The organism is Marinobacterium lacunae (assembly GCF_000705555.1).
Lineage (GTDB): Bacteria > Pseudomonadota > Gammaproteobacteria > Pseudomonadales > Balneatricaceae > Marinobacterium_D > Marinobacterium_D lacunae.
This window is the reverse complement of record NZ_JMQN01000004.1, coordinates 57,672-111,142: the sequence shown is the minus strand read 5'-3', so window position 1 is coordinate 111,142 and position 53,471 is coordinate 57,672. Positions and strand designations below refer to the sequence as shown.

Annotated in this window: 52 protein-coding genes and 1 tRNA gene (1 of these 53 only partly in view); 19 read left to right on the top strand and 34 right to left on the bottom strand. The window is 55.9% G+C overall.

The genetic code is table 11. The features are described from left to right. From ADIMK_RS00535 to ADIMK_RS00510, 6 genes are all read right to left on the bottom strand, one after another. Positions 1-500, bottom strand: a 500-nt coding sequence (locus ADIMK_RS00535) for a tripartite tricarboxylate transporter permease (protein ID WP_036182345.1), incomplete at its 3' end; no start/stop codon positions are given. Positions 501-502: 2 nt separating this feature from the next. Continuing rightward, complete coding sequence (locus ADIMK_RS00530; protein ID WP_036182343.1) at positions 503-1,024, bottom strand: tripartite tricarboxylate transporter TctB family protein; 522 nt, start codon at positions 1,022-1,024, stop codon at positions 503-505. An 83-nt stretch (positions 1,025-1,107) separates the two neighbouring features. After that, positions 1,108-2,100: a tripartite tricarboxylate transporter substrate binding protein gene (locus ADIMK_RS00525; protein ID WP_036182341.1), complete on the bottom strand. Its 993-nt coding sequence runs from the start codon at positions 2,098-2,100 to the stop codon at positions 1,108-1,110. A gap of 249 nt (positions 2,101-2,349) precedes the next feature. Beyond that, on the bottom strand, positions 2,350-3,165 hold the full coding sequence (locus ADIMK_RS00520; RefSeq protein ID WP_036182339.1) for a sugar phosphate isomerase/epimerase family protein: 816 nt from the start codon (positions 3,163-3,165) through the stop codon (positions 2,350-2,352). Positions 3,166-3,228: 63 nt separating this feature from the next. Then, positions 3,229-3,846 carry an NIPSNAP family protein gene (locus ADIMK_RS00515; RefSeq protein ID WP_036182337.1) on the bottom strand — a complete coding sequence of 206 codons (618 nt, stop codon included), beginning with the start codon at positions 3,844-3,846 and terminating at the stop codon, positions 3,229-3,231. A gap of 12 nt (positions 3,847-3,858) precedes the next feature. Continuing rightward, positions 3,859-5,580, bottom strand: coding sequence for an FAD-dependent oxidoreductase (locus ADIMK_RS00510; protein ID WP_036182335.1), 1,722 nt, complete (start codon positions 5,578-5,580; stop codon positions 3,859-3,861). A 253-nt stretch (positions 5,581-5,833) separates the two neighbouring features. Between ADIMK_RS00510 and ADIMK_RS00505 the strand changes: the two genes are divergently transcribed. Further along, positions 5,834-6,667, top strand: coding sequence for a shikimate dehydrogenase family protein (locus ADIMK_RS00505; protein ID WP_051692222.1), 834 nt, complete (start codon positions 5,834-5,836; stop codon positions 6,665-6,667). A 61-nt stretch (positions 6,668-6,728) separates the two neighbouring features. After that, a complete protein-coding gene (locus ADIMK_RS00500; protein ID WP_197027439.1) occupies positions 6,729-8,474 on the top strand; it encodes an FAD-dependent oxidoreductase in 1,746 nt (581 codons plus the stop codon). Positions 8,475-8,577: 103 nt separating this feature from the next. On the opposite strand, the gene ADIMK_RS00495 is transcribed toward ADIMK_RS00500, so the two are convergent. From ADIMK_RS00495 to ADIMK_RS00460, 8 genes are all read right to left on the bottom strand, one after another. After that, complete coding sequence (locus tag ADIMK_RS00495) at positions 8,578-9,369, bottom strand: IclR family transcriptional regulator (protein ID WP_036182331.1); 792 nt, start codon at positions 9,367-9,369, stop codon at positions 8,578-8,580. Positions 9,370-9,448: 79 nt separating this feature from the next. Next, entirely contained in the window at positions 9,449-10,360 is a 912-nt protein-coding gene (locus tag ADIMK_RS00490) for a helix-turn-helix domain-containing protein (protein WP_036182330.1), read from the bottom strand. A 56-nt stretch (positions 10,361-10,416) separates the two neighbouring features. Beyond that, positions 10,417-11,703, bottom strand: coding sequence for a TRAP transporter large permease (locus ADIMK_RS00485; RefSeq protein ID WP_036182328.1), 1,287 nt, complete (start codon positions 11,701-11,703; stop codon positions 10,417-10,419). Continuing rightward, the gene (locus ADIMK_RS00480) at positions 11,700-12,212 is read right to left on the bottom strand and encodes a TRAP transporter small permease (protein WP_036182326.1); all 513 of its coding nucleotides are present in this window, start codon (positions 12,210-12,212) and stop codon (positions 11,700-11,702) included. The genes ADIMK_RS00485 and ADIMK_RS00480 overlap by 4 nt, the downstream gene beginning before the upstream one ends. 25 nt (positions 12,213-12,237) lie before the next feature. Next, positions 12,238-13,260: a TRAP transporter substrate-binding protein gene (locus tag ADIMK_RS00475; protein WP_036182324.1), complete on the bottom strand. Its 1,023-nt coding sequence runs from the start codon at positions 13,258-13,260 to the stop codon at positions 12,238-12,240. Positions 13,261-13,330: 70 nt separating this feature from the next. Next, a complete protein-coding gene (locus tag ADIMK_RS00470) occupies positions 13,331-14,326 on the bottom strand; it encodes an aldo/keto reductase (RefSeq protein ID WP_036182322.1) in 996 nt (331 codons plus the stop codon). 84 nt (positions 14,327-14,410) lie between these two features. Then, positions 14,411-15,364: a Gfo/Idh/MocA family oxidoreductase gene (locus ADIMK_RS00465; RefSeq protein WP_036182320.1), complete on the bottom strand. Its 954-nt coding sequence runs from the start codon at positions 15,362-15,364 to the stop codon at positions 14,411-14,413. Between the two features lie 228 nt (positions 15,365-15,592). Further along, on the bottom strand, positions 15,593-16,816 hold the full coding sequence (locus ADIMK_RS00460; RefSeq protein ID WP_036182318.1) for a LysR family transcriptional regulator: 1,224 nt from the start codon (positions 16,814-16,816) through the stop codon (positions 15,593-15,595). Between the two features lie 216 nt (positions 16,817-17,032). Between ADIMK_RS00460 and ADIMK_RS00455 the strand changes: the two genes are divergently transcribed. The 6 genes from ADIMK_RS00455 to ADIMK_RS00430 all read left to right on the top strand — a co-directional run bounded on the left by ADIMK_RS00455 (position 17,033) and on the right by ADIMK_RS00430 (position 22,090). Further along, complete coding sequence (locus tag ADIMK_RS00455) at positions 17,033-18,040, top strand: amidohydrolase family protein (protein ID WP_036182316.1); 1,008 nt, start codon at positions 17,033-17,035, stop codon at positions 18,038-18,040. Between the two features lie 30 nt (positions 18,041-18,070). Beyond that, complete coding sequence (locus ADIMK_RS00450) at positions 18,071-18,748, top strand: 4-carboxy-4-hydroxy-2-oxoadipate aldolase/oxaloacetate decarboxylase (RefSeq protein WP_036182314.1); 678 nt, start codon at positions 18,071-18,073, stop codon at positions 18,746-18,748. Further along, a complete protein-coding gene (locus tag ADIMK_RS00445) occupies positions 18,741-19,820 on the top strand; it encodes a 4-oxalomesaconate tautomerase (protein ID WP_036182312.1) in 1,080 nt (359 codons plus the stop codon). The genes ADIMK_RS00450 and ADIMK_RS00445 overlap by 8 nt, the downstream gene beginning before the upstream one ends. A gap of 13 nt (positions 19,821-19,833) precedes the next feature. Continuing rightward, positions 19,834-20,709, top strand: coding sequence for an amidohydrolase family protein (locus ADIMK_RS00440; RefSeq protein ID WP_197027438.1), 876 nt, complete (start codon positions 19,834-19,836; stop codon positions 20,707-20,709). Positions 20,710-20,883: 174 nt separating this feature from the next. Further along, on the top strand, positions 20,884-21,252 hold the full coding sequence (locus ADIMK_RS00435; protein ID WP_036182310.1) for a protocatechuate 3,4-dioxygenase: 369 nt from the start codon (positions 20,884-20,886) through the stop codon (positions 21,250-21,252). After that, positions 21,245-22,090: a class III extradiol dioxygenase family protein gene (locus ADIMK_RS00430; RefSeq protein ID WP_036182308.1), complete on the top strand. Its 846-nt coding sequence runs from the start codon at positions 21,245-21,247 to the stop codon at positions 22,088-22,090. Before ADIMK_RS00435 ends, ADIMK_RS00430 begins: the two co-directional genes overlap by 8 nt. Before the next feature lie 89 nt (positions 22,091-22,179). Here the strand turns inward: ADIMK_RS00430 and ADIMK_RS00425 are convergent, their stop codons facing one another. Then, positions 22,180-24,015: an SLC13 family permease gene (locus ADIMK_RS00425; RefSeq protein ID WP_036182306.1), complete on the bottom strand. Its 1,836-nt coding sequence runs from the start codon at positions 24,013-24,015 to the stop codon at positions 22,180-22,182. A gap of 61 nt (positions 24,016-24,076) precedes the next feature. Then, the gene (locus tag ADIMK_RS21135; RefSeq protein WP_051692221.1) at positions 24,077-25,657 is read right to left on the bottom strand and encodes a GGDEF domain-containing protein; all 1,581 of its coding nucleotides are present in this window, start codon (positions 25,655-25,657) and stop codon (positions 24,077-24,079) included. 159 nt (positions 25,658-25,816) lie between these two features. Between ADIMK_RS21135 and ADIMK_RS00415 the strand changes: the two genes are divergently transcribed. Together ADIMK_RS00415 and ADIMK_RS00410 are read left to right on the top strand one after the other, a co-directional pair. Then, complete coding sequence (locus tag ADIMK_RS00415) at positions 25,817-26,122, top strand: RidA family protein (RefSeq protein WP_231516965.1); 306 nt, start codon at positions 25,817-25,819, stop codon at positions 26,120-26,122. Positions 26,123-26,183: 61 nt separating this feature from the next. After that, positions 26,184-26,369 carry a hypothetical protein gene (locus tag ADIMK_RS00410; RefSeq protein WP_036182304.1) on the top strand — a complete coding sequence of 62 codons (186 nt, stop codon included), beginning with the start codon at positions 26,184-26,186 and terminating at the stop codon, positions 26,367-26,369. A gap of 1 nt (position 26,370) precedes the next feature. On the opposite strand, the gene ADIMK_RS00405 is transcribed toward ADIMK_RS00410, so the two are convergent. The 3 genes from ADIMK_RS00405 to ADIMK_RS00395 form a co-directional block, all read right to left on the bottom strand. Continuing rightward, a complete protein-coding gene (locus ADIMK_RS00405) occupies positions 26,371-27,291 on the bottom strand; it encodes a sigma-70 family RNA polymerase sigma factor (protein WP_036182302.1) in 921 nt (306 codons plus the stop codon). Further along, a complete protein-coding gene (locus ADIMK_RS00400; RefSeq protein WP_036182300.1) occupies positions 27,288-27,758 on the bottom strand; it encodes a carboxymuconolactone decarboxylase family protein in 471 nt (156 codons plus the stop codon). Before ADIMK_RS00400 ends, ADIMK_RS00405 begins: the two co-directional genes overlap by 4 nt. A gap of 91 nt (positions 27,759-27,849) precedes the next feature. Next, positions 27,850-28,731 carry a LysR substrate-binding domain-containing protein gene (locus ADIMK_RS00395; RefSeq protein WP_036182298.1) on the bottom strand — a complete coding sequence of 294 codons (882 nt, stop codon included), beginning with the start codon at positions 28,729-28,731 and terminating at the stop codon, positions 27,850-27,852. A 110-nt stretch (positions 28,732-28,841) separates the two neighbouring features. Here ADIMK_RS00395 and ADIMK_RS00390 point away from each other — a divergent pair, with 110 nt between their 5' ends. The 4 genes from ADIMK_RS00390 (at position 28,842) to ADIMK_RS00375 (ending at position 31,332) form a co-directional block, all read left to right on the top strand. Further along, the gene (locus tag ADIMK_RS00390) at positions 28,842-29,234 is read left to right on the top strand and encodes a carboxymuconolactone decarboxylase family protein (protein ID WP_081849606.1); all 393 of its coding nucleotides are present in this window, start codon (positions 28,842-28,844) and stop codon (positions 29,232-29,234) included. 2 nt (positions 29,235-29,236) lie between these two features. Then, complete coding sequence (locus tag ADIMK_RS00385; protein ID WP_036182296.1) at positions 29,237-29,647, top strand: tautomerase family protein; 411 nt, start codon at positions 29,237-29,239, stop codon at positions 29,645-29,647. Between the two features lie 15 nt (positions 29,648-29,662). Then, entirely contained in the window at positions 29,663-30,259 is a 597-nt protein-coding gene (locus tag ADIMK_RS00380) for a DUF4865 family protein (protein ID WP_036182294.1), read from the top strand. Between the two features lie 146 nt (positions 30,260-30,405). Beyond that, positions 30,406-31,332 carry a Dyp-type peroxidase gene (locus tag ADIMK_RS00375; protein ID WP_036182292.1) on the top strand — a complete coding sequence of 309 codons (927 nt, stop codon included), beginning with the start codon at positions 30,406-30,408 and terminating at the stop codon, positions 31,330-31,332. A gap of 61 nt (positions 31,333-31,393) precedes the next feature. Here ADIMK_RS00375 and ADIMK_RS00370 read toward each other — a convergent pair whose 3' ends face one another. The 4 genes from ADIMK_RS00370 to ADIMK_RS00355 all read right to left on the bottom strand — a co-directional run bounded on the left by ADIMK_RS00370 (position 31,394) and on the right by ADIMK_RS00355 (position 34,781). Further along, on the bottom strand, positions 31,394-31,855 hold the full coding sequence (locus ADIMK_RS00370; protein ID WP_036182290.1) for a methylglyoxal synthase: 462 nt from the start codon (positions 31,853-31,855) through the stop codon (positions 31,394-31,396). A 45-nt stretch (positions 31,856-31,900) separates the two neighbouring features. Next, positions 31,901-33,349, bottom strand: coding sequence for a pyruvate kinase (gene pyk, locus ADIMK_RS00365; RefSeq protein WP_036182288.1), 1,449 nt, complete (start codon positions 33,347-33,349; stop codon positions 31,901-31,903). 4 nt (positions 33,350-33,353) lie between these two features. Continuing rightward, entirely contained in the window at positions 33,354-34,364 is a 1,011-nt protein-coding gene (gap, locus tag ADIMK_RS00360; RefSeq protein WP_036182287.1) for a type I glyceraldehyde-3-phosphate dehydrogenase, read from the bottom strand. 333 nt (positions 34,365-34,697) lie between these two features. Continuing rightward, positions 34,698-34,781: transfer RNA gene (locus ADIMK_RS00355), tRNA-Tyr, on the bottom strand. A 411-nt stretch (positions 34,782-35,192) separates the two neighbouring features. On the opposite strand from ADIMK_RS00355, the gene nrdA reads away from it, so the two are divergent. From nrdA to yfaE, 3 genes are all read left to right on the top strand, one after another. Then, a complete protein-coding gene (gene nrdA, locus ADIMK_RS00350; RefSeq protein ID WP_036182285.1) occupies positions 35,193-37,457 on the top strand; it encodes a class 1a ribonucleoside-diphosphate reductase subunit alpha in 2,265 nt (754 codons plus the stop codon). 83 nt (positions 37,458-37,540) lie between these two features. Then, positions 37,541-38,671, top strand: a complete 1,131-nt coding sequence (nrdB, locus tag ADIMK_RS00345) for a class Ia ribonucleoside-diphosphate reductase subunit beta (RefSeq protein WP_036182283.1) — start codon at positions 37,541-37,543, stop codon at positions 38,669-38,671. A gap of 13 nt (positions 38,672-38,684) precedes the next feature. Next, positions 38,685-38,951, top strand: a complete 267-nt coding sequence (gene yfaE / locus ADIMK_RS00340) for a class I ribonucleotide reductase maintenance protein YfaE (protein ID WP_036182281.1) — start codon at positions 38,685-38,687, stop codon at positions 38,949-38,951. Positions 38,952-39,654: 703 nt separating this feature from the next. On the opposite strand, the gene nth is transcribed toward yfaE, so the two are convergent. From nth to cysD, 11 genes are all read right to left on the bottom strand, one after another. Further along, positions 39,655-40,296 carry an endonuclease III gene (gene nth / locus ADIMK_RS00335; RefSeq protein WP_036182280.1) on the bottom strand — a complete coding sequence of 214 codons (642 nt, stop codon included), beginning with the start codon at positions 40,294-40,296 and terminating at the stop codon, positions 39,655-39,657. A gap of 30 nt (positions 40,297-40,326) precedes the next feature. Beyond that, on the bottom strand, positions 40,327-41,286 hold the full coding sequence (locus ADIMK_RS00330; protein WP_036182279.1) for a sensor domain-containing diguanylate cyclase: 960 nt from the start codon (positions 41,284-41,286) through the stop codon (positions 40,327-40,329). Beyond that, positions 41,286-42,284, bottom strand: a complete 999-nt coding sequence (locus tag ADIMK_RS00325) for a response regulator (protein ID WP_231516964.1) — start codon at positions 42,282-42,284, stop codon at positions 41,286-41,288. The genes ADIMK_RS00330 and ADIMK_RS00325 overlap by 1 nt, the downstream gene beginning before the upstream one ends. A gap of 142 nt (positions 42,285-42,426) precedes the next feature. Next, positions 42,427-43,128 carry an electron transport complex subunit E gene (locus tag ADIMK_RS00320; protein ID WP_036182275.1) on the bottom strand — a complete coding sequence of 234 codons (702 nt, stop codon included), beginning with the start codon at positions 43,126-43,128 and terminating at the stop codon, positions 42,427-42,429. A 13-nt stretch (positions 43,129-43,141) separates the two neighbouring features. Further along, positions 43,142-43,777 (bottom strand): electron transport complex subunit RsxG, encoded by a 636-nt coding sequence (rsxG, locus tag ADIMK_RS00315; RefSeq protein ID WP_036182274.1) that lies wholly within the window; start codon positions 43,775-43,777, stop codon positions 43,142-43,144. A 2-nt stretch (positions 43,778-43,779) separates the two neighbouring features. Continuing rightward, positions 43,780-44,835, bottom strand: a complete 1,056-nt coding sequence (gene rsxD / locus ADIMK_RS00310; protein WP_036182272.1) for an electron transport complex subunit RsxD — start codon at positions 44,833-44,835, stop codon at positions 43,780-43,782. A 25-nt stretch (positions 44,836-44,860) separates the two neighbouring features. Beyond that, positions 44,861-47,161 (bottom strand): electron transport complex subunit RsxC, encoded by a 2,301-nt coding sequence (rsxC, locus tag ADIMK_RS00305; protein WP_036182270.1) that lies wholly within the window; start codon positions 47,159-47,161, stop codon positions 44,861-44,863. Next, on the bottom strand, positions 47,161-47,757 hold the full coding sequence (gene rsxB, locus ADIMK_RS00300) for an electron transport complex subunit RsxB (protein WP_036182268.1): 597 nt from the start codon (positions 47,755-47,757) through the stop codon (positions 47,161-47,163). Before rsxB ends, rsxC begins: the two co-directional genes overlap by 1 nt. A 13-nt stretch (positions 47,758-47,770) precedes the next feature. Further along, a complete protein-coding gene (gene rsxA, locus ADIMK_RS00295; RefSeq protein WP_036182266.1) occupies positions 47,771-48,352 on the bottom strand; it encodes an electron transport complex subunit RsxA in 582 nt (193 codons plus the stop codon). Positions 48,353-48,516: 164 nt separating this feature from the next. Then, the gene (gene cysN / locus ADIMK_RS00290; RefSeq protein WP_036182264.1) at positions 48,517-50,211 is read right to left on the bottom strand and encodes a sulfate adenylyltransferase subunit CysN; all 1,695 of its coding nucleotides are present in this window, start codon (positions 50,209-50,211) and stop codon (positions 48,517-48,519) included. Positions 50,212-50,277: 66 nt separating this feature from the next. Beyond that, positions 50,278-51,195: a sulfate adenylyltransferase subunit CysD gene (cysD, locus tag ADIMK_RS00285; RefSeq protein WP_036182372.1), complete on the bottom strand. Its 918-nt coding sequence runs from the start codon at positions 51,193-51,195 to the stop codon at positions 50,278-50,280. 277 nt (positions 51,196-51,472) lie between these two features. On the opposite strand from cysD, the gene ADIMK_RS00280 reads away from it, so the two are divergent. Further along, complete coding sequence (locus ADIMK_RS00280; RefSeq protein ID WP_036182262.1) at positions 51,473-52,258, top strand: sulfite exporter TauE/SafE family protein; 786 nt, start codon at positions 51,473-51,475, stop codon at positions 52,256-52,258. Positions 52,259-52,338: 80 nt separating this feature from the next. Then, a protein-coding gene (locus tag ADIMK_RS00275; protein ID WP_036182260.1) for a nitrite/sulfite reductase crosses the window boundary here: on the top strand, positions 52,339-53,471 show its 5' portion. Its footprint extends 526 nt past the window's final position; only the first 1,133 of its 1,659 coding nucleotides appear in the window; its start codon is at positions 52,339-52,341; the stop codon falls past the right edge of the window.

Sequence of the window (53,471 nt, the reverse complement as noted above, 5' to 3'; positions counted from 1 at the left end):
CCCTTGGTCAGGCTCTCGCCGGACAGGGAACCGACCAGCATGATGCCCATGACGCCGAGCATCATGTAATCGCGGGGCTGGAAGGTCAGCGCGAACTCGCTGATCGAGGGCGCGGCGATGGCGAGGATGAAAATACCGATAAAGCCGCCGACCACCGACATCACCGTGGACAGCCCGATGGCGCGACCGGCTTCACCTTTTTGTGCCATGGGGAAACCGTCCAGCGCCGTGGCGATGGCCGAGGGTGCACCGGGAATATTGAGCAGGATCGCCGTGCGCGAACCGCCGTACACCCCGCCCATATAGACCCCCACCATCAGGCAGAGGGCATTATTGATATCCCAGGAGAAGGTAAACGAAATCAGGATCGACACCGCCATGGTAACGGAGAGACCCGGGATAGCGCCGACATAGATACCGAGGAAGGTGCCCAGGGCGGTCAGGAACAGCAGCTGGGGCGAGACCCAGGCCATGGAGAAGTATTGCAGAGCCTCAAGCATGATCACTGTGCTCCTGAGTTAAACAGATCGGAAAGGTAGGCCAGGATCTCGCGCTCGGGGACGATCCCCTCGGGCAGCACGACCTTGAACACCAGCCGGAACACGACATAGATCAGCGTCAGCACCATCAGTGACAGCAGGGCGGTGCGCAGCAGGCCGCCGCGATGCAGAAACTTGATGGTCAGAAACAGGAAGGCCAGCGCGGTGGGAATAAAGCCCAGAGTATCGAGCACCACAGCGAAGATCAGGATAACCGCGATCATCAGCGCGACCACCGGAGGCAGGATCTCCTTGAAGAAATGGCCCTGTACTTCGGAGGGCAGTCGCAGGTTCTGCACGCATGCGATGCAGGAGGTGATCACCATCAGCGCGGTGGCGGCGAGCGGAAAGGCGCCGGGCGAACTGAGGGACTCGAAACCGGCGATGCTGTAGGCCTGCCAGAACAGATAGACGCTGAGAATCACCATCAGGAACCCGAACAGGGTTTCGCCGGGTTTGGTGTAGATATGCTGGGAATGAGGCATGGTGATAGATTCACTCTAGTTATAATCGGTGGGCGCAATACGCCCACCGTCGGAGCCGAACCGCGGTCCGGCCCCTGGTTGTATTACTCGGGACGCTTGATGCCGAACTCCTCGGGCGAGTGTTTCGCAAACCCGCCGTCATACACGATCCAGGAAGAAACGGAACGGTAGTTATCGAGGAACTGCTTCGCCTCGTCACCGGACAGACTCATGATGGTAAAGCCACGCTTATCCATCAGATCCTTGAAGTCAGGGTGCTCGGCAGCTTTCGCATAAGCGGCAACAAGCTTCTCGACCGCTTCGTCAGGTGTGCCCTGCTTGACAAACACGCCGAAGAACGGGCCCCAGGGCAGGTAGCTGTTGAAGCCGGGGAAGGTGTCGGTAATCGGTGCGGTGTCCGGCAGCAGCGGGTTGGCTTGGGTATCGACCAGACCGATTACCTTCATGCGCCCGGCTTTGACGTGCTCGATAGCGGCACCGAGTACGGCAGGCATAACATCGATAGCGCCACCCTGAAGCGCTGTCAGCGCAGGGCCGTCACCATCATAGGGCACGCCAGTAAAGTCGACATCTGTTTGAGCCTTGAGCATTGCAAGGACAATAGAGGTCAGACCGCCAGGGCCGGTGGAGCCGGTTTTGACTTCGCCGGGATGCGCCTTGGCGTACTCCACCAGCTCTTTCATGTTGTTGTACGGTGCATCGTTGCGTGCAACGAAGATCGGAATGCCGCGGGCGAGCACGTTGATCGGAATCATGTCGCCGTAATCTATATCGGCCAGACCGAGCACCTTGTACATCTGAGGGTTCTCGGCACCCATCAGGAGGGTATAGCCGTCGGCTTTCATGGCATTGACGTATTTGGTGGCAATGGCGCCGACGCCGCCGGTCTTGTTGGTCATGATGATATCGCGACCCAGGATGTCCTCGGCATGAGGGGTTACCGAGCGCATAACAGTATCGGTTGATCCGCCAGCGCCCCATTGGATGATGCCCTGCAGGTCTTTATCCGGAAATTCTGCTGCTGCTGTAGCCGAGAGGGTGAGGGCAGCCAGGGCGGTTATTATTTTTTTCTTCATCTCATGTCACTCCGTTTTTTATAAGCCCCTCAAAGAAAAGGGGATGTACACCAAGGTGCAATACGGTTTCAGTTTAGGTGTTGATTTCGTTTTCTTCATCGATGCGCAGGGTTGCGCGTAACGGGAAAGCAAAATCGGTTTTAAGCAGTTAGGTTATACTTAATCAGTGTAATACTACTTATATGGCGTTGTTTAACATATGGGTAGTTGTTTTTTTCGCTCCGTCATAAGTTTTTGCGGTAGCTCGTCTCAATGATCAATATGTTTCGCGAACCAGGATTGCGTGGCTTCCAGCGCAACCCGTGCGCGGTTAGCGGCATCACCCAAGTGCGGGGATGGTATCTCGACACAGATTGGCAGGTCTTTGGGCAGTCGCCCGAAAATCGCCTCAAGCGGGATGCCGCCCTGTCCCGGAAGCAGCCGCTCCTCTCTCGCCGCGCGAATTACTCCCGCCTCGGTGTCCGGTTTTTCAGCCGGCGCGTCGCAGATTTGGGCGTAATGCAACTGAGACAGAGGGATAGTATCTATGTCGCTTGTCCGGCTGCCTGAACGATCAAAGTGGATGGCATCGATCAGCACGCCGGCATTGGGTCGATCGATACTGTTGACGATATCCAGCGCTTGACGCAGATCTTTAACTTCAGTCCACGGCATAAACTCAAGATTGGGCTTCATGCCATAAGGGCGGCAGAGATCGCAGAACTGTGCGAAGTTGTCGCTGAAGCGCGCGATATCGGGGTCATCACCGGCCACCAGTATGCACTGGGCGCCAAGCTCGGCACCGGTGTCGAGAAAGGCCTGCAAGGCATTTACATCAAACTGGGGCCCGATTCGTACGATCTCAAGATCGAAGACCCGTATACCGGTATCTCGCATACGCGTGAGTGTGCGCTCAAGCAGTGCCCGATCCTCGATCAGCGGGTGATAAATACCGCCGGGTGTGGAAGGTAGCAAGCGCAGGCCGACAGCGTCATAACCGGCATCGGCAGCAACGGAAATAATCTCCGGCGCGCTCAGCTCCAGTACGGTGAGCGGGCCCAGTGCGTAAGGGCGTGCATTAGACATCGCAGTCTCCATAAAAGAACAGCTACGACGGGTAGCTGCCCGTCGAGCTGCCAAGAGGCGAACTTATTTAAGCGGAGATACCGCAGTCGGTACGGCCACGGTGGACTTCATGTCCAGTTCCAGCCAATCGGGGCCACCAACCGGCGGCCAGGCACCAGCCTTTACAGACTCGGTGCGTGCCTGAGTGCGCTGTTCGAGTGACGTGTAAGGCCAGATATGGGTGATGCGCTGGCTACCGTCGACGGCATACATGCTGATGGTCAGCGGTGAGAACTCGCTACGTTTGGGGACTGCTTTTTCCCAGGCTGCGATGGTCGGCTCGAGCCCACCCTGCTTAAGCTGATAGGTACGGATCTCGTAGATCGGTCCATCTTCGGCGGGTGTGACTGGCGGCAGAAACGGGAAGGGCGCATAGCTTTCCAGTGTCATATCGGTCATGAACTCGGCGCAGCCGAAAGGGTTGTTGCTGCGGCGCACCGCTTCGCGCTCGGCTTCCAGCTCATCCACGCTGTCGAATCCGCGGAAAATGATCAGCTGATTCAGCTGGCCGATATCGGAGAACCAGCAGCCGAGCAGTGTGCCACGGCTTTCGTCTGAATCGGTATAGGCCTTGACCGCTTCAGCGGCTTTGGCGGTGGTGCCCATGTAGATGGTCAGCGTCGCGATCTCGTAACGTTTCATCGTGATGACTCCTCAGGTCGGATTCTTCAGTTTTAGTTGTGAGGCGACGTGGTTCGCCGCGATATAGCCAAAGGTCATGCCCGGGCCCAGATTGATGCCGCCAGCGGGATAGGTGCCGCCCATGATGCTGGCCATGTCGGTGCCTGCTGCGTAGAGACCTTCGATCGGTTGTTTATTGCTGTCGAGCACCTGTGCGTGCTGGTTGGTTTGCATCCCTACAAATGTGCCCAGACTCCCTTGCTCGATTCGCACTGCGTAAAAGGGCCCCGTCTCGATAGGGCGGACGCATGGGTTCGGTGCCTGTTCGGCATCTCCCTGTATCCGGTTGTAAGCGGTGTCGCCGCGTCCAAACAGCGGGTCTTCCCCCTGGCGGGCATGATGGTTGTACTCGGCAAGAGTTGCCTCTAGCCCTGCTGCATCGATGCCGCACTCGCCGGCCAGCTCACGAAGCGTCTTTCCGCGCTTGAGATAGCCTGAACGCAGGTGTTGTTTGTAGGGAAGAGGAAAGGGCTTCACGTTGCCCAACCCGAATCGTCTCAAAAAAGCGTGATCGCATATCAGCCAGGATATGCTGGGCTCGCCGGGCTTAGTTACTGCCAGCTGCTCATTGATATAGTCGTGATAGGACCCCGCCTCGTTGACGAAACGTTTTCCGTTGGGCAATACCGCTATAACGCCCGGTTTAGCGCGCTCCAGCAGATGGGGGAAGTGTGCACACTCCCCGTCGTTGCGTCGTACCAGTGAAACCGGTGCATAGGCGGCTGCGCTCTTCAAGCTGGTATCGATATAAGCCCCCACCGATTCCCCCAGACGCAGTCCGTCGCCGGTGTTGGTTTTTGGGGCGGCCGAGTAGTGTTCATGTCCGGTCGGGCAGTGCGGAAGCAGTTGCTTCAGCCGTTCGCTATCGTGGGGAAAACCGCCGCAGGCCAACACCAGACCGCCTTTGATATCAATTTCCAGCTCGGAACCATCTTTCTGTCTGGCATAAAGGGTGCGGATGCGTCCACTGGCATCGCGCTCGATAGAGCGGGCAGCGGTTGACACTTTCAGTTCGACACCGAGATCCAGTGCAGATTTCGCAAGCCTTGCGACCAGTGCGTTGCCGTTGACCAACTGCATGCCTCGGCGATGGAGCATCAGGTCAAACAGGTGGCGGGTCACGCGCTTTACCACGTACCAGGTGGATGAGGGTGTCCGCAGAAAGTTGAGGAAATGTGCCAGATCCTGCCCGGACCCGATGCCCATGCCCCAAAAGGAGATCTCCGGCAATGGTCTGCGCAGGGCGGTGACAGCTTTGCCGAGCCCGCGAGCGTCAAACGGCTTGGCGGTGACGCTGCGCCCACCCGTACCGGCATTGATCTGATGGCCGTGGAAGTCGGGTATGGCATTGCCCGGCAGAAACTGCAGGGATGTGTTGTCATGGAAGAACTTCACCATTTCGGGCGCTGTATCCAGAAAAGCGTCAACACGGTTTTCGTCGAACTTGTCACCCAGTTCAGCTTGCAAATACCCCTTGGGTAGAGCCTTGTCTTCGACAATGCCGGCTTCCTGTGCAAGGTGGTTGCGCGGTATCCAGAGCCAGCCGCCCGACCAGGCGGTAGTGCCTCCAAACACAGCCTCCTTTTCGATGACCACCACCTTAAGCCCAAGCCAGGCCGCGCGCACGGCTGCTGCCAATCCAGATGCGCCGGAACCCACTACCAGTAGATCACACTCTGTCCGTACGTTGTTCATCTAATTGCTTTCTCAGTTTCTTGTTTGGTCGACGTGAGGTGTGCTGTCTGGCACCGCCAACATACGTCCCGATCAACATGGCAAAAAAGATAACACTCTTCAAAACTGATTGAAATAGAAAACTTGAACATTGTTCCATTATAGATCATGATTCTCATCGTTCACGGCTGCCGAACTCCGCTACAGGTCGCGGGGATCGGCAGTTTTTATAGCGATATTTAATTGAAAAATAAGTAGTTCTCGGAGAGTCAAAATGGCAATACAGGATTCAGGCGTGCAGAAGCTGAGTGTTCAGTTGAATGGAGCCACCGAACTAATCCCGATCGTGGGCTCTCCCATTGCACAGGTCCGATCGCCTGCCGGTATGACCGAGTCGATGCAGAGCAGTGGCCGTAATGCCATTGTTGTGCCTTTTCATGTACTGCCCGAAGACTGCGGTGACTTTTTCAGTCTCATGCGCCGTATGCCGAATGTGAGCGGCATCATCGTGACGGTTCCTCACAAGATTCCGGCATATGAAGCCTGTGATGAGGTATCGGAGCGTGCTCGTCTGCTGGGCGCTGTAAACACTATTCGCCGTACAGAAAGCGGATCGCTATACGGGGATATGTTTGACGGAGCCGGCTATATCGCGGGGCTGCGGGAGAATGGCTGTGAGTTGCAAGGCAAGCGTGCATTACTGGTTGGGGCAGGCGGCGCCGGTATAGCGATCGCGCATGCATTGCTGCTGGCTGGCGTTGCCGAACTCTCCGTATTCGAATTGGATAAACAGCGTCTGGATTCTCTATTGAGCCGTCTCTCACCCTGGGCCGATCGTGTCCATGCAGCCCCCGTTGCCGACCCCGCAGGCATGGATGTTGTGATCAATGCAACGCCCTGTGGTATGAAAGAGTCAGATCCTATACCGGTAATGGCCGAGAACCTTACCGCGAACATGTTTGTGGGGGATGTCATCACCAAACCGCAAGTGACCCGGCTGCTGGAAGTGGCCCAGGGGCTTGGATGTGGCACGCAGACCGGTGCCGATATGTACCGGGGTGTACAGCAACTGATGACACGTTTTCTGCTGGGTGAGGATATTGCCTGAGCAGCGCAATGGGGCTCAGCAATGAGCAGCGGTTTGGATAGAGTGTCGGGAGATTGTAGTCGTGACAGTTGATGCAAAAACGTTCATGCACCGGGTGGCTAACGGTACAGAATATGATCTGATCGTGGTGGGCGCCGGAGCTGCGGGCATGGCGGCTGCGCTGTTTGGTGCACTAGAGGGCGCACGCGTATTGTTGGTTGAGCGCACCCCCTATGTGGGAGGGACCTCAGCGCTCTCCGGCGGTACAACCTGGGTGCCGCTGAGTCAGTACGCGCAACCGGGTGAGGATAGCTACGAGAACGTCAGCGGATTTTTGGATCGTGCTGTTGGAGAACATGCGCCAAAGCCAATGCGTGAGGCATTTCTCAAGGCGGGGCCTGAGGCAATACGTGTCCTGACTGCCGGGACCGATGTGGCCTTTCGCAAATGTGCTTTCCATCCCGATTATATGGCCGATCTGGAGGGGGCTACGCAGTGTGGGCGAGCGCTGGAGCCGCTGCCCTATATCACCCGCCATCTGGGGGACAATCTCAAGCTGTTGAGGCCGCCGATTCCAGAGTTCACCGTATTGGGCGGGATGATGATCAACCGAGAGGATATCGGTCATCTACTGAATCGATTCAAGTCGCCCAAATCCTTTCTCTACACGGTCAAGCTGGTACTTCGCTATGTATATGACCGGCTTGTCTACCGTGCGCCGGCGCGCAGTGTCATGGGGCATGCACTGATCGCACGGATGCTCTCGTCAGCACTCGATTTGGGTGTGAATATCAGTGTGGAGACTGAACTGACCGATATCGAGCCGATGGGAAAGGGACGTCATCGATTGCGTCTAAAGCAGGGGGCGATCGAGCGCGAAGTGATCGCGACCGGCGGCGTAGTGCTGGCCAGTGGCGGGTTTGGCCGTGACCCCCTTAAACGTGCCTCATTGTATCCGCAGGGGGCGCCGGATTACTCGCCGACAGCGCCCGGTCATACCGGCGCCGCGCACAAAATTGCGGAAAATCTGGGTGCACACTATGGCACGGCGGAAGACCAGCCGGCGTTTTGGGCACCCTGTTCAATTCGCCGTCGTAAGGATGAGACGCTGGCGGTATTTCCTCATTTCGTATTTGATCGCAGCAAACCGGGCACGGTCTGCGTCGATCAGGCGGGTAACCGGTTCGTGAACGAGAGTCTCTCATATCACGAATTCGGCAAGGCAATGTTGAATAGTGCGGGCAAGGCCAACCCTGCTTACATTATTACTGACGCTGCCGCGATTCAGAAATATGGCTTGGGTCTTGTGCGACTCGGGGGCGATAAGCTTGAGCCTTACATCGAAGATGGCTACCTGATTGAAGCTAATTCCGTTGAAGCGCTGGCGCTGAAGCTTGGCATGAAACCGGAAAATCTACGGGCCAGTATCGATCATATGAATGCCGCGGCGAAAACAGGCGTGGATAGCCAGTTTCATCGCGGGGAAACCGTCTATCAGCGCGCCAATGGTGATGCCGAACACGGGCCGAACCCTACGCTTGGGTCTATCGAGAAAGCACCCTTCTATGCGATAGAGCTCTATCCTGCGGATATCGGTACCGCGAAAGGTCTGGTATCGGATGCCAACGCTCAACTGATGACGGCGCAGGGTGAGCCTATCGAAGGGCTCTATGCGGCGGGGAACGATCTGAACTCCATCATGGGCGGCACCTATCCGGGGCCGGGTATTACCATCGGGCCGGGCATCGTGTTCGGCTATATTGCCGCTCAGCATGCTATCGCGCGTAGCCGGGCAGAGCACGAAGAGGTCAACTCGACGGCGGCGTAAATCACCTGGAGTGGGGGCGACCCCCCGCTATAACTGTCCGGTTACATGCTGTGCCGGACAGGCACCTTTGGCACGCCTTTACGGCGTGCTTTTTTATGCCGGTTCAGGTGTCGGTATGGCGCAGATATTCAGACAGATGACTGAGCTGACTCAGGTTGCGGGCACTTTGTTTGAGCGCGGCGAGATGCAAGTCGATGTCGTTCTTGCCAAGTCGGGCGGTGGGGGCGCCAATGACTAGTGACCCAATGCAACGCGTCAGACTGCGATCAAACAGCGGCACAGCGAGCGCTGCCATACCCGGGGCTGACATGTCGCAGACGTAGCAATAGCCTGTTTCGCGGGTCTGTCTTAGGTAAGGCAGTATCTGGCCTGGGTCCTGCGGAAGATTTGGGCCGCGCAGTGTCGGGTCTATCGGGCCTTGAGCGCTGACCTTGGCCAGCGCGACCTCGTCGTCGAACGTGGATAACCAGGCGAAGGCCGTGGCTGTACAGTAAAGAGGCACCTTCTCGTAGGGGTCTGGATCGTATCGCAGGCCTGCTCGCATCCCCTGTGCTTTGGCAACGAAACTCAAACCGTCGTCTTCAACTACCGCCAGTCTCACCAGCTCGCCGCACTCTGCTGCCAGTTTTTCAAGGTGGGGTTGTGCAACATCGCGCGCGCCCCGGTCAGCAAGATAACGCAATGCCATGGCCGATAGCCGAGTAGTCAGAATATAGCGACCGTTCCTGCTGTCGCAGGCCACATAGCCGAGCTCTTCGAGTTCATTGAGCAGGCGCTTGGCGCTGGCTTTGGGCATCGGGAGCTGTTGGGCGACGCCGTTGAGGTCAAGCCCGCCGGGGCTGATCGACAGCAGTTCGATAGCGTTGAGCGCCCTCTGCAATAAGCTGGTAGCCATTGACCGCAAATCCTAAACGTATAAAGTTGAACGTTGTTCCGTATTGGGCCCGAAACTACGAATCAATGCAAGGATAGGGTTATCCCCGGTCGCGCAGCTCTCGAAAGTTACTGGGCGACACGCCTGTGCGTCGCTTGAAGAAGCGGGAGAAGTAGGCGGGATCGGCAAAGCCCAGATCATACGCGATCAGGGATACGGGTACCGAGGAGTAGATCAGCATGCGCTGGGCTTCGAGGGTTAAACGGTCGTGAAGCAGTTCACTCACATTCTTGCCTGAAACACTTGCGCAGGCTCGGTTGAGCGATGTGGTGGTGGTATGAAGCTGCTCGGCATAAAAGGTCGCCGGCTTGTGTTCCCGGTAGTGGTGTTCAACCCGTTGCACCAACTGGCGGTAGAGCCGTTCATAATGGTCTTCATCGCGCGGACGATGGCTGGCATGTACGCGCCGCCCTACCTTGAGCAGTAACGAATAGAGCAGCCACTCGAACATCTGCTTCTTGCCGGTTCGGTTATCGCGGTACTCCTCCTCCATTTGCGTGATGATCTGCTCGATGAAGTGGGTATCGTCAGGATGCTGCCTGAGCGAGAGCACTTGCGCTTTACGCAGCAGTTCATCGCCAAAGGGAAAGTCTCGCTGGAACTGTTCATCCAGCAGAACCAGTTGGGATACGGTGATCACCGAGCCGTCGGTGTTTTCGCGGCCAAACTCGAAACCGTGTACCACTGAAGGCGGAATGGTGATGATGCAGGGTGCCTGCTCGGTAAATTCCTCGCCATCAATATGAATGCGTACATGGCCGGTGCGCACATAGATCAACTGATACATGCGGGGATGGACATGAATATTAATGGTCCAGTCGAACAGGCGTGCGCGGCTGCGTATATCCTCGATATGAATAAACTCGGGGTCGTCAGCAGACTGGGCTTCGCTGTAAAGCGCGTAGTTTGAGATACCGCGTGAGGAGCGTGGGTTGACGGCTGTTGTCTTCATCAATCAAGCCCTGGTTATAGGCCGGAGCGACTATCGCCCCGGCCTGAAAGCCCCTGTCAGAGGAGTCCCAGTGCCAGAACCGGGAAGGAGATGATCAGTGCCAGGCGCACGATGTCGGAGATTACGAAAGGCATGACGCCCTTGTAGATCGAGCCGATCGAGATATCGGGCGCAAAGGCCTTTATCACGAATACGTTCATGCCGACCGGAGGCGTGATCAGTCCAAGTTCAACGGTAATAACCGCAATGATACCAAACCAAACCGGATCGAATCCGGCGGCCTGAATCAAAGGATAGACCACTGGTACAGTCAGCAGCAGCATGGCCAGACTGTCCATGACGCAGCCGAGCAGCATGAACAGAATCAGGATGCAGATCAGTACGGCAAAGGGTGTCAGGTGCAGGCTGTCGACGAAGCTCACCAGTTCGAACGAAATGCGTGACACACTGAGGAAGTAACCAAAGATCTCCGCACCGATGATCATGAAGAAGATCATGATCGAGGTGACTAGGGTCTCCTGCAGTGACTCGCGGAACTGTTCGAACGTCATGCCGCGAACGATGGCGATCACCAGCGTGGAAAAGGCACCGATGGCAGCAGCCTCGGTCGGCGTGAACAGACCGGTGTAGATACCGCCGATGATGACCAGGAAGACTCCGGTGAAGGGGATCAGCCCCTTCAGACCGATCAGTTTCTCCTTCAGGTTGGTAGCATCGCCTGGGGTAGCCAGTTCCGGTTTCCACTTCACCATGATGCTGATGGTCACGCAGTAGAGCACCAGGCCCAGCAGCCCTGGAATCAGGCCGGCAATAAACATGTCGCCGACAGACTGCTCGGTAATCAGTGCATAGAGTAGCAGAGCGATGGAGGGCGGAATCATGATGCCCAGAGTGCCGCCTGCGGCCAGTGTGCCGGTTGCCAGCGAGTCGGCGTAACCGTGCTTTTTCATCTCCGGCAGTGCAACACGGGACATGCTGGCCGCTGTTGCAACGGACGAACCCGAGATGGCAGAGAAGATCCCGCAGGAGAGAATCGCCGATAGAGCGATGCCACCGCGCCATGCTCCGAACAGCGTACGAGCGCCGGAGAACAGCTGATCAGACATCTTTGCCCGAGAGGCAAATACACCCATCATGATAAACATCGGTATGGGGCTGAAACTGTAGTTGGAGAGCGTTTCAAACGGGCCGCTCTCGAGGATGGCCATAGCCGGATCGAAGGCGATGATCCAAGCGAAGCCGAAGAAGCCGATAGCCGCCATTGACAGTGCAATCGGCGCGCGCAGGGCCATCATGACCAGCATCAGTCCGATGCAGACCAGTCCTATCATCGAGGAGCTCATGCGTTAAACCCCATAGCTGTGCACAGACGCTGTTTGGCAACCAGCAGTGAGCGGATGGCGAGCACCGCAGTCGCGAAGGTTGTCAGCGCGTAGATATAGTTCATCGGGATCAGCAGATCCTGAGTGGTTTCGCCGCTCATCACGGCGTTGCCGACCGCATGGTAAAAGCGGATCGTCATGCCGGTGCCCAATACGGCGTAGCCGACAAAGTAGACACTCTCCAGAAACGCTTTTTTCCGTTCCGAGAGCTTCTCGGTAAACAGGTCCACAACGACCTGAGACTTGTCGACGCAGAAGGGCAGGGCGAACAGTACAGTGAACAGCAGGCCAAACTTGACCAGCTCTATACCCCCGATAAAGGTCATATCAAGGCTGCCGTCGGTCATTCTGAACAGGGCGCGTGTGGTGACGTCCGCAAGGACGGTCACCATCATCGACACGATCAGTACGCCGCTGAGCAGTTGCATGTAGGAGCTGACTGCATCCACCAGACGCGTAATGTGTTTCATCACAAACTCCGCTTAAAACGAGGCGTTACTGACACAGCGCTGACAGTTCAAGCGTGCGCTTGTAGACATCGCGTGCCGGCAGTCCTTTGTCCTCAAGCTCTTGAAGGTAGCTCTCGGTGGCGGCATCCAGTACCGGCTTCCATTTCGGATTATCGGCGCCACCTTCGACCGTTACGATCGTATGTCCGGCTGCAACAGCGTCCTTGCGACCTTCGCCATCGATCTGATCGAAAACCTGACCGGTCTTGTTGGCCCAGGCCATACCGGAGTTGTCGTCGATAACCTTTTTCAGATCATCCGGCATGCTGTCGTACACGCGCTTGTTCATGGTCACAATAAACGCCAGGCTATAGAGACCGCCCACTTCTGTGTGCGTGTTGGCCAGCTCATTCAGACGGAATGATTTGACGCCTTCCCAAGGCAGGGCCACGCCATCGATGACACCACGCTGCATCGCCTGGTAAGACTCCGGTGCCGGCATGCCGACAGGCTGAGCGCCCAGACCTTCAAGCAGTTTGCCGACCACGGCAGTAGGGCGACGAATGCGCAGGCCCGCCAGATCGGAAGGTTCCTTGACGACTTTGTCGGTAAGGTTCAGATGTCCCTGTCCATGAGTGAAGAGGAAAAGCGGGTGAGTTTCTTTGAACTCGTCAGCAACCAGACCCTCTTCATAGAGTTTCTCGACCACGCAGGAACCCTGCTGAGCGTCCTTGACCACGCCCGGCAATTCTACGATCTGGGTTAGCGGGAAACGGTTTGCCGTGTAACCCAGCACTGTTGTGGTCATATCGGCGATGCCGTTGACCACTGCATCATACTGTGCCGGTGGTTTGGCCAGCGTAGCGCCCGGATAGATATCAACTGCGATACGTCCGTTGGACGCTTTGTTGACAGAGTCAGCCCAGGCTTCGAACACGTTCTTGTGCACAGCTGATACGCCGGGCCAAAAGTGTGCAAAGCGCAGGGTGTAATCGGCCGCCATGGCCGGGGTGCTAACTGCTGCCGCGATGGCGGTGCCGAGAACTGCCGCCTTGAGAGCTTGTTTCATTATGTCGCCTCGTGTCGTTATCGTTATCGTTGTTTTTAGGGGTGTTGTGTTTTCTGAGGGCTGCCCGTGATCAGGCGAACTCCTCGGTATCTATTTCGGTCTGCTGAGCGCTGTTGTAGCGAGGCCCATGAACGGTAGACTGGTTGATCAGTGCGTCGAGTTGGCTCAGTGTGTCGTCGCTCAGTGTCACAGCATCGGCTGACAGATTGTCCTCCATGTGCTCGACATAGCGGGTGCCGGGGATTGGCACGATGAAATCCCCACGTGATCTAACCCATGCCAGCGCCATCTGTGCGGGCGTGCAGTCCGCGGCTTCGGCGATCTGGAGATACTTATCCAGAAGCATGAGATTTTTTGGGTAATTCTCAGCATTGAAACGCGGCATGTTGTTGCGGATATCCTTGGGCTCCAGCGTCGAAATATCCCGCAGTCCATTGGCGAGAAAACCGCGTGCGAGCGGGCTGAACGCAACGAAAGCAGTGCCGCTGTTCTTGCAGGCGTCTAACACGGCAATTTCGGGGTTGCGAGACCAGAGTGAGTATTCGGTCTGCAGAGCCGCAATAGGGTGCTCTTTCTGTGCGCGAGCCAGTGTGGCTGCCGAGACTTCGGAGAGCCCGATAGCGCCGATCTTGCCTTCGTGAACCAGCTCGGCGAGTGCGCCGACGCTTTCTTCGATGGCGACTTTCGGATCCAACCGGTGCAGGTAATAGAGGTCGATATGATCGGTCTGCAAACGGCGCAGACTTGCCTCGCACTGCGACTTCAGGATGTCCGGGCGGCCGTTGATCTCTTTCGTGCCGCTTTCCTGCCCAATGGCCATGCCGCATTTGCTGGCTAGAAACAGCGATTGGCGCTTGGCCTTGAGTGCCTTGCCGACCAGTGTTTCGTTTTTGCCGCCGCCATAGAGTGTGGCGGTATCGAAGTGGCGGTAGCCCATGTCGAATGCGGCATGGAGCGCGTTTATGGCGTCAGGCTCTGCAACCGGAGATCCATATGCATGTGAAAGATTCATACAACCAAGCCCAATGCCGGGGCTGTTGAAGTAGTCGTTCAGAGCGCTTGCCATTCTTACTTACCTCACATCGCTTTTTAGCCGTTCCCCGAAGGGAATAGAGCCAGCCGGGGGGAGGCTGGCTCCGGGGTGCAGTGCTTAGGCGTTTGCTTGCAGACACTGCTCCAGTTGGTTCAGGGTCTCCATTGCTGGGAGGCACTGAACAACGCTGGAGTTTGGTTCACGACCCTCTTTGATTGCCGCGATGAATTCGCGATCCTGAAGCTCGATACCGTTGTTGGACACCGCAACACCGCTCAGGTCGATCTTGTTTTCGTGACCGTCGAACAGATCGTCGTAGCGTGCGATGTAGGTTCCGTTGTCGCAGATGTAGCGGAAGAAGGTGCCGAGCGGTCCGTCATTATTGAATGACAGGGACAGGGTGCAGATGGCACCGCCTGGTACTTTCATGCCGATGCTCATATCCATCGCGATGCCCAGTTCCGGATGGACCGGACCTTCCAGCGCCTGAACGCGGTTAGCGGTTTCGCCGGTCTGGTACTGGAACAGGTCGACTGTGTGGCAGGCGTGATGCCACAGCAGGTGGTCGGTCCATGAGCGGGCCTGGCCAAGGGCATTTTTGTTGGTGCGACGGAAGAAGTAAGTCTGAACGTCCATCTGCTGAACCTTCAGTTCACCCGCCATGATCTTGTTGTGGATCCACTGATGGCTCGGGTTGAAGCGGCGAGTGTGGCCGGCCATCGCTACGAGACCGGTGCGCTGCTGGGTTTCCACCAACTTGCGTGCGTCCTCGATATTGTCAGCCATCGGGATTTCAACCATCACATGCTTACCCGCTTCCAGACACTGGATAGCCTGAGAGGCGTGCATCTGGGTCGGTGTGGCCAGGATAACCGCGTCGACGTCGTCACGTGCCAGAGCTTCCGCCAGATCGGTGGTGTAATGGCCAACGCCGCGCTCTTTGGCGAATTCGCGAATGACGTCTATTTTGGTGCCAACGACAGAGGTGACCTCGGCGCCCTCAATTGCACTGATGGCATCCATGTGTTTCATACCGAATGCGCCGGAAGCGCCCGCGACACAGAGTCTCATTATCCTCTCTCCATTCTTGTTGATTCGCTAAACCTTATACCCTTGCGCACACGCGGGAGGGTTTTTTGCTCCCAAACCGTTGAAAGCGCCCGTTTAGAGCTGCTATCGGTATTGCGAAGACGGTACAGGTATTCGTTTTCAGTGCATTCAATGTAGCACTGGGACGGGGGGTTGGATAATTGAATAACCATTTGAGGTATTCAATTTTTGAAATCTACTTTTTAACTGTTATAGGTCGGCGTAGTTCTGCGCGGCTTCTCTTAGCATGTCGAGGAAAGTCTTCTGGGTGGGGGTGGCTTGCCAGTTTCGACGCATGGTGATGCCGATAGGGCGTCGTGTGTGGCTCAGTGAGAAAGGGATAACCCGCAGAAGCCCGAGTCCGCGCTCATATTCGATCTGGTGGCTGGATATAAGCGTAAGACGGTCGCTTCCCAAGAGCAGCTCGCGAATAAGTATTTGCGAACTGGTCTCTACCAGCCCGGTGGGTACGGGAAGGCCATTGTCGCTGAATAGGGTATCGAAATATGTTCGGGTGGGGGTGCCTGCGCGTGGCACAACCCACGGGTAATCGGCCAGTGTCTTCAGATCGAGATCCTGAACGTACTCAAGTGGGTGGCCGCGCCGTGCGACGATAGCCAGCGGCGGCGCCAGGAGCTCCTCCTGCACAATATCATCCGCCGGAGGCGGAAAACGTAATGCGCCAATCAAAAAGTCGAGATCACCGTGGCGCAGGTGATGCAGCAGATCGCTGTAGGGGGCATCGACAATGTTGATGCCGATATCTGGGTGCTCCTTGGCAAAACGGTTAATGACGCTGGGCAGGATCGATGTGCGTGCCAGTGGCATACTGCCGACGACAATTTTACCGACCTCCCGGAACTGCAGCGCACTGATCTCGTAATAGCCTTGATGAATCTCAGAGAAGCCCAGCTTGGCAGCACGGGCAAGGGCTTTTGCTGCCTTGGTGGTGCTGATGCCAGTACTGGTTTTTTCGAATAGCCGCACCTCTAACAGCTGCTCAAGCTCGCGTGCTGCACGGTGCAGGGAGGATTGGGAAACTCCGAGATTGCGGCTGGCAATGCTGAAATTCTCAGCCTCCGTGACCGCGATCAGCGCACGCAGCTGTGTCGTCGTGAGCATCGGCAGTATGCTGGTTTGAGCGCTTTGCGTGCGGGCAGGGCTGTTGCGCAGCGCATCACGAGCACCCTGTTCGATGTACTCGGTACAGCGCTGGATACGGTTGTACCATACCTCGCCGGCGGGCGTGGGGTACATGCCGTCGGCATGACGCTCGAACAGTTCTGTACCCAGTAACTTCTCAAGCTTGGCAATCGCCTGGGTGATAGCCGGCTGGGACAGGAACACCTTCGGTGCGGCCTGGCTGATGCTCTTGCATTCGGCGACTTCAAGGAACACGCGCAAGTGTCGCAAATTTGGAATGACAAGCTGCATATAAGGCTGGCTCCTGCTGATTGTTTTTGTAGTGCTATCTCAAAATCTAATAGGGTTTCGGTGAAAATGAAATAGCCAACCTATAGGGGCGGGACAATACTGTATTCATCTCAATAGCAGGATAGGTCTGTTGTGAAGGCTGGAATCCTGATGTTGGACCGACTGCCGGAGCGTGCAGTGCCAACCTCTAACAAGCTGAATAAGAAGGTTTAAGCAATGATAATCGACTGCCATGGCCACTACACTACAACGCCGCCTCAGGTGGGCGAATACCGTGAAAAGCAGAAAACTGCTGTAGCCAAAGACCCGAACTTCGTCGGTGAGAAGGGCAGCATTGTCATCAGTGACGACGAAATTCGTGAATCCATCGAGAAGAACCAGCTGCGCTTGCAGCAGGAGCGCGGTACCGACCTGACGATCTTCTCGCCGCGTGCGAGCTGGATGGGGCACCACATCGGTAACGAGCATACCAGCCAGTTCTGGACAGAGCATCAGAACGATCTGATCCGCCGGGTATGCGACCTGTTCCCCCAGAACTTTGTGCCTGTTGCACAGCTGCCGCAGTCACCGGGTGTCGACCCGGCCAAGTCTGTACCGGAAATCGTGCGTACCGTCGAAGAGATGGGCTTCATCGGCATCAACCTGAACCCCGATCCGAGTGGCGGTCACTGGAATGGCTCCTCTCTGGCCGATCGCTCCTTCTACCCGATCTACGAAAAAATGGTCGAGTACGATATTCCGGCTATGGTACACGTCAGTGCCGCCTGCAATGACTGCTTCCACACCACCGGTTCACACTATCTGGGTGCAGATACTACCGGCTTCCAGCAGTTGATGATGTCCGACGTATTCAAGGACTTCCCCGAACTGAAAATTATCATTCCGCACGGTGGCGGTGCAGTTCCTTATCACTGGGGTCGTTTCCGCGGTCTGGCGCTGGATCAGGGCTTCGATCTCGAGGAGCGCGTACTGAACAACATCTACTTCGACACCTGCGTTTACCATCAGCGCGGTATCGATCTGCTGCTCGACATCATCCCGACCAAGAATATCCTCTTTGCGTCCGAGATGATCGGTGCCGTGCGCGGTATCGACCCGGAAACCGGCCACTACTTCGATGACACCAAGCGTTATATCGACGGCAACACCGTACTTTCCGCAGAGCAGAAGCAGCAGATCTTCGAAGGCAACGCGCGCCGCGTGTTCAGCCGTATGAAGGTCTGAGGCCAGAGACAGGAATTCAGGGGTAAGAAGATGAAAGAGACAGTAGTCGTACAGAATATCGAACGCGCCGACCAAGCGGTGATCGACGGCCTGGCCAAGTGCGGTGTTGCCACCATTCACGAAGCGCAGGGCCGCGTCGGTCTGCTGGCCCACTACATGCGCCCGATTCAGCAGGACGTGGCGGTAGCCGGTTCTGCTGTCACTATCTCCGGCGCCGCCGGCGATAACTGGATGATGCACGTAGCGATCGAGCAGTGTAAACCGGGCGATATGATGGTGTTCGCACCGACCTCGCCGTCCGTACACGGCTTCTTCGGCGACCTGCTGGCCACCTCCGCCCAGGCTCGCGGCGTGGTCGGTCTGGTGATCGACGGTGGCGTACGTGATACCCGCGACCTGCGTCAGATGAAGTTCCCGGTCTGGTCAAAGGCAGTATTTGCCGAAGGCACCATCAAGGAGACCGTAGGCTCCGTCAACGTACCGCTGGTATGTGCCGACGAGCTGGTCAATCCGGGTGATGTGATTGTCGCCGACGACGACGGCGTTGTTGTTGTGCGCCGTGAGCACGCGGCCGAGGTGCTGGAGAAAGCACGTAAGCGTATGGAGCTGGAAGAGGCCAAGCGCGTGCGTATGGCAAACGGCGAGCTGGGTCTGGATATCTACGATATGCGCCCGCGTCTCAAAGAGAAGGGCCTGAAGTATGTCTGATTCCTTCGATGAAGGGATTCGCTGCATGTGGATGCGCGGCGGTACCTCCAAGGGCGGCTACTTCCTCGCTGAAGACCTGCCTGCGGACACCGCCGCACGCGATGCTTTTCTGCTGCGGGTGATGGGTTCGCCCGACCCGCGCCAGATCGACGGTATGGGTGGTGCCGATCCGCTGACCGCCAAGGTCGCGGTTGTGCAGCGCTCCGAGCGTGATGATGCCGATGTGGATTATCTGTTTTTGCAGGTATACGTGGATCAGCCGATCGTCACCGATGCCCAGAACTGCGGCAATATTCTCGCCGGAGTCGGTCCCTTTGCCATCGAGCGTGGTCTGGTCGATGCCTGCGACGGTGAAACCGATGTGCGGATCTTTATGGTCAACACAGGTCAGATCGCCACAGCGCGTGTCTGTACACCCAATGGCAAGGTCAGCTATGTGGGCGATGCGCGCATCGACGGCGTTCCCGGCCACAGCGCGCCAGTACCGATCACCTTCGAAGATACCGCCGGATCAAGCTGTGGTGCATTGTTGCCGACCGGCAATACGGTGGATGTGATTGACGGTGTCGAGGTCACGCTGATCGACAACGGCATGCCGGTGGTGATCATGCGCGCGTCTGACATGGGTATTACCGGTACCGAGAGCCGCGAAGAGCTTGAAGCCAACGACGCACTGCGCGCCAAGCTTGAGTCGATCCGTCTGAAGGCTGGACCGATGATGAATCTGGGTGACGTGAAGGACAAATCGGTTCCGAAGATGACCATGGTCAGCCCGGCCAGCAATGGCGGGGCGCTTTCGACCCGTACCTTCATACCACACCGTTGCCACGCCTCTATTGGCGTTTTGGGCGCGGTCAGTGTTGCCACCGCAGCGGTTCTGCCCGGCTCTCCGGCTGCGGCGGTTGCCACAATTCCCGAAGGTACACGCAAAACGCTGGCGGTAGAGCATCCGATCGGCGAAATGACAGTCATACTCGATATTGATGAAGCGGGGAACCTTGGTCCTGCAGCGTTGTTGCGCACCGCGCGCAAGCTGTTCGACGGAGAAGTCTTCGCTCACGACAACTCATAACAGGTGCTGCAAGATGATGGATCCTGATTACCTCCCGTTTCATGCCAACCCGAGCAAGCCTGAGTTCAAGGCTCCTGCCGGTGCCGTTGACGCACATTGCCACGTGTTCGGTCCTGCCGACAAGTTTCCGTATCACCCCAAGCGCAAATACACCCCGTGCGATGCGCCGAAAGAGAAACTGTTCGCACTGCGTGATTATCTGGGCTTTGAGCGCAACGTAATCGTGCAGGCATCCTGCCACGGTACCGACAACGCCGCGCTGATCGATGCACTGGAGAGTGCCGGTGAACTTGCACGTGGTGTCGCCGTCGTTGACCCGGCAATTACCGTGGAAGAGCTAGAGGCGATGGACAAGGCGGGCGTACGCGCCGTGCGTTTCAATTTCGTCAAACGCCTGGTCGACACCACCCCGAAAGAGGTGTTCCTGTCAGTTGCTGAGAAGATCAAGTCGCTGGGCTGGCACATTGTGGTCTACTTCGAAGCGCCGGATCTGGAAGATTTGACCCCCTTCCTGAACCAGCTTGATACCACCATCGTTGTCGACCATATGGGACGCCCCGATGTAGCCAAGGGGGTGGATCATCCTGACTTCCAGCGCTTCATCGACCTGATGAAGAACAACGACAAGATCTGGACTAAGGTTTCATGCCCGGAGCGCCTGACTTTGACGCCGCCGGATTACAGCGATGTGGTTCCGTTCGCGAAGAAGCTGGTCGAGCTGTTCCCGGATCGTGTGCTTTGGGGAACCGACTGGCCGCACCCGAACATGAAGTCCCACACCCCTGACGACGGCAAGTTGGTCGATGTGATCCCGATGATCGCGCCGACCGAAGAGCTGCAGCAGAAGCTGCTGGTCGATAACCCGATGCGCCTATACTGGGAGCGTTGAGGTATATCCGGTGTTCTGCTCCGGTCGCAGAATCGGGGAAGAACACTCGCCCGGGTACCCCGGGCGTTTGCACATAATAAGCGTCATACCCGTCTGACCCGTGTTGGCTCATCCAGCCCCGGTGACAGTTACCGACAAGCAGGCAGGCGCATGCCCCAACAGGAGGCTACAACCATGACTGATTATAAAATGAGGCCGGTGGAAGGCACCATTCACTTCGACGGTGCCCAAGCGACCAAGGGCTTCAATTTCAACAAGATGTGTTTTTCGTTTAACAACGAAGACGCACGTCAGGCGTTTCTGGCAGATCCGGAAGCCTACATGGAGAAGTTCAAGCTCTCTGAAGAGTTCAAGCAGGCCCTGCGTGACAAGGATCTGAACAAGCTGCTCGAGCTCGGTGGCAGCATCTACTACATGGCGAAACTGGCCGGAATTTTTGGCTGGAACATGCAGGTGATCGGTGGCATGCAGTCCGGTCGTACGACCGAAGAGTTCCAGGCGTATCTCGACAGTCAGGGCAGGGGGAAAACGACCAATGGCTAAAATAATCGGTGGCATCACCACATCTCACATTCCGGCCATCGGCGTGGCTATCGACAAGGGCCTGGAAGACACCCCTTACTACCGTGACCTGTTCGCCATCTACCCGCCAATCCGTGAGTGGTTGAACGAAGAGAAGCCGGACATCGCCGTGCTGTTCTACAACGACCACGGTCTGGAGATGTGGCTGGATAAGAAGCCGACCTTCGCAATTGGTTGTGCGCCCGAATACGAAAACGCGGATGAAGGCTGGGGCATCAAGCCCATTCCACCGGTGACCGGTGAAACCGAACTGAGCTGGCACATAGTCAACCACCTGATCGAAAACGATTTTGATCCGACGGTGTGCCAAGACATCAAGGTGGATCACGGTGCCACTGTGCCCATGACCCTGTTGTGGCCAAACCATACCTACCAGGGAATCAAGGTGATTCCGGTGTCGATCAACTGTGAACGTCACCCCATGCCTAAACCAAGCCGCAGCTACGCCTTCGGTAAAGCCATTGGGGATGCGATCCGGTGCTGGGAAAAAGATGCCAAGGTCGTGGTGCTGGGCACCGGTGGTCTGTCCCATCAGCTGGATGGTCCACGTGCCGGTATCCTCAACGGTGACTTCGACAACTACTGCATGGACAAGCTGGTCTCCGATCCTCAGGAGCTTTGTAAATTCAGCAACGTAGATCTGATCGAAAAAGGCGGCGCTCAGATGGTCGAACTGGCCATGTGGCTGGCCATGCGGGGTGCGCTGGGTGAGGGTATTCCGGAAGAGCGTTTGCGTAACTACGTATCGCCGATCTCCAACACCGGTGTTGGCGTACAGTTGCTGATCCCCAAGGACTGACTCGGACGCTCCAGTCCAGTTTGAGTAAGAAGAGCAAAGCGGCGCCCTTTCGGAGCGCCGTTTTTTTTCGGCGCTCTAACCGGGGGGGGTTAACCAAGCCCATACAGTCTTGGCAGCAACCAGGACAGCACCAGCCAGACAATAACAGTCAGAGGAATACCCACCCGCATGAAGTCTGAAAAGCGATAGCCGCCTGCGCTCATCACCAGCAGGTTCGTTTTATACGCCATGGGGGTGGCGTAACTCATATTGGCGCCAAAGAGCACCGCCAACACATAGGGCTCCGGTGGCAGGCCCAACTGTTGAGAGATGCTGAACGCGATCGGTGTGCCGATGACGGCGGCGGCATTGTTGGACACGATATTGGTCAGGATCGCCATGATCAGCATAAGGCTCGAGAGCATGACCGACGGTGATGCGCCAGAGGCCAGCGCAACGAAGAGTTCCGCCAAATAGTCAGCGCCACCGGTTTTCAGCAGTGCCATACCGAGGGCTAAACTGGCCACCACGATCATGATGACCGGGACGCTTAATGCCTGTACGACATCCTGCCAGCGCAGGCAGCGGGTGAGAATCATCAGTAAAACGCCCGCCACCGCACTAATTGCGATCGGTACCAAGCCAAGCGCGGCAACGGCCACAATTGACGCCATAATGGTCAGTGCCAGTGGGGCACGTTGGGTGTGGGGCAGATCGCTGGTGGCATCCAATACCAGTAGCTCCGCATTCTGCTTAAGCGACGCTATCTGCTCCTGACTGCTCTGTACGAGTAACACATCGCCTACTTTCAGGCGCATGTTACCTAAATCGGTACTGAGGGTCTGCAGTGTTGTCCCCGGGCGGTGCAGGGCCAGAATCAGCATATGGTAACGCTCTGCAAGCCTGGCGTACGCGAGGGTTGATCCCTCCAAAAACGAGCCTTGAGTTACAACGATCTCAGCAATCTGCTGATCGTCTGCACGCAACGGGTTCTCATCGTCGACCCGGGTATCGCCGGCAAACAGGGCGGCATCGAGTGCGCTGGCGAACTCGGTCAGGTTTTCGGGTGTATCGCAGACTCTCAACCGGTCACCGGCTTTAAGAGCCGCATCGGGCAGGGGCATGATGAGCGTATCGCCGCGTCGTATGGCGCTGATATCCAAACTACCACCGACTTTCTCCTGCAGTTCGGAAAGCGTGCGGCCGTCGGCAAATCCTTCCTCCTCGATATGCAACTGGGCAGTAAACAGGCGCGGTGAGCGATCATTCAGTGATGCTGCACGTTCAGGCAGGATGCGAGGGGCCACCAGCCAGAGATACAGAATCGCTACACCGGCGGCGATTGCGGCGGGAAAAAAGAAGTCGAACATCTGAAAATGGCGCATACCCAGGTCGGCCGCGACGGCGATGACCAATAGATTGGTTGAGGTGCCAATCGTGGTGCCCATACCGCCAACCAGCGTCGCAAAGCCCATGGGCATCAGCATCCCCGAGACCGGTTTTCCGGTACGGATCGCGACGCTGACAAGGATCGGCAGCAGTAGTACGACGATGGGTACATTGTTGATGAATGCACTGAGAAAGGCGCCCAGTACCAGGGTCAGCAGCAGAGAGAACAGGGGGCTGACCGCCCAGAACCGCGCCAACATCCGGCCAATGGGTTCGAGCGCTCCGGTGCGCACCAGACCTTGTCCTGCAACCATCAAGGCGCACACTGCGATCAGTGCTTCATGGCCAAAGCCGTGGAAAAGCCCCAATGGATCAACCTCTTCGCCCTTGTATTGGTAAGGAAAGAGGGTGAAACCGACGGTCAGTGCAACCAGTACTAACAGGCTTGACGTTTCAAGCGGGATCTCGTCCCGGGTAAAAATGAACAGGGCGACGATGATCAGCAAAAGTACCGCAATCCCATGCCCATCCGGCAGTGCCGGTATCACGCTATCCATAACACAGCCTCACAATCGTAAACCCTAAACCTGTTTAGCACGTTGCACCGACCTAGCTCTTTTATTGGTTTTCGTTACCCACGTCTGTTTCAGGATAGCTGCGCATTGCGGGGTAGAGGTTGTTTTCATACATACGAACACAATTTCGCCCCTCCGCTTTGGCGCCGTACATGGCGATGTCCGCTGCTTTGAGTAGCTGTGTCTCGTTATCGCCGTGCTCGGGGTAGGTGGCGGCGCCGATGCTGGCTGAAATTGAAAGGGTGATCCCTTCTATCTCAAAAGGTAGGCTTAACGCGCGCCTGATTTTCTCTGCGACCTCGTACACATGCTCTTGGGCAGTTGCAGAGGGTAGAAGCACTATGAATTCATCGCCCCCAAAACGCGCAGCAGAGTCAGATTTGCGCAAACAGTCGGTGATACGTTCAGCGATCGCTTTTAGAAGTATGTCGCCTATATCGTGCCCGTACGCGTCATTTACCGGCTTGAAGTCATCGAGGTCGATAAACAGCAAGCCGACTACGCCCTGTTCGCGGTTCGCTTTCGACATGGCCTGTTTAAGCCGGTCGAGCAGAAGAAGGCGATTGGGTAACCCGGTCAGCGCGTCATGCTGGGCAAGATGTGCGACGCGGTTCTCCATGATCTTGCGGTCGGTAATATCGTAAAACCAGCCGAGAATGGCGGGCTGGTCTTCGTAATCCATACTAGAGAATGACGCCAGGACCCATTTCGGAGGCAGTTGCTCGTGTGAAGGACTTAGCTTGATCAACTGGTTGGTGACCGGCTGCCCGCTATTGAGCCGCTCGACCACATCGTCATGGTCCTTGGGGTGAATACGGTAGCGCCCGGCACCGCTATGTGTTGTGCAGGGTTCGGCATGATCGATTAACGACGCGTAGCGGCTGTTGGCAAACAGTATCTCGCCAGTCTCAATATTTTCTATTCGTGTCGCAATCGGACTGGTTTCGAGCATTTGGCGCAAACGTGACTCATTGTCCACTGCCAGTTGTTGTAGGTGAAAATACTCCTGAAGCTGAAGACCGTTGCGTCGGGTGCTGACTAGCAAGAAGATCAGGAACAGAGAGATCATGGAGCTCATGCCGATGGCGAGGGTATCGTCCTGCCTGATCGCCAGGTAAATAATGAGCGGCCCAAGGGCGCAGAGCAGGAAGCCCCATATGGAGATTCTGTCTATAGCCTGGGTGTTAGCGGCGCCGGCACACACACCGGCCAATGCAAAAGCGGTGAATACCGAGTGCGCAGGATTGTCGGAGGGGTTTAGTAAAATACCAGCACTGCCCCACATGACCGCCGTCGTGATACTGAGAAAACGTAGCGTATTCAGCCGGCTGCGGGCTACTGAGAGTGGATCGGTTACCTGGGCGAAGCTCCAGAAAAACTGAATGAGCGCGCGCGCGAGGAGTAAAATGCTGATGATCGTGGCCCAAGCGTAAAGCGGGCTGTTAGCCACGACGTCGGACTGAACGACGACAAAAACAGCCACGAGCAGTGCGCTGATCAGGATTGAGGAACGTTGATTCGTGCACAGAACCTTGACCTGTTCGCATATAAACGAATTATCGATACGGGTCTGGTTCGCCTGTGTCGAAGAGCTTCGTGTATCGTGCGGGTGGTCAGGCTTCATGGGCTGAGTACGTGCTTGTTATTGACGTTATAGTGCTTGCATGCTGTCGAAGCGGCCCGAGAAATACAGTTGGTGCTTGTTTGACTATATCGCCATACGGCGACGGTATTCAAATAAAGAGTTGTTTGATGAACGTTATCGAATACAAGAGAGTGATCCATGGAGATTCAACGTATCAACCCCGCGCCGCGCTGGTCGGATATCACGCTTTATAACGGAATCGCGCATTTCGTCGAGATCGCTGAAGACGAAACGGCTGACATCACGGGGCAGGCGCAACAGATATTCGAACAGGCTGAGGCGACGCTGGCGAGTATCGGCAGTGACAAGTCACGTATTTTGTCCGCCACGATTTATGTGACTGATTTCGGTAATCTGGATGCATTCAATCGGGCTTGGGAAGCCTGGTTGCCGCAGGGCTGTGCGCCAAGCCGCGCCTGTGTGAAGGTCGAGCTTATTGGTTGAGATCGCCTTCGTCGCGGCGGCCGGATAATCTCAAGCCCGCCAGCGCGGGCGAGGGGTAGCGGTGGTAGAGGAGAACTTTTCCATTTTAGACGGCGCGCTGGTGGGGTTTTATTACCTACTGCAGTCGGTTCAGGCGGCATGGCCGGCTGCGAGACGGTTCAAGCGTCGATGGTTGGTCACGGGCTACCTGGTGCTGGCAGGCGTTATGCTGGCGGTTGTTCTGTTTGCCGAGCCTGTGGTTGCCTGAGTCAGTTGGGTAGCGCACCGGCCTCATCGATCAAATAGTCCAAATGCTTGAGCTTTTCCGGATTGCGGATCATGTATATCTCGACGATACGCCCCTCCCGTATATCGAAACCTGTTGCCTGAAGCAGGCCATCGCGCTCCAGCGTAAGCCAGCCGGGTACACCGTTGACGAGGGCGCGCCGTGCCCAGATCGGTTGATTGACGCCGCCGCTTTTCCGCGCGACGCCAGCGAAGAATCGACAGATTTTTGCCAGTCCGTAGATGGGGCGTCTTGCCGAGATACGCCGGCCACCGCCGTCTGTCATGAGTATGGCGCTGTCTGTCAGTAACTGGCTAAGGGTCTCTGTGTCGCCGCTTCTGGACGCGTGGAAAAAAGCTTCCGACAGGCGTTCGCTGTCGCGCTTCTCCACCTGAAATCGTGATCGCTCTTCACGGATATTATCTCGAGCACGTTTGGCCAGCTGACGGCAGGCAGCGCTGCTGCGCGAAAGCGTGGAGGCTACTTCATCGAACTCGACATCGAACACATCGTGCAGCAGGAATACCGCACGCTCTAGTGGCGACAGCCGCTCAAGTGCCAGCATCAGGGCGATGGAGGCGTCCTGCGAGAGCTCATGTTCAAGGCTGTGATCGTCCTGAAGCTCGACCAGTGGTTCGGGGAGCCAAGGGCCTACATAGGTTTCCCGTTGTGCTCGGGCAGACTTGAGCCGATCCAGACAGATCCGGCTGATGACGGTGGTGAGAAAAGCGCGCGGTTTGGCAATGGTGTCGGGGGCAGTGTCATGCCAGCGCAGGTAGGCATCCTGAACGGCATCTTCCGCCTCGGTGACCGAGCCCAGCATCCGATAAGCCACACCGCCGAGGAATCGGCGGTGGCTTTCAAACTCGGTGACTGAATCCGCGTTCGGGGTTTCAGCGCTCATGCAGTGGCGGTCTCCTGGTTCTCGGCGTCGAGGAGGGGATGGGCGTAGCGAAAACCGACCGCTATCCGGTTCCATACGTTGATTGCACCGATCAGCAACGTCAAGTCGACCAGCTCTTTATCGGTAAAGACCTGTTTCGCGAGCGTGTAATCGGCATCCGGAGCCTGAGTATCGGCGATCAGGGTAAGCGATTCTGTCCACGCCAGTGCCGCCTGTTCGCGCTTGGAGTAGAGTGAGGATTCCCGCCAGGCTGATAGCAGGTATAGCCGTTCTTCGGTTTCTCCAGCTTCTCGCGCATCGCGGGTGTGCATATGCAGGCAAAAGGCGCAGCCGTTGATCTGCGATGCTCGTGTCTTCACCAGTTCGATCAGGCTGTACTCAAGCCCTGAGTGGCGCACATAGTCTTCGAGCTTGAGCATAGCGGAGATTGCGCTTGGGGCTGCTGTGTTGGGATCAAGTCGTTGCATAGTCAGGTTCTCCAGTTGGTTTTGCCTCTTATGACGAGACAGATACCGTGGGTGTGACATGCGCTGAAAAATGTCCGCGAATTTCTTTCGATTAATCCTGCGTAAGCATCTGTGTGTGCTCCAGAGCATCGAGTAGGCAGCTCTCAAGTGCCTGTACGGCGGGCGAGCGGACTGAATCGAGTCTATGCAGCACAAGGTTCAGATTGGGTAGTGGCGGTAATCCCTGCGCGCTGTTCAGGGATTGCAGGGTATTCGGCATACCGATGGTTGTGCGCACGGTGATACCGAGCCCTGCCTGCACGGCTGCCCAGATGCCCGCGAGGCTGCGGCTGGTCATGGTGATCTGCCACGGGATGCCGGCGCTGTCCAGTGCCTCAAGTACGTGCTGGCGCACCAGGCAGGGGGCTTCGAACAGGATCAGTGGCAGAGGCCGTTGCAACTGCTCTGCATGATCGCGAGCGCCGATCCAGTACAGAGGAACCGCCCCAAGGGCGAGCGTTTGGGGCAGCGGTGAGCCATCGTCCCACGCCAGTGCCAGATCGAGCCTTCCCTGACGTATGCCGCTGACGAGCTCGGCGTTGCGCGCCACTACCACCTCAATTTGAACGCCGGGGTAGGCACGTTTGAATCGACCAAGCGTTTGGGTCAGTACCTGTTCGCCAAAGTCCTCCTGCAATCCCAGTCTTACCTGGCCGTTCAGGCTCGCCTGGCGGAGCGCCATGATCGCTTCGTCATTGGTGGCCAGCAATTGGCGGGCATAGGAGAGCAGACGCTCGCCGGTGGGGAGCAGCGCCAGATTGCGACCGGAGCGTTGCAGGATTGGCTGGCCGATCTGCTCCTCCAGCTTTTTCAGATGGGCACTGACAGCCGAGGTCGATCGGTTCAGCGATTGTGCGGCGCTGGCGAAATTGCCGAGTTCAACACCGGTGACAAAACTGCGCAGGGCTTCCAGATCGAGCGTCGCTTTACGCATTCTAACTGTCCCAAAAAAATGGATTTTATATTTGAAAAGTTTTGATTTTTTAAATCATCATCGGTCGCTAGTCTGAACCTGTCAATCATGAACTGAATCAGGAGACCGATATGACAGGATCAACAGTGAACCCTCAACAAGCGGCCGCTTCGCTAAAAATCGACACCTCTGCCGGGCTCGGTGCGCGGGCTTTTGGTGATATAGCGCCCCGTTTTGCCCAACTGACGGACGAGCTGCTATTTGGCGATATCTGGCAGCGGACAGCGTTAACCCCACGTGAGCGTAGCCTGGTTACGGTTGCCGCCCTGATTGCATTGACGAGAGTTGCGCAACAGCCATTCCACATGAGTAAAGCGCTGGAAAACGGCCTGACCGATCAGGAACTGGCAGAGGTGATTACCCATCTGGCGTTTTACTGCGGCTGGCCCTGTGCGGCCTCGGCATTGGGTTCGTTGCAGGAGGTTATCGCTTCATCCCACTGTGCAACTAAAAGGGGGGCTTGAGCATGCCGTTTACTCGTATTTCTCTGCGTGAAGGTAAAACAGCCCGGTACGTTCAAGGGGTCTCGGAGGCGCTGCACCGGTCGTTGGTAGCCTGTTTCGATGTGCCGCAGGCCGATCGTTTTCAGGTGATCGAGGAGCTGCCGGCCGGGATGTTGGTGTGTGATCGTCATTACATGGCACCTGAGCAGAGGTCCGATGATGTGGTGATCTTCCAGATCACGGCCGGGCGGGAGCGCAGCGACGAGACCCGCGCCCGTTTTTATGCGCGCCTGACAGAGGAGCTGCAGTCAAGTGTCGGGATTCGTCCCGCTGACGTGATGGTCATTATTACGACCAATCGCCTCGGTGAATGGTCGTTCAGTGATGGCGTCCCGGCGAACGCCACCCGGCAATCAGACGCAACAACCCGTTAGCAGGGGGATAGAGCGATGATATCGATGCAATACCGTTTTGTGCTGCCCTCTGACTACGATATGGGCATCATCCGGGCGCGTATCCGTGACAAGGGGTACCTGTTGGATCACTTCCCCGGATTGCTGTTCAAGGCGTACTTGTTTGCCGATACCCAAGATGGCAAAAACACGGCTCCACTTAATCTCTATGCGCCCTTCTATCTGTGGCAGGAGAGCGAGGGCATGAAACGCTTTTTGTTTAGCGACGGTTTTTCAGGATTGCAACACGCGTTTGGGAGACCGAGGGTGAAGAGCTGGACCCCCTTTACCTGCGCATATAAGCCGGCGCTACAAGGGGCACGATATGCTGCGAGGACGGTACTGAACGTGGCGCCGTCTGTGTCTCTCGAAGCGCTGGAGCGTGAAGAAACCGCGTATGTGCAGACGCAGATCGAACAACAGGGAGTGCTTGCTTGTATCTCCGCCTTTGATCCCGATCGCTGGGTCGTGATGAGGTTTTCGATGTATGAGGCAGATGCGTTAGAGATAGCCGGTGCCGATACTGAGCTTTATCAGGTCGGGTATGTTGCACCTGGCGGGGCGTTGAAGAATCAGGCGGGATTTTGCGGGTAGTAAGACCGTCGTAAAGAGGTGAAAAGAGGCTGATGGAAACGTGCGTAAGGTGCGGAAATCGGGTCATAATGGATGGTTGAAAAGGACAGCTATTGTTAGGGTGCAGTCTGTCCGGTCGACGTTCGTGAAAACAAGGAGATGAAGGGATGACCCAGGATTACCAGTCCGGAGTGATCGCTGAGCAGAATCGAGACGCCATTTTTCTCAGTTTCAACCAGACCCATCAGCCCGATGCGCAGGCGCGGGTTAAGCAGGTGTTGTCAGGTCTGCCGCAACGCGTTGAGTTACTGCGTAATCAACTGCCGGATGTGGCTTTGCATCTGACAGTCGGTATAGGGTCGGCTTATTGGGATAGCCTGAGCCCTGACAGTCGTCCTGCGTTGCTCAGAGGTTTCCCGGCATTGGAGCAGGGCGGTCGTGTGGCGCCTTCAACACCGACTGATCTCTTGTTTATTGTCAGAGCGGACCAGTATGACGCGTGTTTTGAGCTGGCTCGTGAAATCGCTGAGGGGTTGCAGGGTGCAGCAGAGCTAGTGGAGGAGGTGCATGGTTTCCGCTATCTCGACGCGCGTGATTTGACCGGATTCGTCGACGGTACCGAAAATCCGCAGGGTGATGACAGGCTTGAAGTGGCTCTGGTCGGGGATGAAGATCCCGATTTTGCAGGCGGCAGCTACCTGCATCTGCAGCGCTATGAACACGATCTATCGGCCTGGAACCGTCAGTCGCTGAAGGAGCAGGAGGATGCGTATGGTCGTACCAAGGTTGATAACATTGAGTACCCCAGTGCCGAGAAATCCCCTCATGCTCATACCAAGCGTACGTCTCTGAAGCGGCCCGATGGCAGCTCAATCGAGATTTTGCGCCAGAGCATGCCGTATGGTGACTCCACCCGTAAGGGGCTGATGTTTGTTAGCGTCTGTCGCACTCCGGAGAACTTCGAGCTGATGCTCAAAAGCATGGTCGAAGGTGATGAGTCGGGACAGGCAGATCGTATTTTGGAGTTCACCCGGGCGGTCACTGGGGCTTCGTTCTTTGTCCCGGCACCGAGCTGGTTAAAACGACTGGCGTGAACAGCGTGGTTGTTACCTGATCAGAGGCGGGGACCGGAAAGGGTTGCGAGCGATAGGCGTCTCAGTTTCCGGTCCGGGCTTTCAGGTAGGCTTCGTAATCGGGCACGCGACGGCTATAGGGCTGGTTCAGATAGCGTGAGCTGAACATGAAGTCGGCTGAGGCTTCATTGCATGCAACCGGAATATTCCAGACTGCCGCTATGCGCAGCAGCGCTTTTACGTCCGGGTCGTGTGGCTGAGCATCCAGAGGGTCCCAGAAAAAGATCAGCAGGTCGATGCCGCCTTCGGCAATACGCGCCCCGAGTTGCTGATCGCCGCCCATCGGGCCGCTCAGAAGCGTTTCGATCGGTAAACCAAGCTGTTGGCTCAGTCGGTTGCCGGTGGTGCCGGTGGCATAAAGACGGTGCTTTGCGAGCTCGTCCTTATGCTTTTCCACCCACTCAATTAGGGCACGTTTGCGGTTGTCGTGAGCGACAAGTGCGATGGCTTTGCGCTCCTCCATTTCGATGTTTCGACTCTGCATGATTTCTCCTCACTCAAAATGTCTGTAGCAACGGTCCCGGCCGGCTCAGCGAATGCTGTCGCCGACGCGGACGATTTTCAGGGTATTGGTACCACCCTGGGCATCGATGTAATCACCCTTGGTAATAATGACAAGATCGCCCGGGCTGACAATGCCTCTTTCCAGCAATTCGTCTACCGCGCGCTGGTTGATCTGTGCGGCGGGGATGCTTGTGGTATCGAAGGGGATTGTCTTTACGCCTCTATAAAGGGCAACACGATACTGGGTGTCCGGGTGACGGGAGTACGCGAAGATCGGCAGCGGGGAGCGGATACGTGACATCAGTAAGGGGGTAGCGCCGGACTCTGTCATACAGATGATCGCTCTGACCCCCGAGAGGTGATTTGCGGCATACATGGCTGAAAGCGCGATGGACTCGTCAATATGGCCGAACGCTTCGCTGAGCCGGTGCTTGGATATGTGTGCCTGAGGGTGACGCTCTGCGCCGAGAATAACCCGCGCCATCGCCTCGACGGTTTCGATAGGGTAGCTGCCCGCCGCGGTTTCGGCTGACAGCATGACAGCATCTGTACCATCGAGCACGGCATTGGCCACATCGAAGACTTCCGCCCGGGTGGGCATGGGCTGGGTGATCATCGACTCCATCATCTGTGTGGCTGTAATCACGATGCGGTTCAACGTGCGCGCACGGCCGATAATATGCTTTTGTACGCCGATCAACTCCGCGTCACCAATCTCTACGCCCAGATCGCCCCTTGCGACCATAACCGCCTCCGAAGCCAGAATGATTTCATCGAGTATTTTGGGGGCTTGTACGGTTTCGGCACGCTCGATCTTTGCAACCAGGCCGGCATGGCCACCGGCCGCCTGCATTAGCCGACGGGCCTGTTTCATGTCATCGGCACTGCGCGGGAACGAAACGGCCAGGTAGTCCACGCCGATCTCAGCAGCCGTTTTTATGTCGGCAAAGTCCTTCTCTGTCAGGGCACCCGCCGAAAGTCCTCCGCCTTTGCGGTTGATACCCTTGTTGTTGGATAGCACTCCCCCGATCAACACCGTGCACTGTATCGTCGAACCCTCTACCTTGAGCACCTCCAGCTCGATCCTGCCGTCGTCGAGCAGGAGGATATCGCCGGGTTGACTGTCGCTCACCAGCGCTTCGTAGTCGATGCCAACGCAGGTTGCATTACCTGCGTTTTTGTCCAGAGATGCGTCCAGATCGAAGCACTGGCCTCGCGTGAGCATGATGCTGTTCTCGGCAAAGCGCGCTATGCGGATCTTGGGGCCTTGCAGGTCGCCTAGTATCGCAACGTAGCGGCCATGTTTTACGCCGAACTCTCTGACCAAAGCGGCACGGCGCTGATGATCCATCGCGTTACCGTGAGAGAAATTCAGGCGCACGACGTTCACCCCGGCGCAGATCAGCGCTTCGATGGCTTCGGGTGTGTCAGTGGCCGGCCCAAGTGTTGCGACGATCTTGGTTCTGCGTTGCATCGCGTCACGCTCCTGCGTTGATCAGTGCCAAGGTGTTGTCGAGCATCCGGTTGGAGAAGCCCCACTCGTTGTCGTACCAGCTCATCACTTTGACCAGTCGACCGTTCACGCGGGTCTGGTTGGCGTCAAAGATCGACGAGTGGGCATTGTGGTTGAAGTCCACAGAGACCAACGGCAAGGTGTTGATATCAAGGATACCGCGGAGTTCGCCTCTGGCGGCTTCCTCAATTACGGCATTGACCTCCTCTGCACAGGTAGTGCGAGAGGCTTCGAAGGTCAGATCGACCAGCGATACGTTGATTGTCGGTACGCGAACGGCCATGCCATCCAGTCGCCCGTTCAACTCTGGCAGAACAAGGCCAACGGCTGACGCCGCTCCTGTTTTGGTGGGGATCATGGACTGAGTTGCGGAGCGGGCACGATAAAGATCTGAGTGATAAACGTCCGAAAGCTTCTGATCGTTGGTATAGGAGTGGATTGTTGTCATCAAGCCGCTTTCAATGCCGATAGCCTCGTGCAGCGGTTTCACGATCGGCGCAAGACAATTCGTAGTGCACGATGCATTCGATATGATCTGATGTTCCGCGGTGAGGCTATGCTGATTGATGCCGAATACGACAGTGGCGTCTGCGTCAGTTGCGGGTGCCGAGATGATCACCTTGCGTGCACCGGCTTCAAGGTGGGCTGCTGCTTTACCGCGTGATGTAAACAGACCGGTACACTCATAGACGACATCGACCTCCAGTGCTTTCCAGGGCAGCTTGGCGGGATCACGTTCTGCCAGAATGCGAATTCGGTCGTGATTGATGAGCAGGTCGTTTCCGTCCACTTCGACTCGCCCTTGAAACTGGCCGTGAACGGTGTCGAACCGGGTGAGGTGAGCATTGATCTTGGCATCACCCAAGTCGTTAATTGCAACGATCTCTATCTGTTCCCGCTTTCCTGATTCGTAGAGTGCCCTCAAGATGTTGCGACCGATGCGTCCGTAACCGTTGATTGCCACGCGAATGCTCATGCTGTGCCTCTTATTATTGGTAATAAAATAACGTAATAAAATACAAATAAAATCTCTTTAAGGTCTTGTGTCAAATATAATATTTGTAATATTACATTTATTGCTGTGTTTGGGCGGATTTGTATCTGGTGTCGGATAGGCGAGGGCGCTACGAAAAGCGGAGGCGTTGTGGTGCGTGCGCCAAAGAACGTGTCCCATGTTGGGGCGGCTGGAGGGCGCTTTTGTTTACATCATGTCCGCGAAGCGGTTTATGACGTTCTGGTATGAGCACTGCATGGGGAAGGGCAGAAACAACAAAGCCCCGTGCTGGACGAGGCTTAGTCGTGAAATCGATGGTGGTGAGGGGTGGATTCGAACCACCGAAGCTCGCGCGTCAGATTTACAGTCTGATCCCTTTGGCCACTCGGGAACCTCACCAGAAGGGCCGGTATCTTAGTGCGCGAGCAGTGCGAAGTAAAGCGTTCGGGGGCGATAATAAACTGCTTCTTTGACATGAGAGATGGGGATGGAAATTGGGGCTGGCATGAAAAAAAATCTTCTGTATCCTGCACCGCCGTTGAAGCCCTGTAATAGCGCGGTTTTGCCATTCGATGGGTGGTGGTCTACCTCCACTAGCGATGAATTTCAACTCTTGAAATAAACCAGATGCGCACTATATTTAGTGCTCTTAAATAGAAGTCGTACTAGATATTGTGTTTTGGTGTTTTTTTGAACACTGGTCTACGCAGGCACCGTATTTATATCAACGACCGAATAAAATCGGCTGAAGGACCGGCGCAGCAAGGTCTTTCGGTTGTTCTTCATGCTTACGACTGAGGGATGGGCTAGATGCAGCAAGATCTGATGGTAACCAAACGTGATGGGCGGCGGGAAGCGATCGATCTCGAAAAGATTCACAGAGTCATCATCTGGGCCGCTGAAGGGCTTGAAAATGTTTCGGTTTCACAGGTTGAGCTCAAGGCCCACCTGCAGTTCTACGACGGTATAAAAACCTCCGATATTCATGAAACGCTGATCAAATCAGCGGCTGATCTGATCTCTGAAGATGCGCCGGACTATCAGTATCTGGCTGCTCGACTGGCCATCTTCCATCTGCGCAAGCGCGCCTTCGGGAGCTTTGAGCCGCCGCATCTGTATGACCATGTGGTCAAACTGGTTGAAGACAAACGCTACGATCAGCATCTGCTGACCGACTACAGCCGTGAAGAGCTCGATGAGCTTAACGCTTACCTCGACCACAGCCGTGACATGAACTTCAGCTACGCTGCAGTAAAGCAGCTTGAAGGCAAGTATCTGGTTCAGAACCGGGTATCGGGCGAGGTTTACGAAAGTCCGCAGCTGCTCTACATGCTGGTATCGGCCTGTCTCTTCTCCGGTTATCCGAAAGAGACGCGTCTGGACTATGTAAAGCGCTTCTATGACGCGACTTCTCTGTTCAAGCTGTCACTGCCGACGCCGATTATGGCCGGTGTGCGTACGCCAACTCGTCAGTTCAGCTCCTGCGTATTGATCGAGACCGATGATAGTTTGGACTCCATCAACGCAACCGCTGCGGCGATTGTGAAATATGTTTCTCAGCGCGCCGGTATCGGTATCAATGCCGGTCGTATTCGTGCCCTAGGTAGCCCGATCCGTAACGGCGAAGCCTTCCATACCGGATGTATCCCATTCTACAAGCACTTCCAGACGGCGGTTAAGTCTTGTTCACAGGGTGGTGTACGCGGTGGTGCAGCCACTCTGTTCTACCCGATCTGGCATCTGGAAGTAGAGTCTCTGCTGGTGCTCAAGAACAACCGTGGTGTTGAAGAGAACCGTGTGCGCCACATCGACTATGGTGTTCAGATCAACAAGCTGATGTATCAGCGCATGATCAAGGGTGAGAGCATCACACTGTTCAGTCCGCATGACGTGCCGGGGCTTTACGATGCCTTCTTCGCCGATCAGGATGAGTTCGAGCGCCTTTACGTCAAGTACGAACAGGACCCGAATATCCGCAAGAAGTCGATGAAGGCGGTAGAGCTATTCGGTCTGCTCGCGTCGGAGCGCGCTTCGACCGGGCGTATCTATATTCAGAACGTCGATCATTGTAATACGCATAGTCCGTTCGATCCGACCGTGGCTCCGGTCAAGCAGTCGAACCTCTGTCTCGAGATTGCGCTGCCGACCAAGCCTTTGAAAGATGTGAACGACCCGGACGGCGAAATTGCGTTGTGTACGCTGTCTGCGTTCAACCTGGGGGCGCTGGAAAATCTCGACGAGCTGGAAAACCTGTCGGACCTGATCGTACGTGCACTGGATAGCCTGCTCGACTATCAGGATTACCCGGTGCCGGCAGCGCACAACGCCACCATGGGGCGTCGTACTCTGGGTGTCGGTGTCACCAACTTCGCCTACTACCTGGCGAAAAACGGCGTACGTTATTCTGATGGCTCTGCGAACGGTCTGGTTCACCGCACTTTCGAGGCGATTCAGTACTACCTGCTCAAGGCATCCAACCAGTTGGCCAAAGAGATGGGTGCGTGCCCGAAATTCAATGAGACGACTTATGCGCAGGGCATTTTGCCGATCGATAGCTACAAGCGTGATGTCGACGACTTCTGCGAAGAGCCGCTGCATTACTTCTGGGAAACACTGCGTGAAGACATTCGTGAGTTCGGTCTGCGCAACAGCACGCTGACAGCGCTGATGCCGTGCGAGACTTCTTCCCAGATCACCAACTCGACAAATGGTATCGAGCCGCCGCGTGGCTTCGTATCCGTCAAGTCGAGCAAGGACGGGGTAATGAAGCAGGTGGTGCCGGACTTCCTGAAGCTGAAGGATAGCTACGAACTGCTTTGGTCTATCCCCAATAACGAGGGGTATCTGCAGCTCGTGGGTATCATGCAGAAGTTCGTGGATCAGTCCATCTCGGCCAACACCAACTACGACCCGAGCAAGTTCCCGGGCGAAAAGGTGCCGATGAAGCAGTTGCTCAAGGATCTGCTCACCGCTTACAAGTATGGCGTGAAGACGCTTTACTATCACAACACCCGTGACGGTGCGAAAGACTCGCACGACGACATGGGGTGTGAAGGTGGCGCCTGCAAACTCTGATCGTCTCTGTCAGACGGAACTAACCAGACCCCTCCCGTTTGTACGGGAGGGTGATCTCTGCCTTTGCATTCAGGAATGATTGAATGGCCTATTCTACTTTCAGTCCGAGCGATCACGATGCTACTCGTGAGCCAATGTTCTTTGGTCGTAACGTCAATGTGGCGCGCTACGACAAGCAGAAATACCCGATTTTTGAAAAGCTGATCGAAAAGCAGCTCTCGTTTTTCTGGCGTCCGGAAGAGGTCGATCTCAGTACCGACCGCAAAGACTTTCAAAAGATGCCGGAGCACGAAAAGCATATCTTTCTGAGCAATCTGAAGTATCAGACGCTGCTTGATTCGGTGCAGGGGCGTTCTCCCAATGTGGCGTTCCTGCCGATTGTGTCGTTGCCTGAGCTGGAGACATGGTTTGAGACCTGGGCGTTCAGCGAGACGATCCACAGCCGCTCCTACACCCATATCATCCGCAACATCGTCACCGAGCCCTCGGTGGTATTCGACCAGATCGTGACCAATCCGGAGATTATCCGCCGCGCCGAGTCCGTGACCCGCCTCTATGACGAGTTCATCGGGCTGGTCAACGTCTACACCGTACATGGTGCCGGGGTGCATCGCATCGACGGTAAAGAGGTGGATGCGACGCTGTATAACCTCAAGCGCACCCTCTACCTGACGCTGGTATCGGTCAACGTGCTGGAGGCGATCCGCTTCTACGTCAGCTTCGCCTGCTCATTCGCTTTTGCCGAGCGCGCCATTATGGAGGGCAACGCCAAGATTATCCGCCTGATCGCGCGGGATGAGGCGCTGCACCTGACCGGAACCCAACATATGCTGAACCTGATGAAGGCCGGTACTGATGATCCGGACTTCAAGCAGATCGCCGAAGAGTGCAAGCCGCAGGTGTATGCGATATTCAAGGAGGCGGCGCAGCAGGAGAAGGACTGGGCGGAGTACCTGTTCAGCGAGGGCTCGATGATCGGTTTGAATGCGCGCATTCTGGGCGATTATGTCGAGTACATCACCAACGTGCGGATGAAGGCGCTGGGTCTCGAGGAGATCTTCCCGCCGCGCCAGAATCCCTTGCCCTGGATGAACGCCTGGCTGATCAGCGATAACGTGCAGGTTGCGCCTCAGGAGTCCGAGATCAGCTCCTATCTGGTGGGTCAGATCGACAACGATGTCGAGTCCGACGACTTTGATGGTTTCGATCTATAAAAGGGTGTGATGCATGTCAGGTATTCCCCGCATAAAGGTGAATAACTATCACACCTTCTTCTACCAGTACGAGTTTTCGTTGCTGGATGCGCTGGAGGCGCAGGAGATTCCGGCGCCTTACAACTGCAGGGGCGGCTATTGTGGCTGTTGCAGAGTGCGGCTGATAGATGGCGAGGTGGAGTCGGTTCAGGATAGTTTGGTTGATCTGGACGATGACGAAATCCTGACCTGTTGCTGCCGTCCGGTCAGTCATATAGAAATTGAAATACCCGACTCTTGAGTCGGGTTTTTTGTATCTGTTATACCCTTTCCGATCCGGGTCAAAAAAAGGGTGCTAAATCTCGCTTGCCTATTGACTTTTTAACAGGGTGACCGGTTGGTTTTTTGGGGATGTGTATAACCATCTTTAGAGGCCGATTGTTGAATATGGGTGGTTATAAGTCATTGATTATTAAAGGTTGGTCAGTCTTTGTTTGAATAACCACCAGATTTGCGAAAGCCAGTAAATTCGGGGCTTTGAGCCGTCAATCCAAAAACTATCCAACGTTTTATCAACAGATTTTGTGGGTATCGTACACTGCCATGATTGGTGCGTCGGCTGGCATATTACAGTGCGTCCCAAAAGCCTTCCGAGGCACGCCTGTCGGCCATGATTAGGGCGGTTCGAGGCCGAATGGTTTTTCCGAATGACTCGGCGCGTCATTTCGGTGTCCGGGTGCTCCATCTCAGGACATGATGAAAGTGGTGGCGGAGCTTATCCACCGATTGATCGTTCCTTTAAAAAAAAGTCTGCGTCAATACTTGATTTTATTTTATTCTCTTGGTCTTTTTTATAGAAAACAACTAGTTAAGTGTCTTTGGTTAGGAAGAGTTCAGTTTGTATAGGGCCCAGTAATCATGCTGTCTGGAGCCATTTTTCATAGTGTTGTTCACAGTTTTATCAACAGAATATGGGTATAACTTGAAGCGGGTAGGGCCGTTTCTCAGTCCCCGTATTCAGTCTTGTCTTTGAACTCGCAAAGGTCTTCGATAATGCATGCGCCGCATCTGGGTTTGCGTGCTGTGCAGACGTAGCGGCCATGTAGAATGAGCCAGTGATGTGCGTCTTGTAAGAACTCCTTGGGCACAAAGCGCATGAGCTTGTTCTCAACCTCAAGCACGGTTTTTCCGGGGGCGATTCTGGTGCGATTTGAGACGCGATAGATGTGAGTGTCGACGGCCATTGTCGGTTGCCCGAACGCTGTGTTTAACACAACGTTTGCGGTCTTCCTGCCAACGCCTGGAAGCTTTTCCAGCGCTTCACGGGTCTGCGGAACTTCGCCGTTGTGTTCTTCGATCAGTATCCGACAGGTCTTGATAACGTTTTCGGCTTTGCTGTTGAACAGTCCGATTGTCTTGATATACGACTTGAGCCCCTCAAGGCCTAGAGCCAGGATCGCTTCTGGCGTATTGGCGATCGGATACAGTTTAGCTGTTGCCTTGTTGACGCCGACGTCGGTCGCTTGGGCTGACAGAATGACCGCAATGAGAAGCTCGAACGGGGTTTTATAGGCAAGTTCTGTGGTTGGATTGGGATTTTGATCGCGCAGTCTGGAGAAGATTTGGTGGCGTTTTTCGGCGTTCATTCGCGTCTGGAAGTGTCTGGGTTTGATAAGTTAGAAAATGGTGGTCTGATTACGACCGCCTTGTTTTGACTTGTATAGCGCTTCGTCAGCGCGCTTGATCCAGCTCTCATGGTGGCTATCGTCAGGCTGGCTTTCAGCAATGCCCAGGCTCAGGGTAAAGCGTATAGTTTCGTCGCCATAATAAATCAGGGCGTCCTGGGCTGCGCGGCGCAAACGCTCTGCCAATACTTCGGCGTGTGAGTCGGAGGTGTCGGGCAGTAAGATGCCGAACTCTTCGCCACCATAGCGACCAGCGCTGTCGGTCGAGCGGATGTGCTCTTTAATCAACTGTGCAAGAGAACGAATGACCTGATCGCCAGCCTGATGCCCGTAGGTATCGTTGATCTTTTTGAAATGATCGATATCGAGCATGATCAGGCTGCTTGATCGATGGTTGCGAAGAAAGCGGTCATATTCATGTTCCAAGCACTCTTCCCAGTATCCTCGGTTGCTCAGCCCGGTCAGTCGATCGGTTCTGCTTAAGCGGGCCAGTTCCTGGTTGGCGGCCTCAAGATCAAGGTGGCTCATCGCCGCGTCAGTCATGTCATACACCAGTATACCGATCTGATGTACTTCACCGTCCGGAGAGGTGAGTGGGATGAGGGTAACATTCTGATACATCTGAGCCGCTTTCCCCGTGAAGGGGCGGTTCGGCTTGAAATTAAACAGCCAGGGGCGTTCCTGCCAGGTTATAAAAGCGCGGTTGCGTAAATGAAAAACCGTATTCAGTTTGCTCTTGAACCACTGCGCTGGAAGATCGGGGAACAGCTCGAATAGATTGCGCTCGCGTACATCGGAGTCGGAAAGGCCGGAGTAGTTGGCCATGAAGGAGTTCCAAAGGTGTACATGGTACTGTTCATCAAGTACCACGAGGCCAACGTCAAGGTTCTGTAGCAGGCCGATATGCCAATGAAAGGCGTCGATACTCAGTGTCTGCTGGTTCTGCCCCATCAGAGATATCTCGCTATATCGTTGAGTGCGTTGATCGAGTCGTCGGTGAACAGTAACAGGAGATTGCAGCTTATATCGAAGCCTTCGATACGATACCCAACCTCAATCGAGAGCGTACGTTTCCAGCGCTTGAGTGTACCCGGATCCGGTAGGTGGTAGTGCTGGCCCAAAATCACCGGCACGCCTTGACTGAACTCTATATCAAGCTGCCGACCCAGTTCTCCCAGATAGGCGCTTATCAGCACGTTGGACACATCGAGCAGCATTTCGCGCTGATGAGAGGGCGTAAGATCGCCTTCGACTTTCATAAGGCGTGCCATGTCTTCCATGCTGTGCTGGTCGAATATCAGCAACGCCTCGCCAGCGATCCCGGGCCCGATAAAGCCTTGGCAGAGCGTTCCGCTGCTGTCGGACTCTATGCGCAACTGTTCAAGAAGTGCGGCAATATCGTCGGATGCGCACATTCTTACCTTGGGAACAGGGAGGTGGATGAAAACGCCGAGCAGCTCGGAGAGCAGGGCGCCGGCTCTGCCCATGGCAACGTTGGAGAGTTCCTGATACAGCTCATCGAAAGAGGGGGCTGAGCTGCCTTGCGCCTTTGGTTGTGCGCTCTGGCGCTTTTCGAGTTCGTCAGCCAGACCGTATTCGGCGAGCGATTGCTGAAGCAGTTTTGCGTCTATGGGCTTGTTAATAAATCCCAGCGCGCCGAGACCGAGTACGCGGCTTTTTGCCTCGCTCTGTACGTCGCCAGACACCACAATGACCAATGTTTGGAGGTCTTGCGCACGAATTCTCTCCAGAACCTGATAGCCATCGAGAATCGGCATATTAAGATCAAGAAAGAGAAGGTGGCCTTTGCCTGCGCGGATCGCCTCAAGCGCTTCCAGTCCGTGGCTGGCTTCGGTGATACTGACGTTCCATTCGGACAGGGCTCGAATCATCTGCTTGCGTGCAAAAGCGGAGTCGTCGCAGATTAGAACGGGTATGGGCGCACTCACCATGGCTCCTTGATGGGTGTGGCTGGCTATGGTTTTTTATTCAAATAGTCTGCTTCTGCCCGGCACTCCTAAAGACCGGCCAGAAGAAGCTAACTATTTGAATCGAAAAGGAGCCTCTGGTCAAGTAATAACCAAAACTGAATCAGCCAGTCACGCGAACACGCTTGTTGCCGGAGCTCTGTGCTTTGGGTTCGATGCTGCGTTTTGACTCGGCGCGGGCGTCGATGATGTTTTTCAGCGCAATCAGAAAGCCCATGCCCACAAAGGCACCGGGCGGCAGAATGGCAAACAGGAAACCCTCGTAATGCCCTGATAATACGATGGTCCAGTGGCGCGCGCCTTCCCCAAACAGCAGGTGCATGTTCGAGAAGATGGCGCCAGTACCCAGTATCTCGCGGATGGCACCCAGTACAACGAGGACACTGGTAAAGCCGACCCCCATCATGAAACCGTCCAGTAATGAGGCGGATACGGGGTTTTTAGCGGCGAATGCATCGGCGCGTCCCATGATGACGCAGTTAGTGACAATCAGCGGGATGAAGATACCGAGGATGAGATAAAGCTCGTAGGTGAAAGCCTGCATCAGGAGTTCAATTGCGGTTACGAAAGACGCAATGATCATGACAAATATCGGCAGGCGCACAGTCTCCGGAACCAGGTGGCGAAATAGAGAAACCGTCAGGTTGGAGCTGCTCAGAACCAGGGTGCTGGCAAGGCCGAGGCCCAGTGCATTGACGACCGAGCTGGTGACGGCCAAAAGCGGGCAAAGGCCGAGCAATTGTACGAGCGCAGGGTTGTTATGCCATAGCCCGTTCAGGGTGATCTTTCGATAATCGACGCTCATGCTGATGCTCCTGTTATTCGCCCTTATGGTCGGCGACCGGTGTGAGCAGTTGCGCTTGGTGGGCGCGGAAGTACTGAATCGCACGGCCTGTGGCGTTTACTACAGCCCGTGGTGTGATAGTGGCGCCCGTGAACTGGTCAAAGCGACCGCCATCTTTTTTGACAGCCCAGCTGCTGTCGTTATTGCCATCCATAGACTGTCCGACAAAATTCTCAAGCCAGTTAGACTTGGCGGGTTCTATCTTGTCACCCAGTCCCGGTGTTTCCTTGTGTGATGTTACTCGAACGCCAGCGACGCTGCCGTCGCGATTGAGGCCGACGAGCAGCCCGATGTCACCGCTGTAACCATCTGGGGCGACAACCGGCATGATGATGCCACGAACCTCTCCGTCGACTATCGCCTGCCAGGCATAGCGCGACTGGCTGAGGCCCAGCTCCGGTGCGGTGAGCGGCACGCGGTGCTCATGCAGTTTGTCATCGATGGAGCGGGGCAGTATCTCATAAAGCGCCTTGGCTTCTGCTTCGGCGATATTGGATTCGATTTTATCTTTGGTTGCGACCTGGGTAACGGCTATTACGCCTGCTGTGACAATAGCAAAAATGCCGATACCCAGGCTGCTGCGACGTACTGCGCCAAACATCTCTGTCATGACTAGTTCTTCCCTTTCATGCCGCGGTTGGCGCTGGAATGGCCGTAGGTACGAGGCTGGGTGTACTGGTCTATGAACGGTGCACACAGGTTCATCAGCAGCACCCCAAAAGCCACCGCATCCGGATAGCTGCCCCACGTGCGGATGATATAGATAAGAATGCCCAGTAAGGCCCCGAACACGATCTTGCCCCGGTTGCTTGTTGCCGAAGTGACCGGGTCGGTCGCGATGAAAAATGCGCCAAGCATGGTAGCACCCACGCCCAGGTGCACCATCGGACTTATGTAGTTGTCGGGGTCGAAGCCATAAAATGCGCTGGCGGTCAGGAATAGGGCAATCAGCATCGAAAGCGGGGTGTGCCAGGTGAAAATCTTGCGTGACAGCAGAAAGATGCCGCCCATGAACCAGGCTGCACTGACCGCGTACCAGGCCCCTACACCATTTAGGAGAACGTCCGAGCTGCGCCAGAGTTCCTCTGTTGTTAAGGCACCACGGTGCCGAAGCGCATCCAGTGGTGTGGCGCCGGTGAAACTGTCGTACCAGCTTGCTTCAACGCTGCCGAAGATGGCCTGTAGGGTGTCGGCAAAACTCGCGATCTGCCATCCACCGCCGTTCTGAGTCATTGGCGATGTCCAGCGGGTCATCTCGACCGGAAAGGATACCAGTAGCAAGGCGTACGCGATCATTGCCGGGTTGAACGGGTTGTTGCCAAGGCCACCATACAGGTGCTTGGCGATCACGATTGCAAAGAATATACCTGTGGCGGTCACCCACCATGACGAGAATGGCGGCAATGCAACAGCGAGGAGGATCGCTGTCACCAACGCGCTGCCATCGCTCAGGAAAAAACCGACCGGGCGTTTACGCAGTTTCAATATCGCTGCTTCAAATGCGAGCGCCAAAGAGCCGGCAAGTGCTATCTGTATAAGTGTTCCCCAACCAAAGAAAAACGTCATGGCCAGGATGCCGGGCAGGGTGGCGATCAACACCAGACGCATGACGTTGGCGGTACTATTTGCCTTGTATACGTGGGGCGAACTTAATCGAATAAGCGCCATTGATCACAGATCCTTGGATAAAGTGTTATTCATACTGGCTCAGTGTCTGGTTTAGCGCTTCAGCTTTGCTGCGCGCGGCTACCAGATCCTGCTCGATCTGACTGCGTTCTTCGTCGCTTTCGGCCTTGCTCAAAGAGCGCTCACCTTTGGTGACAGCGGCTCTGGCCATGGCGGCATCAATACGCAATTGTTTTAGGTCGATACCGGCTTGGGCTGCACGCTCAACCAGTACCTGCTCGGCTTTGTCGAACTGTGCGGTGGCTTGCTCGAAGCGCTTCTTGAGCTCTTCAACCTCTTGGCCAAGGCGGGTCTTATCCGCTTCGTCTTCGCAATTATCGATAGCAGACTCGGCCTTTTTCAGCTTGGTGCGCATGATTGATACTTGCTGCTTGAGCGCCTTGATATCAACCTCGACCGGTGCCTTATCCGTGCCGCTGGCCTCGGCTTTCTCGTATGCTTGCTGAGCTTCGTTTGCCTTCTGCTCAAGAGTGGCGACGGTGGCACGAAGTTTGTCGACTCCGTCGAGGCCCTTGTCCTCGGCGTTCTTGAGCGCGTCCTGTGCCTTTTTCAGCTTGGTTCTCGCGACGGCCGCGGCTATTTTTAGCTGTTTGGACTGGTCGTCACCGCCTTCGCTGCCAGAGGAGGCGCTGCTGGCTAACGCTTTTTCCGCTTCATCAGCCTTGCTGCGGGCTTCATTGAGGGCTGCTTCGAGCTCTGCAAGATTGTCGGCATTTAGTGCGGCGGCTTCGTCATAGGCTTTCTGCGCTTTCTTGAGCTTGGTGCGTGCAACGGCAGCCGCGGTCTTCAGCTGCTTGGCATCCGGTGCTGCCGTTTCAGGGGCTGCGGCTTCGCTGCTCTGTACGGCTGTTTTTTGGCTTTGCGCCTTGGCTGCCTCGGCGGCGCGGGCCTTGCGGCGAGCCTCTTTCTCTGCGGCCTCCTGCTCAAGGCGTGCCTGACGCGCTTCGAAGCGCTGGCGGGCGTGGTCCGCTTTCTGTTGATCGCGCTCTTCGGTTCTGATTTCCGATTTTGCGAATCGGTAGTACTGCACCAGCGGTATACTGCTAGGGCAGACGTAGGCACAGGCACCGCATTCGATGCAATCGAACAGGTTGTGGTGTTTGGCCTTCTCGAACTCCCGTCCCTTTGCGAACCAGTAAAGTTGCTGTGGCAACAGCTCCGCAGGGCAGGCCTGCTCGCACATGCCGCAACGGATGCAGGCCTGAGTGGGCGGTGCGGCCGGCATTTCGTGCTCGGTGGCGGCAATCAGGCAGTTAGTGGTTTTGATCAGCGGAATCTGATCATTCTCAACTGTCACGCCCATCATGGGTCCGCCCATGACAAGCTTGGACAGTGCCTCGGGGCGAACGTCGCAGGCTTCAAGCAGAGTGCTGAACGGTGTGCCGATCAGCGCCTCCAGATTTTTGGGGTGACGTACGGCATCCCCTGTAACAGTCACGATGCGTGAAATCAGCGGCTCACCGAAATGTACAGCACGATATATAGCCGCTGTTGTGCCGACGTTCTGGCAGACGATGCCGATGTCGGCAGGGATGCGTCCACTGGGTACTTCGATATCGGTCAGCAGCTTGATCAACTGGCGTTCACCGCCGGAGGGGTATTTGGTCGGAACCACCACGATGTCGATGTTGAGGTCGGTGTGCTTGAGTACAGCCTCTAATGCGTGGATCGCGTTGGGTTTGTTGTCCTCGATGCCGATCAGGACATGGCTGGGCCTCAGTATGTGGGCGATGATCTCGATGCCGCCCAGTACTTCGTGAGCACGCTCGCGCATCAGCATGTCATCGGCCGTGATATAAGGCTCGCACTCGGCAGCGTTGATGATCAGCGTATTGACGATATGATCTTCGCTGAGGTGCAGCTTTACGTCGGTTGGGAAGCCGGCACCGCCCATGCCAGCTATGCCGCTGGCGCGAATGTGTTCGATCAGGTCAGTGCGTTTTAGCTGCTTGTAATCGCCAAGGCCCTGATGTTCGATCCAGCGGTCTTCGCCGTCAGCCTCAATGACAATACACTCTGCACTTAGGCCTGAGGCGTGAGGAATCGGGTATTCCGCTATATCCACTACCTTGCCCGAGGTGGGGGCGTGAATGGATGCACTGATGCGGCTGATCGGTTCGGCGATCATTTGCCCCTTGAGAACAGTGTCGCCCACTTTTACCAGCGGCAAAGAGGGGCCGCCGATATGCTGCTGCATCGGCAGTACCAGCTTATCGGGTACAGGTGCTTTAGAGATCGGCGCACGCGTAGACTGTTTCTTGTTTTCCGGTGGGTGGATGCCGCCGTGGAAAGCAAATACCTTGGACATCAGTGGGCCTCCGAAGCGGATAAACCGCGGCCCCGGTCGGTGGCGATCAGTTGCATTGGGCTAGGTGGCTCCGGCCATTTCCAGGTATTCGGTGTGGTTTCGATCGGAATCATGTCGATACAGTCAACAGGGCAGGGCTCGACGCACAGGTCACAGCCTGTGCATTCGCTGGTGATCACGGTGTGCATCTGCTTGGCAGCGCCGAGGATTGCATCGACAGGGCAGGCTTGTATGCATTTTGTGCAACCGATGCACTCATCCTCGCGGATATAGGCCACAGACCGGGGCTTCTCTTCCCCATGCTCGGCATCCAGGGGCACGGCTTCTACATCAAGCAGGTCTGCCAGGGCATCGATGGTGCTCTGGCCGCCCGGCGGGCACTTGTTGATAGCATCGCCGCCGGCGATTGCTTCAGCGTAGGGGCGGCAGCCCGGATAGCCGCACTGGCCGCACTGGGTCTGGGGCAGGATGGCGTCTATCTGGTCGACTATGGGGTTACCCTCGACCTTGAAGCGCACGGATGCGTATCCCAAAACGATGCCAAAAACGGCCGCAAGCAGGAACAGTACGATAATGGCGGTTAGTACGGTGCTCATTTCAACTCCTGTATCAGAACCGTACCAAGCCGGTGAATCCCATAAAGGCCAGTGACATCAGGCCTGCTGTGACCATGCCGATCGCGGCGCCCTTGAACGGCACCGGTACGTCGGCCACGGCAACCCGTTCGCGAATTGCAGAAAACAGTACCAGTGCCAGTGAGAAACCAACGGCCGCGCCGAAGCCGTAACCGATCGACTGGATGAAGTCGTTCTGCTTCTTGATGTTGAGTAGGGCAACACCCAATACTGCGCAGTTGGTGGTAATCAGGGGCAGGAATATGCCCAGCAGTTTGTAAAGCAGAGGACTGGTCTTGTGCACCACCATTTCGGTGAACTGGACCACAACCGCGATTACAAGAATGAATGAAATAGTCTGCAGATAGGTCAGATCGAATGGCTTAAGCAGGTAGGTGTAGACCAGATAACTGCATACCGACGACAGTGTGAGTACGAATGTTGTCGCCAGCGACATACCCATTGCCGTTTCCAACTTGTTGGACACGCCCATAAAGGGGCAAAGTCCCAGAAACTGGACCAGTACGAAGTTGTTGACCAGTACGGTACTGATCAAGATGAGTAGAAAGTCGGTCATAACGCCTGTCGAACCTCTGGCCGCATGCAGTGCGACCGCTCGTTAGGAAACCTGCGATTTTACCCAATTTTGCGGAATAGGCTAAGCCCGGATCTCAGCGAGATCCGGGCTTAGCCATATCGACAACGGGCGGGTATCCCGTTTGTGGCTGCCGGTGTCGGCGATCAGATCAGGTTGGCGTTTGCCAGAGCCTTGATGATGCTGTCAACCTGAGCGCCTGCGCTTTGGTCTGCATTCAGCGCGATGTCGGCATCTTTCGAGTATGAAGCCGTGAGAGCGCCTTCCGCGTTGACATCGGTCAGCACAATAAAGCCCTGATCTTTGAGAGCGGCACTGAGTGCAGGTGCAGAGCCTTCCGCCGTCGGCAGGTTAGCTTTCGAAACAACCAGCGGCATACGGCCGCGGTCGAAGAGGCGTTTCTCAAGCGTGTACAGCAAAGCGGTGCTGTTGTCGCCAGCTTCGATGCTTACGATTGTCGGGTGCTGACCAAAGCGGCGCGCACGCTCTTCGGTGCCGATTGCGGAAGTGACATAAATGGAGTCGTCCTCAGCTGAGAAGTCACCCGCGATGATCATGCCGGCCGCGACTGTGGCGTTGCTCAGTCGATCGACGATGATGAAGGCGCCGGTGCCTGCATGTTCGCGATAGTCGTCAGCAACCAGTTCGCGCTCAACGTCGATCTCGACACGGGCGATCTCGTTCAGGCCCAGGGTCGCGGCCGGAGAGTGCTCCATGGTGTTCACGTCAATGCGGTGACGGATAGCCGTCACGCTACCGGCACTGCGTGAAGCGGCCAGTTTGATATCGTAGGTGCGTCCCGGTACCAGTTCCTGCTCGGACATCCAAACAAGATGGGCGTCAAACCGGCGACAAACGTCTGGCTTGTGATGCTTGTGTACGATCAGGTCGCCACGGGAGATATCGATCTCATCTTCCAGTGTCAGCGTAACCGACATCGGCGGGAAGGCTTCTTGAAGCTCTCCGTCGAAGGTGACGATTGACTTAACCTTGCTCGACTTTCCGGATGGCAGCACGGTGATTTCATCACCCGGGCGTACGATGCCGGAGGTGAGGGTGCCGCAATAGCCGCGGAAGTTCAGGTTCGGGCGGTTAACGTACTGAACGGGGAAACGCAGCGCCTCTATGTTGATATCGCTGGCAATCTCGATGTTTTCAAGCAGTGCCATCAGGGGGTCGCCAGCATACCAGGGCGTGCTCTCGGACGCGTTTACAACGTTATCGCCCTTGAGTGCGGAGATCGGCACAAAACGAATGTCAGGCAGGTCGAGCTGCTCTGCAAACTGCATGTAATCCTGCTTGATCTGTTCGAAGCGCTCTTCGCTGAAATCGACCAGATCCATCTTGTTGATGGCCACGATTGTATGCTTGATGCCCAGCAGGGAGACGATAAAGCTGTGGCGGCGTGTCTGTACCTGAACACCATGACGGGCGTCGATCAGGATAATCGCCAGATCGCAGGTCGAGGCTCCAGTGGCCATGTTGCGGGTGTACTGCTCATGTCCCGGGGTATCGGCAATGATAAATTTGCGCTTGGCGGTGGAGAAGTAGCGGTACGCAACATCGATCGTGATGCCTTGTTCGCGCTCTGCCTGCAAGCCGTCAACCAGCAGTGCCAGGTCGATCTCTTCGCCGGTGGTGCCGACTTTTTTGCTGTCCGACTGGATGGCAGCGAGCTGGTCTTCGTAGATCATTTTGGAGTCGTGCAGAAGGCGTCCGATCAGTGTGGACTTGCCGTCGTCAACGCTGCCGCAGGTCAGGAAACGAAGCAGTTCCTTGTTCTCGTGCTGGTGCAGGTACGCTTCGATATCGTCAGCGATCAGTTCGGATTGGTGGCTCATATATCTCTACTCGTTCGAAATCTGTGTCAGGCGAAATGTTGGTCTCGATCAACCCGTGATCGGGGATCAGAAATAACCTTCGATCTTCTTCTGTTCCATGGAGCCTGCGCTATCGTGGTCGATAGCCCGACCCTGACGCTCCGACGTGGTTGTCAGCAGCATCTCCTGGATAATTTCCGGCAGAGTATCCGCCTCTGATTCAACCGCACCGGTTAGCGGGTAGCAGCCCAGCGTACGGAACCGGATCGGCTTCATCATCGGTACCTCACCGTCGTTCAGCGGCATACGCTCGTCGTCGACCATGATCAGCATGCCATCGCGCTCAACGACTGGACGAACAGCGGAGTAATACAGCGGTACGATTGGGATGCTCTCAAGGTAGATGTACTGCCAGATGTCGAGCTCGGTCCAGTTGGAGAGCGGGAATACGCGGATGCTCTCACCCTTGTCGATACGGGTGTTGAAGATGTTCCACAGTTCAGGGCGCTGGTTCTTCGGATCCCAGCGGTGGTTTTTGTCGCGGAACGAGAAGACGCGCTCTTTAGCGCGAGATTTCTCTTCATCGCGGCGGGCGCCGCCGAAAGCCGCGTCGAACTTATATTTGTTCAACGCCTGCTTCAGTGACTGGGTCTTCATCACATCAGTGTGTTTGGCTGAGCCGTGGGTGAATGGGCCAATCCCCATCTCGACGCCTTCCTGATTGATGTGGACGATCAGGTCCATTCCGGCTTCCTGCGCCATCTTGTCGCGGAACTGAATCATCTCCTTGAACTTCCATGTGGTATCCACATGCATCAGAGGAAACGGGGGTGTTCCCGGGTAGAAGGCTTTGCGTGCCAGGTGCAGCATCACCGACGAATCCTTGCCGATGGAGTAGAGCATTACCGGGTTATCAAATTCCGCCGCCACTTCGCGGATGATGTGGATGCTTTCTGCTTCCAGCTGCTTCAGATGTGTCAAACGGTGTTCCGGTAATTGGTTCATCATTCGTTTCTTCAAGCTGATAGGTTGTTGAATCGTTTTGAGCGTGGCGTGCGCGGCACGTCCCAATTTTGCGATGAGATTATCGCTGACTTTGTTTAAAATCAAAAAGAATAAATGGAAATTCTAAAATTCCTTTTTCGAATAAGCAGTAGTCATGCCCGCTATGTCGATATATTTCGGAAAAGAATAACAAAATTCTCATTAATTATTTTGTGTTATATGGATGTGCCATTAACATGGCTGCCTGATTATCTCTATCCAGGACAGGGTTGGGCTCATGGAGTTCGCGTACATAGTAGCAGGATTGGTCGTTGGAGTGGTGGTTGGCTTAACCGGAATCGGTGGCGGCGCCCTGATGACGCCTATACTGATTGTGGTGTTCGGTATACCGCCGTTCGTGGCGGTCAGTACAGACCTGTTGTATGCCGCGATCACTAAGTGTGGGGGAATCTGGTCCTATGCGCGCAAGCAGTTAGTGCAGTGGCGCATTGTAGGGTTTCTTCTGATGGGGTCTGTGCCGGGCAGTCTTATTACCCTTGGGTATCTTGAGGGGCTGGATGGGCTTGAGCAGATCGAGTATCTGATGAACCTGACGCTTGGCTTCTCTCTGGTGCTGACATCCATCGCCGTGTTTCTGCGCTCACGCATTCGCGATTTCGCCGCATCCATGCAGGATCATGGCTTTACATCCGGTTTGCGCAAGTGGCGCCCGGCGATTACAGTGACGACCGGATTTGCCCTGGGTGGCATGGTGACGCTCTCGTCAGTAGGCGCCGGTGCCCTTGGGACTGCGCTACTGATCGTGCTTTATCCACGCATGACCATGCCGGCAATTGTGGGTACCGATCTGGTTCATGCTGTAGTCCTGACCTCGGTTGCAGGAGCAGGTCACTATCAGATGGGTGGCGTGGATCTGGAGTTGCTTGCGTATCTTCTGGTGGGGTCACTGCCGGGTGTTTTTGTCGGCAGTCATATAGGGGCGCGGCTGTCGCCGCGTTTGATGCAGCCGATCATGGGCTCCTTGTTGATGGCGATCGGACTGCGTTTCGTGCTGTCGGCCTGAGCCTGACTTGATATAAGCCTGTTAATTAAAGAAAGAACCTTAAGAGATCCGGGGGTACACCCGGTTGAAGGTAGCCAATAATGTACATTTATAACGAAGTCGATCAGAAAATCGTCGACGAACGGGTTGAGCAATTCCGTGATCAGACCCGGCGCTTCCTGGCGGGTGAACTGTCGGACGACCAGTTTTTGGCTCTGCGTCTGATGAATGGCCTGTATATCCAGCGTCATGCGCCGATGCTGCGCGTTGCCATCCCCTACGGACTGATCTCTTCAGTGCAGCTGCGTAAGCTCGCGCACATCGCACGCACCTATGATAAGGGTTACGGGCATTTCACTACCCGTACCAATATCCAGTTCAACTGGCCCAAGCTTGAAGAGGTGCCGGATATTCTGGCCGAGCTGGCTCAGGTGCAGATGCACGCCATTCAGACCTCCGGCAACTGTATTCGTAACACGACGACAGATCCGTTCGCCGGTGTGACGCCAGACGAACTTGAAGATCCGCGTCCGTGGTGTGAGATCATTCGCCAGTGGTCGACGCTGCATCCGGAATTTGCATACCTGCCGCGTAAGTTCAAGATCGCAGTAACCGGTAGCCCGCGTGATCGTGCGGCCTCCCAGGTTCACGACATCGGTTTGCATCTGGTGAAAAACGATGCGGGTGAGGTCGGTTTTGAGGTGCTCGTCGGCGGTGGTTTGGGGCGTACCCCCATCATCGGCAAGCAGATTCGTCCGTTCTTGGCCAAGCAGGACTTGCTGTCATATCTGGAAGCGATTCTGCGTGTCTACAACCTGAAAGGGCGCAGAGACAACAAGTACAAGGCACGCATCAAGATCTTGGTTGAGGCGATGGGCATTGACGCGTTCCGTGAAGAGGTTGAAGCGGAGTGGGACACTATCCGTAGCAGCGAGCTGGCGCTGACCGATGCCGAAGTGGCGCGCGTTAAAGGCTTCTTCCAGCCGTTCGAATATGACGCCTCCGCAGCTGCTGATACCACGCTCCAGGGCCAGCTTGAGAGTGATGAAGCGTTCCGTGTGTGGTACGAGCGCAACACTCACGAGCATAAGGTGGCAGGTTATCGCAGTGTTGTTGTGTCTCTGAAACCTCAGTTGGCACCGGCCGGCGATATTACTGATCTTCAGCTGGAGGTGGTTGCTGACCTGGCCGAGCAGTACTCGTTCGGCGAGGCGCGTTCGACCCACGAGCAGAA

What these genes read in the sequence shown, in the direction of transcription:
- ADIMK_RS00525 (WP_036182341.1), bottom strand. Translation starts at nt 2,100, where the DNA reads ATGAAGAAAAAAATAATAACCGCCCTGGCTGCCCTCACCCTCTCGGCT.
- ADIMK_RS00435 (WP_036182310.1), top strand. Translation starts at nt 20,884, where the DNA reads ATGACTGATTATAAAATGAGGCCGGTGGAAGGCACCATTCACTTCGAC.
- ADIMK_RS00445 (WP_036182312.1), top strand. Translation starts at nt 18,741, where the DNA reads ATGTCTGATTCCTTCGATGAAGGGATTCGCTGCATGTGGATGCGCGGC.
- ADIMK_RS00455 (WP_036182316.1), top strand. Translation starts at nt 17,033, where the DNA reads ATGATAATCGACTGCCATGGCCACTACACTACAACGCCGCCTCAGGTG.
- cysN (WP_036182264.1), bottom strand. Translation starts at nt 50,211, where the DNA reads ATGAGCCACCAATCCGAACTGATCGCTGACGATATCGAAGCGTACCTG.
- ADIMK_RS00515 (WP_036182337.1), bottom strand. Translation starts at nt 3,846, where the DNA reads ATGAAACGTTACGAGATCGCGACGCTGACCATCTACATGGGCACCACC.
- rsxG (WP_036182274.1), bottom strand. Translation starts at nt 43,777, where the DNA reads ATGACAGAGATGTTTGGCGCAGTACGTCGCAGCAGCCTGGGTATCGGC.
- rsxB (WP_036182268.1), bottom strand. Translation starts at nt 47,757, where the DNA reads ATGAGCACCGTACTAACCGCCATTATCGTACTGTTCCTGCTTGCGGCC.
- cysD (WP_036182372.1), bottom strand. Translation starts at nt 51,195, where the DNA reads ATGAACCAATTACCGGAACACCGTTTGACACATCTGAAGCAGCTGGAA.
- ADIMK_RS00475 (WP_036182324.1), bottom strand. Translation starts at nt 13,260, where the DNA reads ATGAAACAAGCTCTCAAGGCGGCAGTTCTCGGCACCGCCATCGCGGCA.
- nth (WP_036182280.1), bottom strand. Translation starts at nt 40,296, where the DNA reads ATGAACGCCGAAAAACGCCACCAAATCTTCTCCAGACTGCGCGATCAA.
- ADIMK_RS00430 (WP_036182308.1), top strand. Translation starts at nt 21,245, where the DNA reads ATGGCTAAAATAATCGGTGGCATCACCACATCTCACATTCCGGCCATC.
- ADIMK_RS00505 (WP_051692222.1), top strand. Translation starts at nt 5,834, where the DNA reads ATGGCAATACAGGATTCAGGCGTGCAGAAGCTGAGTGTTCAGTTGAAT.
- ADIMK_RS00370 (WP_036182290.1), bottom strand. Translation starts at nt 31,855, where the DNA reads ATGCAGAGTCGAAACATCGAAATGGAGGAGCGCAAAGCCATCGCACTT.
- ADIMK_RS00385 (WP_036182296.1), top strand. Translation starts at nt 29,237, where the DNA reads ATGCCGTTTACTCGTATTTCTCTGCGTGAAGGTAAAACAGCCCGGTAC.
- ADIMK_RS21135 (WP_051692221.1), bottom strand. Translation starts at nt 25,657, where the DNA reads ATGAAGCCTGACCACCCGCACGATACACGAAGCTCTTCGACACAGGCG.
- ADIMK_RS00470 (WP_036182322.1), bottom strand. Translation starts at nt 14,326, where the DNA reads ATGGCAAGCGCTCTGAACGACTACTTCAACAGCCCCGGCATTGGGCTT.
- ADIMK_RS00480 (WP_036182326.1), bottom strand. Translation starts at nt 12,212, where the DNA reads ATGAAACACATTACGCGTCTGGTGGATGCAGTCAGCTCCTACATGCAA.
- ADIMK_RS00425 (WP_036182306.1), bottom strand. Translation starts at nt 24,015, where the DNA reads ATGGATAGCGTGATACCGGCACTGCCGGATGGGCATGGGATTGCGGTA.
- pyk (WP_036182288.1), bottom strand. Translation starts at nt 33,349, where the DNA reads ATGCAACGCAGAACCAAGATCGTCGCAACACTTGGGCCGGCCACTGAC.
- ADIMK_RS00530 (WP_036182343.1), bottom strand. Translation starts at nt 1,024, where the DNA reads ATGCCTCATTCCCAGCATATCTACACCAAACCCGGCGAAACCCTGTTC.
- ADIMK_RS00280 (WP_036182262.1), top strand. Translation starts at nt 51,473, where the DNA reads ATGGAGTTCGCGTACATAGTAGCAGGATTGGTCGTTGGAGTGGTGGTT.
- ADIMK_RS00400 (WP_036182300.1), bottom strand. Translation starts at nt 27,758, where the DNA reads ATGCAACGACTTGATCCCAACACAGCAGCCCCAAGCGCAATCTCCGCT.
- ADIMK_RS00405 (WP_036182302.1), bottom strand. Translation starts at nt 27,291, where the DNA reads ATGAGCGCTGAAACCCCGAACGCGGATTCAGTCACCGAGTTTGAAAGC.
- nrdB (WP_036182283.1), top strand. Translation starts at nt 37,541, where the DNA reads ATGGCCTATTCTACTTTCAGTCCGAGCGATCACGATGCTACTCGTGAG.
- ADIMK_RS00380 (WP_036182294.1), top strand. Translation starts at nt 29,663, where the DNA reads ATGATATCGATGCAATACCGTTTTGTGCTGCCCTCTGACTACGATATG.
- ADIMK_RS00465 (WP_036182320.1), bottom strand. Translation starts at nt 15,364, where the DNA reads ATGAGACTCTGTGTCGCGGGCGCTTCCGGCGCATTCGGTATGAAACAC.
- ADIMK_RS00320 (WP_036182275.1), bottom strand. Translation starts at nt 43,128, where the DNA reads ATGAGCGTCGATTATCGAAAGATCACCCTGAACGGGCTATGGCATAAC.
- rsxD (WP_036182272.1), bottom strand. Translation starts at nt 44,835, where the DNA reads ATGGCGCTTATTCGATTAAGTTCGCCCCACGTATACAAGGCAAATAGT.
- ADIMK_RS00450 (WP_036182314.1), top strand. Translation starts at nt 18,071, where the DNA reads ATGAAAGAGACAGTAGTCGTACAGAATATCGAACGCGCCGACCAAGCG.
- ADIMK_RS00395 (WP_036182298.1), bottom strand. Translation starts at nt 28,731, where the DNA reads ATGCGTAAAGCGACGCTCGATCTGGAAGCCCTGCGCAGTTTTGTCACC.
- ADIMK_RS00375 (WP_036182292.1), top strand. Translation starts at nt 30,406, where the DNA reads ATGACCCAGGATTACCAGTCCGGAGTGATCGCTGAGCAGAATCGAGAC.
- rsxA (WP_036182266.1), bottom strand. Translation starts at nt 48,352, where the DNA reads ATGACCGACTTTCTACTCATCTTGATCAGTACCGTACTGGTCAACAAC.
- ADIMK_RS00510 (WP_036182335.1), bottom strand. Translation starts at nt 5,580, where the DNA reads ATGAACAACGTACGGACAGAGTGTGATCTACTGGTAGTGGGTTCCGGC.
- ADIMK_RS00495 (WP_036182331.1), bottom strand. Translation starts at nt 9,369, where the DNA reads ATGGCTACCAGCTTATTGCAGAGGGCGCTCAACGCTATCGAACTGCTG.
- ADIMK_RS00440 (WP_197027438.1), top strand. Translation starts at nt 19,834, where the DNA reads ATGATGGATCCTGATTACCTCCCGTTTCATGCCAACCCGAGCAAGCCT.
- yfaE (WP_036182281.1), top strand. Translation starts at nt 38,685, where the DNA reads ATGTCAGGTATTCCCCGCATAAAGGTGAATAACTATCACACCTTCTTC.
- ADIMK_RS00490 (WP_036182330.1), bottom strand. Translation starts at nt 10,360, where the DNA reads ATGAAGACAACAGCCGTCAACCCACGCTCCTCACGCGGTATCTCAAAC.
- ADIMK_RS00415 (WP_231516965.1), top strand. Translation starts at nt 25,817, where the DNA reads ATGGAGATTCAACGTATCAACCCCGCGCCGCGCTGGTCGGATATCACG.
- gap (WP_036182287.1), bottom strand. Translation starts at nt 34,364, where the DNA reads ATGAGCATTCGCGTGGCAATCAACGGTTACGGACGCATCGGTCGCAAC.
- ADIMK_RS00485 (WP_036182328.1), bottom strand. Translation starts at nt 11,703, where the DNA reads ATGAGCTCCTCGATGATAGGACTGGTCTGCATCGGACTGATGCTGGTC.
- ADIMK_RS00390 (WP_081849606.1), top strand. Translation starts at nt 28,842, where the DNA reads ATGACAGGATCAACAGTGAACCCTCAACAAGCGGCCGCTTCGCTAAAA.
- ADIMK_RS00460 (WP_036182318.1), bottom strand. Translation starts at nt 16,816, where the DNA reads ATGCAGCTTGTCATTCCAAATTTGCGACACTTGCGCGTGTTCCTTGAA.
- ADIMK_RS00330 (WP_036182279.1), bottom strand. Translation starts at nt 41,286, where the DNA reads ATGGGGCAGAACCAGCAGACACTGAGTATCGACGCCTTTCATTGGCAT.
- nrdA (WP_036182285.1), top strand. Translation starts at nt 35,193, where the DNA reads ATGCAGCAAGATCTGATGGTAACCAAACGTGATGGGCGGCGGGAAGCG.
- ADIMK_RS00520 (WP_036182339.1), bottom strand. Translation starts at nt 3,165, where the DNA reads ATGTCTAATGCACGCCCTTACGCACTGGGCCCGCTCACCGTACTGGAG.
- rsxC (WP_036182270.1), bottom strand. Translation starts at nt 47,161, where the DNA reads ATGTCCAAGGTATTTGCTTTCCACGGCGGCATCCACCCACCGGAAAAC.